Below are 57,671 nucleotides of genomic sequence, written 5' to 3'. Positions count from 1 at the left end.
ATGCGGTGGCTGGGAAAACCCGTTCGCAGGTAGTAGCGGGTGGCTTCTCCCCCTGATTCCCGGTGACGGCGCACAAAACGCTGGGCAGCGACCGCGTACATGCGCCAGGAGAAGTTTCTAATAACAGGCTCAGTGACAACGAAAGCCCAGCGGGGTACTTTCCGGGGAAGAAAGTAGGCTGATTCTCGCTCGTTCGAACCGATGAGCACACGGACGCGCGCCGCAACCTTCTCGTAGGCAGCGTCAAGATCATGGGCGGCAGGTAGCGGGTAGTGCCCCAGCTGAGTGCCGAACGCCATCATTGACCTTTCCAGACCAAAACGGAAGGGATTTTGAACCTGCATCTTATAAGCCAGCGCACCGTATTCCTCATGGGACGCGTCCACCGGTAGTTTCTGGCTCACAGCGGTGAGCATGGCACCTGCCATCTTCTCTTTGCCGGTGATGAGGTCGATGGGCGCGCTTTGAATAATTGCCCGGTGTATCAGTTCTTCGTCAATAACTCCTTCAGCGATGAGGAGTCGAGAGACCAAATCATCACCTGCTGACTGACCGAAGGCTGTAATGTTGTCGGGATCTCCGCTAAAGAGGGAGATGTTCTTTTTGATCCAGCGTAGGGCTTCGCGCGCGTCAAGCAGACCCAGGTTGGCGGGACGTTCAGGGGTGCCGCCGAGGAAACCCAAAATACCGAGGCGGTAGGTCACGCGCACCATAATGACGCGGTGTTCATTGATGAGTTTGTCGGGGTTATAACGGGCACCGTCACCACTGCCGACTACATAGGAACCGCCGTGAAAGTACACCATGACCGGCAGCTGCTCGCCGGGGTTGAGGTCATCGGGCATAATGACAGAGAGGTTTTGGCAGCTTTCACTGATGAGCACCGACTGACGGATATCGGGTTGCCCTCCGCCACGCACATACTGTGGCGCAGCCGGTGCAGGCTGAGATGGATCAAAAGTGCTCTCTAAACTTTCGAAAGCAACAGGTTGCGGGTACTCAAAACGCTGTGCCCTGGCGTAAGGAATACCGAGCACTTCAAGGACGCTTCCGCGTCGGTGCGAGTGAATGGTGGTGGTTCCAGCGGAAATAGTGAAGGGCATAGTGACAAGTGTAGCCGTGCCGAGTAGACAGCTAGAGCCGCTCCATGCGGTTATAGGGCATCCGTTACGAGACTTTATGAATAGTGGTACCGCACGGACGCTATCCGCACTGAGCTACCCACAATTTTATAGACAAGCCTGTGTTCATCCGTGATTCTCCTTGACCAATATCCCGAAAGGTTATTGCGTAGAGCCTCTGGCTTGCCGATACCTTCATTGCCGTTTCTCTGGATATCTTTGAGTAGGGCGTTGATTCGTTTGAGGGTTTTCCGGTCTTGCACCTGCCACCATAGGTAATCTTCCCAGGCATTTTCGCTCCAGATGAGTTCCATGGTTTGCAGCTAGTTCTCAATCAGTGAATGCGCTGACCCGCTACCGCTTTCTAGCTCGTCGATAGCATCAAGGAGGCGACGAGCGTTCGCCGGGCTTCTGAGTAGGTAAGCGGTCTCTTTGAGGGACTCGTATTCTGCCAGCGAGATAATAACAGCGGGTTCACGCCCTGCTCGGGTAATAACGACTTCTTCAAAATCATCAACAACAGAGTCAAGCACCTCTGCATAGCGCGCACGGGATTCGGTGTAAGTTAGGGTCTTCATTTTTCCTCCTGTACAGAATAGTGTACAGGGTATGTACAAGGGATGCTATAGGGAGCAGGCTCTCCTCTCGATAATCTGAAACAGCAAAACTCAAAGTAAAAAGACCAACCCCAGGAGCAAAGGATTCTAAGGCTCTTCAAAGCCCTACTCCCATTCGGGAACCCAGCTGTATCCATCTCAAGTTGGTCTCTTGTTAAGCACTTTATAGCAACATCTGTACAGCTGTCGATTTCTTAATCCCACAAATCGGTGGAAGCTGGGTGAGGCATAACTACGTATTTACAGCTGAGCCTATGCATCATTGACCCCAGTCCCAGCGAGCTTTAGGTAGTCCTCGTAACACAGAAAAATATAGCTGGGGTTGCCTTCTTCAGTCAGAACAACAGGACCATTCACAGTAGCTAACTGGGCTGCCTCGGTATGGTGCTCAAAATCTTCAGTGGTCATTTTAGTTTCCAAGTTGCGCCTCCTTGCAGAATCTCCAGTAGAGCCGACTAAATTTCTAAAGTTTTAAGGAACTATTCAGTAATTTTGAATCTTCCTGGTTTCCCGCTGGATAAGAGTTCTTCAGTTTCCCGGATTGATTTCAGCGACTCTGCGTTGGGCTGGTGGTTGTCTTCTTCAAAAGGTGGTGTTAGGTCGCGTTGAGCTTGCTTATAAATAACTTCTTTGAGAGCTTCTGCGCTGACAACATCTACACGCTTACCTAGTAGCTGGCGCAGGTCTTCGGAGATACCTAGTAGTCGCACAATCCGACTGTCATCTATTTCTTGTAGATCTACTATAATGTCGCTGGAGTCATCGACATTCCTCTAGCAACGGAACCGAACAGGCGCGGGTTACTAGCACTGTAGCGAGTAAGCACCTCATCAATCTCTTCACGGTGCTCTTCAACGAGTTGTCATAGCTTAAGCGATGCGGAGGTCGGTTTCATATTTTTATTCTAATCTGGATATTGGTCGTGTGTAAGCGCTACTTCAGACTACTGGGTTGTAGTAAAGCTAGACTCGTGAGAGGGCTCTCGTACAACGGTTGAGTGAAAAATGGTAGCCAATGATTGCTCGATAAGAACCGCTGTCTTAGATGATGCCCCGGTTATAGCGCACATTTTTGTAGAGGGCTGGCAGCACGCCTACCAGGGCTTGATTCCCCGTGACATTTTAGAAGGGGCTTTCGATAGATTCCCGCGCTGATGCGGTGCGCAGAATCATTCGAGAGAACGAGCAAAACCCGCTCTCTGAAATGAGGGTTATCTGCGTATCCACCGAGAAAGTTCTTGGTGTCTGTTCTTTTGGGTCCGACCGTGAGAATCCTTTAGTAGGTGAGATTTATGCTCTCTACCTCTCCCCCACTTTTATAGGTAAGGGTCTAGACAGGCTACTCAGGCAGGACGCTATCGCTCGTCTTGCTGAGGCAGGTTTTAAGCAAGTGAACCTCTGGGTGTTAGAGGGCAATGCACAGGCAATCAGGTTCTACGAGAGGGCTGGGCTCTCACTGACAGGTAGGGCTAAAACAGAAAAGCTGGGTGAGGTGAATCTGTGGGAGCTTCACATGAGCCTGAGTATAGACGTCAGCTAATGAGTCAGCTTTATCGTGCGGCTAAGCGGGTGAGGGTGGAATGTAATGAGCATATGTTTCGAGTAACCGCAAGGATTGACTATTCGAAGAACTACAGGCTTTCCACCAGAAGCATACCAATAAGACTTATTCATAAGGGTATCCAGCGGCAAGGATGCAACAAGAAAGCGAACTGGAAGAGCTGAGCGCGAAGAATCTGAGCAAGCGAGCAAATAAGTCTTCGTGATCAGGATAAATGCAGGAATCGCCTTTTGAGCGCTAGCGAACCAGGCGAGAAGGTTAGTTTGCCGTTGTATCGTCCGTAAGCTGGTTTTTAGACCTTATAAATAAGACTCCCACTTGAATTGGGCGTTCACTAGGCGAATAAACTTCTCCGGCAAGCATAAACGTGCTGGTTTCGATCATCAGATGACCTGCCGCCTTGATGGTACGCTCCTGGCTATTGCTGACCCAGTTCCTGGGGCTAGGCATGATGCTTTGCGTTCAAGGAACACGGTTTAGAGAAATACCTGGATGAAACTACCCTAGCCGATAAGGGCTACGTGGAGCTGGGTTTATTGACGCCGACTAAGCGTAAATCCGGGGTGAAAACACCTCAGTCGGTCAAGGACAACAATCGTGTGATCAATAGACTGCGGGCTGTGGTGGAGCTGGTTATTGCACTGGTGTTGTACGTGGCATATTTTACATACAGGTTTTCGTCGGAAGTTGGGTTCTTATGAGCGGGTGTTTTCTTCTGGTATGGGGGTCGGTGTTTTATGCGGCTGATAGGACTTTTGAATAAACCTCAAAAGGGAAGTTTCGCCAGATGGGACAACTGAGACAGTTTATTATTATTTTATGATAAACAAAATAAAAAGTTATGAATGACTAAAATATATTAGACACCCACAACTTTCTCAAATATTCATGGAAAATAGATTATTTAATGCTATATTTTCCACACTCAGATAAACACCATTTATCATTTCTTCATTACCGAAATTTGGGACGATAATACTTTTCTGTTTATATCTACGAACTAATCTAAAAATATCAATATCAATTACTTTTTAAGTAATTTCTGCAGGGTTATCAGCATCAATGACAGTTTCGGGATCATCACTTTCTTCTCTAGTTAGTGTCTTGTTCTCATAATCATAGGTAGTTGACCCTTCAATCGACATAACCAATTTTCTCCAACTAAATTGTCTGTTTTAAAATGTGTGACCCATACCTAACAGTATGGGCCACACTACTATATTCAGTTTTATTGCGTGGCGAGTCAGCTAAAGTTACTCAGCTTCAACAGCACTCTTCGGCTCCTCATTATTCCTTGATTTAATATGCTCCACAATACGACGCACAGCTTCGTCCACCGGCACGCCGTTTTCCTGTGAGCCGTCGCGGAAGCGGAAGGATACCGCGCCGTTTTCTGCGTCCTCGCCACCGGCAATGAGAATGAAGGGTACCTTCTCCTTGGATGCGGTGCGGATCTTCTTCGGGAAACGGTCAGTACCGTAGTCCACCTCAACGCGCACACCGTGAGCCTGCAACTTCGCCGCGACCTCACCCATGTAATCGTTAAAAGCCTCAGCCACAGGAACACCCACAACCTGCACCGGAGCCAACCACGCCGGGAAGGCACCCGCATAGTGCTCAGTCAGCACACCAAAGAAACGCTCCAGCGAACCGAACTTCGCCGAGTGAATCATGACCGGCTCCTGGCGGGATCCGTCAGATGCCTGGTACTCCAAGCCGAAGCGCTTGGGCTGGTTGAAGTCGTACTGAACGGTAGACATCTGCCAGGTGCGGCCAATCGCGTCCTTGGCCTGAACAGAAATCTTGGGGCCGTAGAAAGCAGCGCCACCCGGGTCAGCAACCAGCTCAAGACCGGTCTCTGCCGCAACCTTCTCAAGAACAGCAGTTGCTTCTTCCCACTGCTCGTCGGTGCCGATGAACTTGTCCTTCTTATCGCCCTCGGTGTCGCGGGTTGAAAGCTCCAGGTAGAAATCGATCATGCCGAAGTCCTCTAGCAGAGACAGCATAAACTTCAGCAGGTGACGGACTTCGTCCGGTGCCTGCTCCTTGGTAACATAGGAATGTGAATCGTCCTGGGTAATCATGCGAACGCGGGTCAGCCCCTGCAACACCCCGGACTTCTCATCACGATAAACAGTGCCGAACTCAAACAGACGCAGGGGCAACTCGCGGTAGGAACGGCCGCGTGAACGGAAGATTTCGTTGTGCATGGGGCAGTTCATTGCCTTGAGGCGGTATGCCTGGCCCTCGTCTTCCATGGCGGGGAACATGCCGTCCGCGTAGTAGGGCAGGTGACCGGAGGTGTAGAAGAGATCTTCCTTGGAGATGTGCGGGGTCTTCACGTACTGGAAGCCCTCTTCAATGTGGCGGGTGCGCACGTAGTTTTCCATCTCGCGCAGAATGATACCGCCCTTAGGGTGGAAGACCGGCAAACCGGGGCCAATGGTCTTGGGGAAAGAGAACAGGTCAAGCTCTTCGCCCAGACGGCGGTGGTCGCGACGCTCAGCCTCAGCAATGCGCTCCTTGTAGGCAACCAGTTCGTCCTTGGTGGGCCAAGCGGTACCATAGATGCGCTGCAGCATGGGGTTCTTCTCTGAACCGCGCCAGTAAGCGCCACCGGCACGCATCAACGCGTAGCCGTTAGCAATCAGTTTGGTGTTGGGCAGGTGCGGGCCGCGGCAGAGATCCTTCCAAATAATCTCACCGGTCTTAGCGTTCACATTGTCATAGATAGTGATGTCGCCTTCGCCTACCTCAACGGACGCGCCCTCAGCAGCGTTCGCGCCAGAACCGGGGCCCTGGGTGAGCGCCAAGAGTTCAAGCTTGTAGGGTTCATCTGCCATTTCGGCGACAGCCTCATCGTGGGTGACAACGCGGCGCTGAAAACGCTGACCGCTCTTAATAATCTTCACCATGTTCTTTTCGATCTTTTTCAGATCTTCGGGGGTGAAGGGCTCGTCAACGTCAAAGTCGAAGTAGAAACCGTCGGTGATGTAGGGACCGATGCCGAGCTTGGCGTCCTTGCGGTATTCCTGTACAGCCTGCGCCATCACGTGCGCGGCGGAGTGGCGCAGCACGTTGAGACCCTCCGGCTCATTGATGCTTACCGGAACAACGGTGTCGCCAGCTGTCAGTTCGTGGGAAAGGTCAACTAGCACGTCGTTCACACGCGCCACAACAATTTCGCGGTCTTCAGCGAAAAGCTCAGCGGCGGTGGTGCCAGCTTCAACCGAACGTGATTCGCCAGCAACGGTAATTTCAATAGACACAGTGTCTCCTCAAGTGTGTGGTGTTCACCCGTACAAAGGGCAAACCTTCGTTTGATCTGCTCGGTGCAGATTTTCTGTGCGATACGAGGGCACAGAACAGTGACTATTCTACTAGTTTTTAGTATCGGACGGGCGGACGCGCCCCCGCAGGATTACATGCCGGTGGCGCAGGTAGTGCGGAGCGCGTCCTTTTGCTAGCTAGGTGAGAACTGTTGCCGCTAGCACAATAATGATTCCTGGCGCAGTCAGAGCTAGCAGAACTGCCCACGCCCATTTGTTGCCGAAGTTTAGGCTCCAGCCGTAACCGATTGCTTTGGGTACGAAGATCGATGGGTCTTCTTTGTTGATGTAGATAAAGCCCCACTTGTAGTGCTCGGTGGTGTCAGGTAGCTCCAGCTGGGTAATGTCGATTCTTCTGCGGTCTGCAAGCTCCTGCACAGAACGCTCAATGCGCTCGGGGCTTAGACCCTCTGCTAGTCCAAGTGCAATTACCTGCTGCAGTTTTTCTTCCCAGCTTTCCATCATCTTGGGGGCAGGGCTGTTTTCCTTGGAGGCAACCACTGTTTTCCCCCGCGGGCGGCTTTCGATAATGCTTTCCTCTTTCAGGAGGTTATATGCCTTCACGATGGTTGCCGGATTGACCGCCAGCTGTTTAGCCAGTGCCCGTACCGACAGTAGCGGTTGCCCCGGCTGTAGTTCTCCCCTGGCTACCGCGTCCGCCACCTGATGGTGGAGTTGCTGGTAAACGGGCAGAGACGAGTTGTTGTGGATTGTAATTTTCATGGCCACCCCAAAATCTGTATCACTTAAAACAATCACAGATGCACAAGTTGCCCTACAAGAGAAAACGCAACTCATTCTCATAAAGAATTTTTTATACAAAATCCCCTCAAAGCCTTGTGTATAAAGATTTCTTTATATAAAGTTCTATTTATGGAACAACAGGGCGAAAAAAACGATTGGGAAACCAAGTACGAAGCATCAGTGGCAATCTTTGCAGCACTGGCGCATCCAATTCGAATTTCAATCGCGCACTGCCTTGTCAATAAACCGCATACCGTCAGTGAGCTCACCGAACACCTAGAGGTCTCACAACCGCTCGTCTCACATCACCTGAAAATCCTCAGAGAAGCTCATGTGATTACCAGAGAAGTGCAGGGGCGAACCTCCCTCTACGAACTCACCGACCACCACATCAGCCACATTGTGACCGATGTACACGAACACACCAAGGAGATGCAATGAGCACCGCAACCCTAGAACACATCCACTCAGAAGAGCACGCACACACCCACGGCCCCTCATGCGGCCACGAAGCTGTAATCCATCTGGATCACGTTGATTACCTGCACGACGGTCACGCACACCGCGAACACGACGGTCACTACGATGAGTGCGCCACCTGCGAATGTGGCGACTGCAACGATCTGTGTGCAACCTGCGACTGCGCGAACTGCACCTGCACTACCTGCAACCACGCAACCTGCGAATGTGGCGACTGCAACGACGCTTGCGCTAACTGCATCTGCAACAACTGCGCTTGCTCAACCTGCGAACACGCAGCCTAAATACCTCTAACACCTTCCTTGGTTAAACACACAAACAACCATTGAGGTCATGAGCATAAGGGCAACACCCCTTACCTTGATAAGCAAGGTGGGTGTCGCCCTTTTACATATTCAGGTGCCTGAGACGAAAGTTTAGGTTGCGTTACTGACCGGCGATGCAACGATTAACGAGCTTGCCGATGCCCTCAATTTCGGTTTCAACGACCTGCCCCGGTGCCAACCAAGCCCGCGGGTGCAATGACACCCCCACGCCGGCAGGAGTTCCCGTGAGAATGATATCGCCGGGTTCAAGGGTCATAAACTGGCTGATATAGGCAAGCACTTGCGCGGGCGAGAATACCATACTTCTGGTGCTGCCGTCCTGCCGCGCTACCCCATCCACGGTACACCGCATCGCAAGACCGCCCTCAACATCTAGCTGCTGCGCCAGAACGATAACAGGACCCAGCGGAGTCGAACGATCCCAGTTCTTACCCTGAAACCACTCACGCGTACGCCCTTGCCAGTCACGCACAGAAATATCGTTTGCCACGGTGTAACCAAAGATAGCCTCTCGCGCCTGCGCTTCATTGACTCGACGGACGCGCCGACCCACCACCACGGCAAGCTCTACCTCCCAGTCACTGCGAGTAGAGAGGTCAGCAGCAGGTAACTCAATATCATCATTTACGCCAATCAGCGCGTTATCAAACTTCGTGAAAATGGTGGGGTGAGTGGGCAACTCTTGACCGACTTCTTGCGCGTGATCACTGAAGTTCAAACCGATGCAAAGAGTTTTACCAGGACGCACCGGCAAGGTTAGCTCGCTAGATTCAAGAGGCTTGCGCTGCTGCCCTCCGGCGGCACAGGCAGTAGCCGCGTCCACAATACCCTGAGCCACACCCGCTACCAGCAAATCTTTCAGGGAATCTTCAAACACAAAGCTAGAACCTTCGGTAGAAAAAACAGCGCGCTCGCTGCCCTCATCGGTCATTTGCGCCCAGTTCATAACAACCCTTTCAACGATGGCGTTAGATTCTTTTAGACTAACATTTCGATCACTAGCATGTGACACGCTGCATAAATATTTGGTAAAGATTGCGTGAAACCGCTTGTACATCTGTACAAAACCAGTAATCTTAGGTGAAAGCCATCTCACTGATGCGAAGGAGAACACCATGACCGGAAGGATCACCTTAGTAGGTGACACCCAAATCAGCCCTCGCGAGCAGACTATCGTCACGCGCCCGGCACAAGTAGAAGACGCGCCCAGCCTCGCGCGACTCTACTTCGCATCCTACGAATCAAACGACCTGTGGAGTCAAGAGCAGGCACAAGAAAAAATCGAAAAAATCATCGCCGGTGAATTCGGTGAATTCTATGCTGAAGCCTCCCCCGTTGTCGTCGATGACAACGGGCAGATCGTAGCAGCAGCGCTCACCCTCAAAAACCGCAACGACATGGTGGGCCCTGACAACACCCCCACCATCTACGAACTCTTCACCGCCTCATCACGCCGCCGCGAAGGCCTCGCGGAACAGCTCATTGCAGCCACCAGCGAAGTGCTGAACAAAAGCGGTCACGAAGAATTCTTCGTACACATCGACGAAGGCAACGCCGCAGCGCTCGCCCTCTACCTCACCCTAGATTTCAGACGCTGGTTCCCCACAGAAGAGGATCCTTTCTAAAGCGCTTTAACAGAACCACCCCGCCACCCTGTAATCAAAAAGTGGCGGGGCGGTTTTCATTCTGCAGGTTTTCGGAGAAGCATAGACGGGGCGTAGGTAAAAGTCAGAGCCCACTCAATAAATCTTCGACCGGCTCAATAAGATGGGGCGCGTTGTTGGCTACATTGCCCACTTCCATTGAGACCGGATGCATACGCCAGTTCCGGGCCTGACGGTAGGCATCTTGAAGAACCTGCGCCAAGGCGTCCACCGCCGAAGATTGAACGGTGACACCCTCCAAAGCAGTCTCGCCCTCAAGCCCCGATACCTTTCCGGAACGTAGCCATACCCCCAAAGACTTCTCACTCAAGGGCACTGGCAACCTGTCATGCAGATTTCCAAGATCCATAAGAGCATGGGACTCAGTATCATTATCAGCTGCCTCGGCGGCGTCCAGCTCATCGGGGCTAGGTATGGTGATCATTGAACAGCTCAAGAGCCACTGCCCCGCCTGGCCAGCAAAACGAGAATTTGGTCTCTGCGCTTCAGCATCGGTGATTTTCCACCACTCGTAGAGACCGGCGAAGTAAATAGGCTCGCGGTCTGCGCGGTGAATAAAATAGGGCGTTTTCTGGGTTTTACCGGCGGTTGTGGTTTCAGTTTTCCACTCAAAGTACCCGCTGACCGGAATAGCACAGTGCCCACGCACAGCCGCCGCACGAAAAGTCGGTTTACTCAGCACTGTCTCTGAGCGAGCGTTGAAAGCCCTCGCCGCGAAACTCGCGTCCTTCGCCCAACTTGGTAGTAAACCCCACCTGGCAAAGTGAATTTCACGCACTGTTTCTTGTGCAGAATCGTCCAGGCGGACGCGCTCCCCCACCTGAGCGCTGTCGTCAGCAAATAACTCAGGAGGAGCCAAACGCTCCACAATAACCGGCACAGTATGAGTGGGTGCAACGTTAAAATTGCGAATCTCGTGTTCTAAGGGCACGCCCGCAAGATAAACGCCGTGGTCAAAGTTCAGAGCATAACGACCGCACATCTAAAACCCCTCACAGGCAAAAGCCTCAAGCACCGCATCCTCAATATCCTCAATGGCAACCAGCGGGTTAATATCGGTAACAGCCCCCACGGTTGCGGGATTCAGCTCAAGACCCAAAGCGCTATAAACGTCAGTGGTAACAGCTCGCAGCTGCGCCGCGCCCTCTACCACGATGCCCGCACTAAACCACCAAGCACCCGCCACCACTCGTTGCGCGGTGCCCACCAGTTTAGTCTTGCGCCCATCAGAGTGAATACCGTACACCGAGTACTCACCGGGGCAGTACTCCCCCGGAATCTCACCCACAGCCGCGGGCACGTCCACACTTGCCAGCGCGTCCGCGTACATCTGACCAAAAATACTAAACCGCTCATTATTGCCGGTAATCGCATCGCGCGTGGGGTGAAAATGATCGATCACTAAACACCCCTGATGATAGGCGGCAGCGTGACCGCCTACTTTACGGACGATGGGCTCAAAACCGTGATCACGACAGGCATCAGCGGCTTGAGAAAAATTTGGATTCAGCTCATCGCGGCGCCCGAAAGCAACCACCGGTTGCGGCTGATATAGACGCACCGTCGCACCGCGTTCGCCCGCTCCCACTTCGCGCAGAAGCTGAAAGCTGCGGGCGTAGGCATCAACCTGCTCACCGGGTGCGATAAAGTCTCTGAGAACACCAAGACTCATGCCTGCCTACCCTCCGGGCCGCCAGCAGGGTCATCGGTGCGAACCTCCAACAGGCTGGTTGACACGTATTCATACCAGCCAGGCTCAAAACCCGCGTTGAGAGCTACTTTTTGCGAAAGAATGTGTGAGGGCGAAGTGCCGTAGAAAGGCACAAAACCGGCGGTAAGAACCTCCCTCGCCAAATGTTCAACGAGATATGAGGCAAGACCTTTGCCGCGGTGTTGAGGGAGCACATCAATACCGATTTGCCGTGCAAGCTGAGAGTCAGCGCTGGCACCGGCAATAGCAACCGGTGTACCCCCGTGAAAAGCTGCGAGCACTTGGGTATCTGGACGGTCTTTGCTGAAACCTAGCGCGTTGGCGAAACGCGCATCCCCTCGGAATGTTTCAATCAGGGGCGCGGTCAGCCAAGTAAAAGTGTACCCCGCTGGTTCTTGCCGGGCGGGTGCATCAAAAAGTGCGCGTCCTGCGGTGAAAAAGAGCGCCGTGCCCGAGCTTTGCAGGGCGTAGGGGCTCAGAAAGTCGTTGACGCGGTGGAGCTTTGAGTAGTCCCCCACCCAGTTGCCGGCATCCCCGCTCAACAGCTGGGTGACTTCTTGCAAGACGCGCGGATGCGTGGCGCACAGCAAAGTCACGCCCCGGTAGTTGCCCAAGCGCATTTCGAAGTGACTGCGCGTCCACCAACGACGATGCCGAGCCATTTTCTCTAGGTCGAGGCGTGGCGCGGTGAGCAACTCCTTGCCCCTCTCAAATGCTGAGGCAATAGCGCCCGCGGGCAAACAAAAATCAGCCTCAAGCTGCGCGTCAAGGACGCGGCGAACCTGCTGATAAGAGGTAATAGCGGACGGGGTGGGTAAAGTCATGAGGTCAATTTTACCTACCCGCGGGACCGGGTGAAAATGCCACCCGGTGCAAGTGGGTGAGCATGGAAGAGATGCACTAAAAAAATTACCCCTCACCACTCCCCTAGACTGGGGTGTGGTGAGGGGCCTTTTTGTGTTTCTAGACGCCTAGATTAACTGTGGTCAGCTATGAAGTTTGACCATAGTTTTGACCACAGTTAAGAACAAAACAGGATAAACCCCAACGCCGAAACCGAACCAAAAACCCCGGAATCACCGGCTAGAATCAACCAGGAAAACCCAAGCTGACTAGGGAATTTAGAAGTCCCAGTCTTCGTCCTCAGTATTAACTGCTTTGCCAATCACATAGGATGAGCCGGAGCCTGAGAAGAAGTCGTGGTTTTCGTCCGCATTCGGTGAGAGCGCCGAGAGGATCGCGGGTGAAACGTTGGTGACTGTTGCGGGGAACATCGCCTCGTAGCCTAGGTTCATCAGAGCCTTATTAGCGTTGTAGTGCAGGAATTTCTTGACGTCCTCGCTCAATCCCACGGAATCGTAGAGAGAGTGAGTGTACTGCACTTCGTTTTCATACAGTTCGTAGAGCAGGTCAAAGGTGTAGTCCTTGAGCTCCTGCTGACGCTCAGGGCTTTCCTTCTCAAGACCACGCTGGAATTTGTAGCCAATGTAGTAACCGTGCACAGCCTCATCGCGAATAATCAGACGAATCAAATCGGCAGTGTTTGTAAGTTTAGCGCGTGACGCCCAGTGCATGGGCAGGTAGAAACCTGAGTAGAACAAGAAAGATTCCAGCAGGGTTGATGCGACCTTCTTTTTCAGCGGATCATTACCCTGGTAATACTTCATCACAATCTGCGCCTTCTTTTGGAGGTGCGGGTTCTCAGAAGCCCAGCGGAAAACCTCATCGATTTCCTTAGTCGAGCACAGGGTCGAGAAAATCGAAGAATACGACTTAGCGTGAACTGACTCCATGAACGCAATGTTGGTGTACACAGCCTCTTCGTGAGCGGTGACCGCATCCGGCAACAAAGAAACCGCACCAACGGTACCCTGAATCGTGTCAAGCAGAGTCAGACCGGTGAAGACGCGCATGGTCAGCTGCTTCTCTTCTTCAGTCAGAGTCTTCCATGACTGCACGTCGTTAGACAGCGGCACCTTCTCGGGTAGCCAGAAATTCGAAGTCAAGCGGTCCCAAACTTCAAGATCTTTTTCATCCTCAATACGGTTCCAGTTGATTGCTTCAACGTGGTCAACTAGCTTGACCTTTTCGCTCATCATCAGCGGTAAAACTCCTTGACGTTTGGGGGGTGTTCTAGCAAATGTAGAACGCTGGCATCATCTTACTATTGTGTCACTTTGCCGTTGCTTTTCCCACCTCAGAGAGCTAGTAAAACCTCACTTAAATTTCGGTCTCAAGAGGTGGCGCAACCGGAATAAATTTGTGCTGTTGCATCTGCTTTTTATCACTCAGACGATGCAGCAAAGGCAGGACGCGCGCGAGCTGCTGGGCTTCTTCCGGCTCGAACTCCTGCCCCACGGTTGCAGCCAACCACAACGCTCGTTGTTGGGCGACCGACTCAGCGAGTTCCCTCCCCTGCCCCGTGAGCAGAAGCTCTTTACGGCGCTTATCATGAACGTTCTTCTGAGATTCCAGCACTCCGTGTTTGAGCATAGCTGCTGTAATTTTATTCATCGACTGCGGAGTAATGTGCTCGTGCCGCGCAAGCTCAGCGTTGGTTAGCCCCGGCGTGTAGTGCAGTGCCATCAGCACGTTTTCTTCGTGTTCACTGAGCTGGGTGATGGTTGCTGTTTCAGCCCGCAACCGTCGATGTAATTTAAACACCGCCAAATGGAGGTTTGCCGCGTCCTTTTGTGAAAAATTTTTCATCAGCCCCACCCAAAGATAATCAGTTTACCTGATAAGTTATTTTATATAAAAATAGCACGGGGCATCCGCAGAACTCAACCGCACCCCGCCACAGGCAAGCAAAAAGGCACCCGCCCTCCCCCATCGCAGGAGAAAGCAGGTGCCTGTACATCAGCGGGGCGGACGCGTCCGCTCAGCCTATACTTAATCGCTTAGAGCATGCAGCTGACGCAACCCTCGACCTCTGTACCTTCAAGCGCCATCTGGCGAATACGTGAATAGTAGATGGTCTTGATGCCCTTACGCCACGCATAAATCTGTGCGCGGTTAACGTCGCGAGTGGTCGCAGTGTCACGGAAGAACAGAGTCAAAGACAGACCCTGGTCAACGTGCTGGGTTGCCACAGCGTAGGTGTCGATAATCTTTTCGTAACCGATTTCGTAGGCGTCCTCGTAGAACTCAAGGTTATCGTTGGTGAGGTAGGGTGCGGGGTAGTAAACACGCCCGAGCTTGCCCTCTTTACGAATCTCAATCTTTGAGGCAATCGGGTGAATCGATGAGGTTGAGCCGTTAATATACGAGATTGAACCGGTCGGCGGAACAGCCTGCAGGTTCTGGTTGTACATGCCGTACTGAGCTACATCTGCAGCTAGCTGCTTCCAATCCTCAACACCGGGTACAAAGTGGCCAGCGAACAGTTCACGGGCACGCTCGGTGGTGAATTCCCAGCTACCTTCAATGTACTTTTCGAAGTACTTGCCTGATGCGTAATCAGACTTCTCAAAGTTGACGAAGGTTTCCCCGCGTTCCTTAGCGATTTCCATGGATGCACGAATCGCATGGTAGGTCACGGTGTAGAAGTACATGTTGGTGAAATCCAACGCTTCTTCTGAACCGTAGCGAATGTGCTCGCGACCGAGATAACCGTGCAGGTTCATCTGCCCCAAGCCCACAGCGTGAGACATCTTGTTGCCGCGCTCAATAGAGGGCACAGTGCGAATATCTGACTGATCTGACACAGCGGTCAGCGCACGGATGGAGGTGCCAACGGTCTTCGCAAGGTCTCCCCCGTCCATCGCCAGCGCAATGTTCAGTGAACCCAGGTTGCAGGAAATATCCTTACCCACGGTCTCATATGAAAGGTCATCGTTGAACTTTGAGGGCTCTGAAACCTGCAGAATCTCTGAGCAGAGGTTCGACATGATGATCTTGCCGTCGATGGGGTTAGCGTTATTGACGGTGTCTTCGAACATGACGTAGGGGTAGCCCGATTCGAACTGCACCTCAGCCAGGGTCTGGAAGAACTCGCGAGCGTTAATCTTCTGCTTGCGGATGCGCGCATCATCAACCATCTCGTAGTACTTCTCAGAAACGTTAATATCTGAGAAAGGCACACCGTAGACGCGCTCAACATCGTAGGGCGAGAAGAGGTACATATCTTCGTTGCGCTTAGCCAGTTCGAAAGTGATATCGGGGATCACAACACCGAGCGAGAGGGTCTTAATGCGAATCTTCTCATCAGCGTTCTCACGCTTGGTATCCAAGAAGGAGTAAATATCGGGGTGGTGAGCGTGCAGGTAAACAGCACCTGCACCCTGACGTGCGCCCAGCTGGTTCGCGTAGGAGAAGGAATCCTCAAGAAGTTTCATCACGGGAATAACACCTGAAGACTGGTTCTCAATCTTCTTGATGGGCGCGCCCGATTCGCGCAGGTTGGTGAGCGCAAAAGCTACGCCGCCGCCACGCTTAGAAAGCTGCAACGCCGAGTTGATGTTACGACCGATGGACTCCATGTTGTCTTCAAAGCGCAGCAAGAAGCAAGAAACCAGTTCACCGCGCTGCTTTTTGCCCGCATTCAGGAAGGTCGGGGTAGCTGGCTGAAAGCGTCCTGAGATAATTTCTTCAACCAGTTCCTGAGCCAGAGTCTCGTTGCCTTCAGCGAGCAGCAGAGCAACCATGACCACTCGGTCTTCGAAACGCTCCAAGTAACGCTGACCGTCAAAGGTCTTCAGCGCATAGGAGGTGTAGAACTTGAACGCGCCCAAAAAGGTCGGAAAACGAAACTTCTTGGCGTACGCCTGCTTTGACAATGACTTCACAAAGTTAAAGCTGTACTGCTCGAAAACTTCTTTCTCGTAGTACTGGTTCTTGATGAGAAAGTCGATTTTTTCTTCCAGGTCGTGAAAGAAAACGGTGTTGTTGTTAACGTGCTGCAAGAAGTACTGGCGAGCTGCCTGACGGTCAGCGTCAAACTGAATCTGACCGTTCTCGTCGTAGAGGTTGAGCATAGCGTTCAGCTCGTGGTATCCCAATCCCTGGAACTTTTCGGGGGTTGAGAGGTCTTCGTGCCCTAGCTCTGTGCTAACGACGTGTGAAAGGAGTTTTTCGTCCAAAATTCTTTCAATCCTTCTTGTACTTTGGTGACATCTTCGGTGGTGCCCATCAACTCGAATTTATAGAGTATCGGCACCTGACATTTAGCGGCGACTATATCTGCTGCTACGCAGTAGAGATCGCCAAAGTTTGTGTTTCCTGCTCCCATAACGCCGGTGAGATGTTTTCTATTCTCTGCGTTATTCAAAAATTTCACTGCCTGAGGTGGCACTGATCCGCTGCCGTTAGGACGCCCGTAGCTGGGTATGCACAGCACGTAAGGTTCGTTAACCTGCGGAATTTCGTCCTTGGCTGTAAGCGGTAGGCGCAGGTTTCTCACTCCGGTTTTCTGCACGAACTTGTGCGTGTTTTCTGAGACCGAGGAGAAGTACACCACTAAGGGTTCGGCGGGATCTTGTGGGGCCTGAACTGCACGCTGTATCACAGCAAACACAACTCTTTCCGTGAATTTTCGAGTTTTTAGTATTTGAGGTAATTGATAAAAAGCAGGAGTCAAAGCTCACCGTAGCCAGACAATGACGATGACTGCGGCGCTTTGCTTTAGGCAGCTAACGCGTTGATCTTATCGGGCTGAAAACCTGACCAGTGGTCTTCACCGGCAACAACGACAGGTGCCTGCATGTAGCCCAAATCTTTGATATATGCCAGAGCCGCGGCGTCTTCAGTCACGTCAACGACCTTGTACTCAATGCCGTTTTTGTCCAGGGTACGGTAAGTCATGTTGCACTGAACGCATGCGGGCTTGGTGTACACCGTAACTGACATTGTTATCTCCCTTAGAGTTGGCACGCTGTGATAGGTGTGCCGGCTTATTCGTAGTCAAAATCTTGTGGGTAAGCTGCGAGGCTTAGTGGCTACCATCAGCGGTGCAGAGCCGAGTCTGCGCCGTTTCATGGCGCTGGTGCGCTACCACCGGGTGGAGGGTACGCAACAGGTATCAATACTACATCTAGTGGCTAATCTTTGGCAGACCCCCTAGATAGTGTGGTTGAGTCGTTTTCTGGGCAGTATCCACAAGGTGAGGTGCAGTCTCTGGGGCGAGTTTGCACGGGTTAAGCCCCGCAATCGGCAAGTTATCCACATGCCTGTTGTATCGGTTCGCCCCACGCGAGGTATCTATGACCTGTTAATCACACAAGATTTGCTTGCTTTTAAGACCCCCATTTACCCTGTGAATTTCCCGCAGAATTTCGGGCTTTTGACCTTAAAGCATCTCTTGAGGTTGAGGTATTTAACCTCCGTTGACCCTTAAATTTTCTCGTTTTATCCCCTCGGTGTGTCTGAAATTCGTGGGAGTCTCAGTACACCAAACACAAAACGCTCACAGGCGCGTCCGCCACATACACCGCGACCGAAAACCAGCGTTTTTGACAACGGTGAGAGTGGCATCAGAAAGCGCCTACGAACACTGTGGGGTGTGTGGTGGGGTTTAAAGTAGGTCTTTTTCTTTGAGTGCTTGTGAGAAGGTCGCGCCGTCGTTGGCTTCTTCCCAGAGGTCGCCGTGGGTGATTTCTTTGGCGCGGTTGTCTGCCCAGACGCGGGTGGTTTTGGAGAGGATGGTTTCGCCGGTGGTGAGGTTGCGGATGAGAATTGCGGCGACATTTTGGGGGTAGCGGACGGCGAAGCCGTTGTAGATGTCGGGGTCGCGTTGACCGTCGTCGCCGATGAGGATCCATTTCATCTGGGGGAATTCTTGGGCGAGGCGGGTGAGTTCGCGGACTTTGTGGTCTGCGCCTGAGCGGAACCAGCGGGTGGGGGTGGGGCCCCAGTCGGTGAGGAGGAAGGTGCCTTTGGGGTAGCCGTTGCGTGAGAGGAAGCGAGTGAGGGTGGGTGAGACGTTCCAGGCGCCGGTGGAGAGGTACATGATGGGGGCGGTGGGGTGTGCTTTGGTGAGGCGTTCCATGAGTACTGCCATGCCGGGGGTGGGGATGCGGGCGTGTTCGTCGACGACGAAGGAGTTCCAGGCGGCGAGCATGGGGCGGGGTAGGGCGGTGACCATGACGGTGTCGTCGACGTCTGAGAGGATTCCGATTTTTTGGTTGTCAGGGACGATGAAGACTTCAGTTTCGGCGGGTTGGGAGCGTTGGGTTTGTAGGGTGATGGTGTGGATGCCGGGTTCGAGTTGTACAGCGATTTTTTCGTCGAGGACTCCCCCTTTGTTGGTGGTGAGGTGGTAGATCGTGTTGCCGTCGATGGTGACGGTGACTGGTGCGTGGGAGATGGCGATGGATGAGAAGGAGCGCCATCCGCGGATGGCGCCTTGGGCGGTGTCGTTATGCACCATTGAGTCGATAATTTCTTCGAATCCGTCTGTTTTGTAGAGTGCCCTGCCGATGATGCGGATCCATGAGGTTGAGCCGTATCCGGGGTTAGCTACCATGACCTCTTCCAATCCTTTATCGCGAGCGCGGTTTTCGCGCCACCAGTGGATGCGAGTGCCGATGCGGTAGGCGATGTTGTCTGCTTTGTGGGCAGCGGTTTGGATGGGGTGGGTGTTCATGGGTTTCCTTGTGGGCGGTGGGTGGTGTAGTAAAGCCGCCGGGCTAGTGGGCTCGGCGGCTGTGGTGGTGGGTTTTGTTTAGTTGTGGACGAGGCGGCAGGTTGCGCTGCCGGTTCCGTGTGATTCTGAGACGTGGGTGGGGTGGGTGATGCCGGTGTCTTTGATGAAGCATTCTACTTCTGCTTCGGGGTCTTCGGCTTGTACGGTGACCCAGTAGGTTTTGCCGTGGAGGTCGGCGGTGTTGTCTGCGGTGAGTTTGTAGAAGGCTTGTTTGCCGTTGAAGGTTTCTTCGTTGCCTTCGAAGGTTTCGCCTTCTACGGTGACGCGGATGTTGCCGGGTGCGGTTTTGCCGTTTTCGGTGTGGATGGCGCCGGAGACTATGATGTCGTCGCGGTGGTCGAAGGAGTCGGTTTCTTCGAGGGCGATGCCGGTGGGTAGTGTGTGGGCGCAGCCGGTGAGGAGTGCGCCGAGGGCTAGGGTTGAGGTTGTGAGTGTGATTTTGTTTGACATGTATATGAATATATCGTGTTCGGCTTGGTTTTGGGTAAATGTGGGGGTGGTTTTTGTGAGGTGGTGGGGTGGTTGTTCCGGGGCGTGGGGTTGGTGGGTTAGAGGGCGTTTTTGTTGGTGGTGACGAGGATGAGGTTGTTGACGTGGATTTTGTCGGTGCTGAGGGGGGGAGGTCGATTTTGCCTGATTCGACGAGTTTGATGGTGTCGGGGTGGGCTGTTGATGTAGGCGATGGTGCGGGAGTTTTTGAGGTCTTTAAGTTTGCGGTGGGTGGTGGTAACTGGACTGCCAGCTTGATGTGCCATATTGGTGGCAGAGGCGCGAGCCTTGGCCTGGAGCTGTTCTAGCAGTGAGTGAGTAATGCTGTTCTATATAAAAGATTCTTCCACGCCCTCGGTGAGAGAGTGGAAGAATCTTTCACTAAATTATGTCTTTATCAAGAGGGAGGGTTTTCCGTCTTCTTTGACCCCTACCGTGGTGATGACAGGGAATCTTGGAACAGGATGAAGACTGGGACTTCTCACACGTGATGATCTGATTAGTTGCTATCAGCCTGCCTTCTTTGCAGTTCTCCGGTGGCATCTTGAATGAGATCGAGTAGTTCTGTCTCGCTCATTTCGTTCAGGGGTTTACCAGCGTCGAGGGTGATTGAAGATGTGCTTTGCTCCTCTGCCTCCTGTGAACGCTGCCCGGTTTCGGAATTTACGACAGTTACGCGTCCGTCAGGGGCAATATCAGCGCGGTAAGACACAGCCTGACCCTGACCGATGGATGCTGCCCAGTGGCCGTCACGAGCGGGCAGAATTTCGTAGGTGGTCATGCCTGCTGACCAGCGGGTAGTCCAGGCGTTATCGCCAGCAACACTGGATTCCTTGATGGCGGTCACCAGCGTTGAAGTAGCGGGCAGGTCTGTGGAGGTGTTGATGGTCAAAGGTGCGCGGGTAGTGCTCTCTTGCTGGGCGGGCACGCTGGAGATCGCGGTGATGGATTGTGAGGAACCGCGCGGGGTCAGCGGGGAGACATATTCAAGTGCCCTATCGGTCGGTGAGATCATGGTGAACTCGGCAGGGTTGCCGGCGTTCGCGTCTTCGTCATCAGTATCGGTCAGATCGTAACCGTATTTGGAACCCAGCCACTGAATCAGGGTGCCACCGGCGTTGATTGATTTGCGCTGAGTTTCAGCCAGCGAGCGCGGGTAGGTGGGACCTTCGATGCCGCGTTCGGTGAGCTGTTCGGGGGTGAGTATTTCTACGCCGTCTTTGCTGTAGAGGGCGGCTCCGTTGGGGGCGGTGGTGGTGTTCCAGAAGCCCTGGTAGGAGTAGAGGGGCACGATAATGAGGGGCTGGTTGTCGTCGGTGCAGTAGCCGTAGGCATCGTCTTCGTCGAAGTGGGCGAGAGGTGCCTTGGCGTGGATTGACCAGCGTAGGGAGTGCCAGGGCCATACAGTATTGAGGCGTTTGGTCATGCTATCGGGAATGGGGCAGAAGGTGGAGGCATCGGCGGGGATGGTGCCGGTGGTGGGCATGGTCAGGGTTTGCACGGCTTCATAACCGCCGGTGCCTAGTATTCCGCGTTCTTTGACCAAGACGGTGTAGCGGGAGGTTCCTTTGCCGGTGCCGTTGCCAGCGGTTGCTGAGGCGTCTTGGTCGGCGGGTACGTAGTGAACGTCTTCGCGATCACCGATGATTTCGCCCTGGTCACGCTGGGCGTAGTTGTTGGCGACAATCCAGGGCGCGCGATCGGCGTAACTGGTGGTCTCTTCGGTGGTGATGGTGTCTGATGTGTATTTTTGAGCGACGAGATAGGGGTGTACGGCGTAGGTGTAGGCGCCGCCGAGAACGGTAATCACCGCAGATGCCAGAGTAAGAGACGAGAACTTTTTCAGGAGGCGGTCGTTTCCGCGGTCTTTGGTAGCTACTTTCTTTTTACGGTTTTCGATGCGGTTCCATCCGTACAGCCCAATGATAAGGGGCAGGGCTATCAGAAGCAGGACGTGGGTCCATTCGCGCAGGATAGTTTCGGTGAAAGCCAGGACGCCCAAACCCCGAAACCAGATGACCGGTACAAGGCAGAGAAAGATGAGAACAGCCAGGGTACCTATCCAGCTGGCAGCTCCTACAGAGTCAGTGGTTTTCTGCGTGCCTTGCGGTGAGGGTTTTGAGTTCTTAGGGTTTATTTGGGTGGCAGTTTCTTTTTCTTTACTGCCCTGAGGGCGGGGTTTGCCGGTGGGTTGAGCGGACGCGTGGGGTTCGGGTGTGGTTTCTGCGGTCGGTTTCTGGGGGTCTTGCATGCTATTACTCCTTAACGTGAAGGGGTGGGTGCCTTGGCTTCCATAGTATCAAGAGCACTATGAACCTGTAGCTTGCATAACGAGCCACCAAGATTCCACTCATTTCTAGGTAATACTTCCCCTCAAGAGCGTAGACAACTCGAAAAAGGCACCGCCCCACCATCTTGCATAGAGCATTCGTAAGATATTTCACCCCGTTTACCAGAGGGGACTACCCATGGACTGCCCATGAACACTAAAATTTTTGTGTAGAGTTGGAAATATCAAATTGTTTTCTTTAGAAAGTAAATCTCATGATTTTGTCACAGTTAGCATCCCGCACCGCTCTTGCCAGCATCTTTCTCCTCGGCGGTAAAAGCCAGGTAGAAAACGCCGAGTATATTGGCGGAGCAGTCTCATCAGTAGCCAAAAAGTACAACCTGCTCGTAGAAGGCACCCAGGTTGCAAAACTTTCAGGCATCACCATGGCGACCTTGGGTACCACCCTCGCCCTCGGAGTTGCCCCTCGCACCTCAGCCGTAGTGCTGGCAGGCATGCTGGTTCCCACCACCGTCATCGGTCACCCCTTCTGGTCAATGGAAGACGGCGCTGAAAAGACCAACCACACCATTTCGGCTATCAAGAACCTCTCCATCATCGGCGGTCTGCTACACCTAGCAACCAAGAAGTAAAACTTCTCACTAAAAATGGGGGGGGTGGCTTAGTGCCGAACCCCCATTTTTATGCCCTCAATTCCTAAAGTGAACCCTCCGCCGTGCAAAGAAAGATGAGCTAGCGGGTTGCCCTCACCACGGTAAAGGTTTTATCGCGCATCACCTGCGTGCTTGCGCCGAATAAATCTTCAATCACGCCACGATAGCGGGCATGAGAGTTGTACACCACCAACAAAGTTCCACCGGGCACCAGCAACCGATGAGACGCTGCCAGCAGGGGGCGAACCAGCGTCATATCAACCGCCGTACCATCATGGAAGGGCGGGTTCAACAACACCAGGTCAAAAGCCGCATCGGGTAAGCGGGCAGCCGCGTCATCCCACGTAACACTCACGCGAGAATCCCCGCCCACATTAGCAATAGCACTGCGAACAGCATCACTATCAATATCTGTTGCGGTAACACTCTGCAGCTGGGAAGAGTGTTCCAGCAGCTGCACTGTTACCGAACCGTTGCCGCACCCGAAATCAAGCACGCTCGCGCTCCCCCGCCACGCATCCAGCACATCGCAGGCTACCTGCGCCAACAGCTGCCCACCGCAATCAGCCTTAGCACCAGAGAAAACCCCACCAAAACCCCGCAAAGAGATACTCTGCTGCTTCACCCCCTGTGAGCTTTCAGCACACGGCAGTGGCTCACTTGCCTCTAAACAGCGATTCTTTCCTTTGCCGCGTAAGCCCCGCACCTGAGCAAAGACCCTGCCCAGGGTCTCATTAAAAGTAATGCTCATATGCTTGGTGTTGCCACCCAGCACTAGACGGGCAGAAGGCACCGCACCACCGCTGGCAAGAAGATACTGCGAAAAAGCCTGCGCCATATCAGCGAGCGCACCGTGCGACTTGGGTAGTTTGCCCATCGCAAGGGTGCCGTGAAAGTTGTGGTAGTTCAGAAAATCTACGGGGGCGAGCGTCTCAACGGAAATCTTCCCCTGCGCGTCGATACCCGAAATGGCAACGCTATCTCGGCAGCTCACTTCTTGTAGCAGCTCGTGCAGGGCGAGGCTCGTAGCATAGGAGCGGTTGCGAACGAACACTTTTGGGCTTCTACCCTCGAATGAAGTGGACGCGCTGATCTCGGTATCCTGATGAGCGTCAAGTACCCGGGCAACAGCCCACAGGGTCAGGGCGAAACTCGCGTCCTCCAGAATAAGAACGTCGGCATCTGCCGCGTAGGCGGCGTCCGCATTAATCAGACGATCCAGGGAACTGGCGAGAGTCTCAGCTCGCGCTCGCAGGTTTTCAACAGTTGATGTATGCACTCCCCTATTATCTCACGCGCTGAACATCGCCTCAGTTTCTCCCCTGGGTGTACGGGGTGAAAGGCTAAGCTAGAAAACAGCACTTGGGGTTGTAGATGCTACTAGCAAAAACCGGGGACGCGGCCTCTGGACGTCCCACTCAGGGGCATGCGTGTCCGCCTCGGCACGTGCCCCTGCCACAGCGAGGGTTTTGATGATAAAGAATGACCTCTTTCTGTTCAACTAGTGGGATCACACCAGTCGGAAACCGAATCTCTGCTCTTCGAAATCGGTGAGGAGCTCACTCAGCGCTGATTTATTTCGGCGTCCGTAGAATTTTCTCCATCGCCTTGCCTTTGGCGAGTTCGTCAATGAGCTTATCCAAATAGCGGATTTTCTGCATGAGGGGGTCTTCAACCTCCTGTACCTTAACTCCGCACACGCTGCCGGTAATCAAGGCTGCGTTGGGGTTGAGATCTACCTCGGCGAAGAAGTCCTCAAAGCTCTTCTTCTCATCAAGTGTAGTCTGCAGCTGAGCATCGGTCAGTCCGGTCAGCCAGCAAAAAATCTCGCGAACCTCCGCTTCACTCCTACCCTTACGCACCGCTTTTGCCACATAGTTAGGGTAAACATCAGCTACTGCCGTAGAAAAAATACGGTGACTCATAGTCCCATTTTAAGACAGGACGCCGCGTCCCAGCCAGTATCCCAGGTACGCTGTCCGCAGAAAGCAGGTATTTTTTTCACTGCTTCAAATCGTGGGCAAGTCAGCTACAACCTGCTTGAAAGCAACCTTGAAATCAGCAGAGTCATCAGGGCTTGTCAGCTTTAACCTCGACCGCGACACCTCACAGTGTCACAATGCTAGCTGACTCCGCCGGCGTACCCAATCCACTCAGGGGATCTTCACTGAGCGCTCTTTTGGGGACTAAAAAGGGCAAACGTATCAACGAAATATCAACATCGTGAACGTTTGCCCTTATCAGAAAGTGGAGGTAAGGGGATTCGAACCCCTGACCTTCTGCATGCCATGCAGACGCGCTACCAACTGCGCCATACCCCCCCCTATGAATGGCTACAAACCTTTTGGGGTTCGTAACCGACTCATCTATAATAAACGCATCATTGTGCGTTTTGCAAATCGAGACTTAGCGCCCCTCCTCACCCACCACATCATCATCAGTAATGATCTTGGTGGCCTCAGCTTCGGTCTCTACCTCAGCCACAGCAGCTTCGCTCTCCACACCGAGTTCAATACGAGGAGCCTCAGCCCACAAACGGTCCAAAGCATAGAAAGCGCGATCCTCTTCATGCTGCACATGCACCACAATGTCAGCGAAATCAAGCAGAATCCAGCGTCCGGACGCACGACCTTCACGGCGAACAGGCTTCAAACCCAGTTCTTCGCGCAAGGCGTCCTCAACCTTGTCAGCAACAGCGTTGACCAAGCGCTCATTGTGCGCGCTCGCCACCAAAAAGCCGTCAATGAGACCCATCTGCTCTGAGGCATCGACCGCCAAAAGGTTGGTTGCCTGTGCATCTTCTGCCGCGCGGGCAGCTACCTTCAGGGCTTCAATTGATTCTTTAGCCGCAGCCATGTGTTCCTTTCAAAAAACCTATTCGCTCATGTGCTGGTTCGAAAACCAAAAACAAGGCTCTTAGCCATTATTCATGAAAAAGTAAGCGCCAACCATCAACAGCACGATGACAATGAGCACAACCCACAGCCACAGCATGGAACCTTTTTGCTCACCGGGGTAAATATAGGGTTGCTGTTCTGAGGCATTGTAATCATCAGCGAAAGCGATATTACGGGGTTTCGCTCCCCTGGTGGTCTGCGCCAATGCGCTCACCGAAAATTCAGAGGGAGTCTTCTCATCCGTATCTTGCGCAGAGGTTGTTTGCTCTAACTGAATCTCATCGTCAGAATCTTCCTCAAGCTCAGGCTCGGCAGAGGGCTCTGGTTCTTCATCAGCCGCTGAAAGCTGGGCTAGCTCATCGTCAGTGAACTCGGTGATTTCCTTATCAGACGCATCAGCAGAAGGCTCTCCAGCTGGGGATTCAAACGCAGCGTAGTCTTCACCGTCAGGGGCGGGCGCGTCCTGCTCACGGGTCATTACCGCATTAGCTACTGCCACAGGTTCTTGAACGCTTTGCGCCTCTGCATCGGTTTCTGCTTCTAGGTCTCCGTCTGTCTCAAGCAGAGAGCTCTGAATCTCAGCACCCGCATTAGTATCGAGGCTATCATTACTGTCGGCGACGGCATCAGCACTGTCGTGAGCCAAGTTGTTGACAGCAGCTTCATCAGTAGTTTCTGCAGCTGATGCTACGTGTGCAGCCCACGGGGTGGTCACATTCAGCGGCTGGTACTCTACAGCAAGCTCTGCGGGGGCTTGCTCAACCATAAAGTCAGACTCCCCCGATATTGCGATTGGGGAGCTTTCTACCGCCAATTTCGCCTTAGGAGATGAATCATCCGCGGCAGCTTCACTCGATCTTTCAGTCATCGACCCCTGAGCCGCAAACTCAGCAAAGCGCTGTTTGATCTCTTCTGAGGTGTCAGCGACAACCGGTGCCTGCGACAGATCGTCCAGACTACCCATAAAAGCTACGGGTTCATCGGGCAAAGGGTCACCGTTTTTCACCGCACGCAGATACTCAGCGGCATCATCACGGTAGCGCGCTAAACGACGCGGTCCCATCGGACGCGTGGGCGGCGGCACCACAGTACCGTCTTCGGCAATAAACGGTTCGTACAGGTAGGCGTCAGCCCCTAGTTCATTCTCAGGCACAGTGTTCCTCTAATCGCTGGATTACACTCTTGGAAAATTTTATCTCACACGCCCCATGCTGACAGTGGGCATACTTTTTCTTTAACGTCCATCTTGCAGAGGCAAGCCCGAAAGATAACGGTGGTCATCATCGCTATCAGCGGTGTACAGCTCGTACTTGTTGATGTACTGCACCACGCCGTCGGGCACCAGATACCACACCGGCATGCCGGCTGCCGCGCGGTCGCGCACATCCGTGGAGGAGATAGCGAGCGCAGGCACCTCAAGCAGTGCTGCTTTGCTGGTGTCTTGGAGAGCAGGTAGCTGCAGTTCATGACCGGGGCGGGTGACTCCTACAAAGTAGGCGAGGTCCCACATGTCCTCGGCATCTTTCCAGGTCATGATATGGTTCATGGCGTCTGCGCCGGTGATGAAGAAGAGGTCTGCGTTGGGGCGTTGGGCTTTGAGGTCGCGCAGGGTGTCGATGGTGTAGGTGAAGCCACCGCGGTCAATATCAACGCGAGAGACGGTGAACTGGGGGTTAGCTGCGGTAGCAACAACCGTCATGAGATAACGGTGTTCAGCGTCGGTTACGGTGCGTGAGCCCTCTTTTTGCCAGGGTTTGCCGGTGGGTACAAAGACGACTTCGTCAAGTTCCAGTACTGCGGCGGCTTCGCTGGCAGCGACCAAGTGACCGTGGTGAATGGGGTCGAAGGTTCCGCCCATGATGCCCAGGCGGATGCGTCCCTCAGTTTTTTCAGGAAGGGTAAGTGAGCCAATGGTTGAGCGCGGTTGGGGGTTCACTGTGTGGGTGCCTTTGTTGTGTGGGGTATGGAAAAGGCGGCGCGCCTTGTGTGTGGTTCAGGTGCGCCGCCGTGAGCTTGAGATGGGTAGCTCTTAGCGAGTGTGTGAGTACTTGCCCTTGTATTCGTTCAGGGCGTGGCGCTCATCGGCATCGAGGTGATTCTGGGCGTGGTGTGAACGGACGACGCCGCGACCTGAGAATGAGATGGTAATGAGGAACATCGCCAGGAATGCGATGCCGAAAGCAATGCCAAACCAGTAGGTGGGCACGCCGTAGAGGACGCGTTCGTGGTGACCTTCGGTTGCTGCTTCGCCTGCAGCCAGAATGAGTGTGTTAACCATGTCAGTTTTCCTGTCAGGGGTTGTTGATATAAAGTGTGTGTACCCCGGTGTGGGGTGTTTTTAACAGTTGTATCTAATGCTACCGGTTTTGTAAGGGCTTTGCCCGTTGGGTGCCGGTTGCTGCTGTTGCTGTGTCTTGTTCTGTTCGTGCTGTGGCGGAGTTAGGGACGGGTATGGCCATCACCGCGCACAACCCATTTGGTGGTGGTGAGCTGTTCGAGTCCCATGGGACCGCGGGCGTGCAGTTTTTGGGTGGAAATACCCACTTCTGCGCCCAGACCGAACTGACCGCCATCGGTGAAACGGGTAGAGGCGTTCACGTAAACCGCCGCTGAGTCTACCTCACGAATAAAGGTTTCGGCGTTGCTCACGGAGTCAGTGAGAATCGCCTCTGAATGGCCGGTGGAGTACTGGCGAATGTGGTGGATAGCGTCGTCAAGGTTCGCTACAGTTTTGACGGCGAGATCCAGTGAACCGTATTCGGTTGCCCAGTCCTCCTCAGTTGCGGCAACCGCGTCCGCGTCTTCGGGCAGCAGCAGACGGCTTGCATCATCAACGTGCAGACGCACACCGGCTTTCACCAGAGCATCCAGGACGCTGGTGGCGGCGTTAGCGCCTTTGGCAAGAAGCAGAGTTTCAACGGCGTTGCAGGTGCCGGGGCGCTGAGCCTTGGCATTGACCAGAATCTTAGCTGCCGCATCGCTATCTGCTAAGACATCAACAAAGATGTGGCAGTTGCCTTCCCCTGTTTCAATAACGGGCACCTGGGCGTTACGCACTACGGTCTGAATCAGGTCGCGTCCACCGCGAGGAATCAGCACGTCAATGGCACCGCGAGCCATCATAAGGGCTTGGGCGCCGTCGCGACCAAATTCATCAACGCTCTGCACACAGTCCATAGGCAGGGAGGTTTTATCAAGGGCATTGCGAATGAGGTTCACCAGAGTCTCATTAGTGCGAGCAGCAGCAGAACCACCACGCAGCATCACGGCATTACCCGATTTGATAGCAAGACCGGCGATATCCACCGTGACGTCAGGGCGCGCCTCGTAAATAGCTCCCACCACGCCCATCGGTACGCGGGACTGCACCATGCGCAAACCGTTGGGCAGGGTTGAACCGCGCACTACCTCGCCCACGGGATCAGGCAGCGTCTTCAACTCGCGCATCGCATCAGCTAGCTGCTGTACACGGTGCACATCGAGTTTAAGACGATCGAGCATAGCATCACTCATGCCCACCTTCTTTTCGCGCTCTAGATCCTCAGCGTTTGACCGAACAATAACATCGCTCTTCTTCTCCAGCTGACGGGCAATGGCTTCAAGCGCCATATTCTTCCAGTCCGTGTCAGCTTTTGCGAGCACCCGCGAAGCCACCCGCGCGTCATACGCCATATCGGTCACTGCCTTGAGCGTGTCAAGGGGAAGGGTGGTGTTGGGCTGTTCGGTCATGGCTTGCACTCCTTTGCACGTTCAAATAATCCTCTGTGGTTCACAGTACAAGAAAGGGATAGTTTTCTCTAGCTTGTGACCAGGGCAATATTGTCGGCATGAACCACCGTGCCATCAAATTCATCCCCAAGCTGATCGATAATCTCCCGGCTGTGCAACCCCACCATAGAACGCATAGAAGCTGCATCGTAGGCTGCTAACCCACGGGCAATAACGGTACCCTGCATATCTATCAGGTTCACCGGCTCGGTCGCCTCAAAGGCACCCTCCACCCCGGTGATGCCAGCCGCCAGCAAAGAATTACGACGCTTTACCGCCGCCACCGCACCAGCATCCAACATAATAGCCCCGCGGGCATCAGCGAGGTGTTCCAGCCACAGCATACGGGTAGAACGACGTGTACCGGTAGCGTAAAACCAGGTGCCAACGTCCTGCCCCGCCAGGGCTTCTCGCGCCTTAGAGGCGCTGGTGACTAAGGCGGGAATGCCGGAGGCAGCAGCCAGAGAAGCCGCCATGACTTTGGTTGCCATTCCACCTGAACCCACAGCAGAACCCGCAGCCCCGATGCTCAACCCCTCAAGAGCATCGGGAGACGATACTGTGGGCACACGGACGCCCCCCCTCATCCGGATGCTTGTCATAGAGCGCATCAACATCAGAAAGCAGCACCAAGGCATCAGCCTTGACAGTGTGAGCCACCAGGGCTGCGATACGGTCATTATCGCCAAATTTAAGCTCAGCCGTTGCCACCGCGTCATTTTCATTCACAATGGGCATAACCCCCAAATCCAGCAGACGCTCTAACTGGCGGTGTACATTGGTGTAACGATCTTGGGCAATGAGATCTTCAACGGTCAGCAGAACCTGCGAGACGGTCACTCCGTAGCGGGCAAAAATATCGGTGTAGCGGGTCATCAACAAAGACTGCCCCACAGACGCAGCAGCCTGCTGGGTTGCTAAATCCTTAGGGCGTCGTTTCAGCCCCAAAGGCGCAAGACCTGCGGCAATAGCGCCGGAGGACACAAAAACCAGCTCAACATGAGGGTTAGAGCGCTTGAGCTTTGCTAACACATCAGAAATAGTGGCAATCGCTAACTCATCTAAAGAGTTCTCCACCGATGTCAGCGATGATGACCCGACCTTGACCACAATGCGCTGTGCACGCGGCATGTGCTCCCGCTCCATCACCGGTGAAACCCCGTGAGTTTTACGGGCGCTTTTATCTACTTGCTGCTTTGCCTCTGCCACAACTGCTCTCCTCCACCCACAAAAAACTACCGCCCCACCTCTTATCAAGAAGAGGGGGACGGTAGTCATTCTACTGCCTAGTGATCGCAGATACCGCCGCTAAATTAGTTCTTTTCTTGGCGCTTAGCGTCAACAGACTCTGTCCAGATACCCGCCTTACGCTCAGCCTCCAGTTCATCACGAGCCGCAGTCTTCGCGTCCATACGCTCCTTGTACTCCACTCGCTTCTCAGCGCGGGTGGGGCGAATGAGCTCTTCCAGACGAGCGTCAGTACCACGCGGTGAACTCAATAGCTCAGCGCCGCCCACCATCGTGGGCTCCCAGTCGAAGACTACAGCGTCCGTCTGCTCACCAATCACTACAGCGTCACCGGCACGAGCACCCATCTTGAAGAGCTGATCTTCAATGCCCAAACGTGCCAGGCGGTCAGCTAGGTAACCCACGGCTTCATCGTTATTGAAGTCGGTCTGCTGAATCCAACGCTCGGGCTTTTCACCAATGACGCGGAACAAAGGCTCAAGGTTGCGCTCTTCACGGCGAATGGTGAATTCCTGCTTCTTCTTGCCGCGCATGCTCTTGGGCTTGATAACCTCAACCTCAACAACGGGTGCAGCAGCTTCACGCTTAGCCTGCTCAGCGCGGTCTTCAGCAACCAACTGAGCCATCGCAAAGCTCAGCTGACGCAGACCCTCGTGTGAAGCGGTCGAGATTTCAAAAACCCGTAGCCCGCGCTCTTCAAACATGGGGCGAACAAACTCAGCTAACTCGCGTGCCTCGGGCACATCAATCTTGTTCAATACAATCAGCTGCGGACGCTCGTGCAGGGGCACAGGAACACCGGCAGTGGGATCAACCTCGTAGTTGGCAAGCTCATTAGCAATGACCTCATAGTCGGTGATGGGGTCGCGGTTAGGCTCCAAGGTAGCGCAGTCAATGACGTGCGCCAGCGCCGATGAGCGCTCCACATGGCGCAAGAAGCGGTGACCTAAGCCCTTACCCTCAGATGCACCCTCAATCAGACCGGGGACGTCCGCCACGGTAAAGCGGGTATCGCCAGCCTCAACAACGCCTAGGTTAGGAATCAAGGTGGTGAAGGGGTAATCAGCAATCTTGGGGCGTGCCGCACTCATTGCCGCAATCAGCGAAGACTTACCAGCTGAGGGGTAACCCACCAGGGCAACATCAGCAATTGATTTAACCTCAAGCACAACATCACGCTCATCGCCGGGGGTGCCCAAGAGAGCAAAACCCGGTGCCTTACGCTTATTTGAAGCAAGAGCCGCATTGCCCAAGCCACCGTAGCCACCCTGGGCAGCTAGGTACTCGTCACCGATCTTGACCAGATCGGCAAGAACATTGCCTTCTTTATCTTTAACAACGGTTCCCTCAGGCACCGGCAAAACCAAGGTTTCACCGTTAAAACCGTGGTGCATGTCGCCGCGTCCAATATCGCCATTGGGGGCATGCTGGTGGGGGCTGTGGTGGTACTCCAACAAGGTAGTAGTCTGACCGTCTACGCGCAAGATTACATCTCCGCCGTTGCCACCGTTACCACCGTTGGGGCCACCCAGCGGCTTAAACTTTTCACGGCGTACAGACACGCAACCGTGACCACCGTGCCCACCAGAAACGTGCAAAACAACGCGATCTACAAAGTTTGCCATACTGGGCGCACTCTCCTTATAAAACAAAAAAAACTTTTCTCTACAAACCTTACGATACTCACAAGTAGGTATCAGGGAAGATTCAGCCCCTCACCGCTGCCCGCACTGCATCACTGCCAGAACGAATCAGAGGTTTCTGTTAAAACGAAAGAGGGCTCGCACATCTTTCATGTGCTCACCCTCTTTAGCGTGCCGCTAGAATAAATTATTCAGCTGCTGCAAGAATGTTGACAACCTTGCGTCCCTTACGGGTACCAAATTCAACGGTGCCTGCTGCCAAAGCGAACAGGGTATCGTCGCCACCACGGCCTACGTTAGCGCCGGGGTGAAAGTGGGTGCCACGCTGACGAACGAGAATCTCGCCTGCGTTAACAGTCTGACCGCCGTAGCGCTTAACACCGAGGTACTGAGGGTTTGAGTCACGGCCGTTGCGGGTGGAGCTTGCGCCCTTCTTATGTGCCATTAGTGCCTACCTTACAAGTAAAAGATTGAATAAAACCGATTGTACAGAAAATTATGCGTTGATCGCAGTGATCTTGACGTTGGTAAGATCTGCACGGAAGCCCTGACGCTTCTTGTAGCCGGTCTTGTTCTTGTACTTCTGAATAACGATCTTCGGGCCACGGAGGTCCTCAATCTTTTCAGCGGTTACCTTGGCTGATGCCAGGGTCTTAGCATCTGCGGTTACCTTGCCGCCATCAACGAGCAGAAGAACGGGCAGCTCAATGGTGCTACCAGCTTCGCCAGCGATGCGATCAAGGGTAATGATGTCTCCAACGGAGACCTTTTCCTGGCGGCCACCAGCGCGAACAATTGCGTATGACACTTGGGAACTCAATTCTCTTGACGTCTTTTTTAACAATGACCGTAAGTTCTGATACCTCGTACCAAAAACGTGTACTTACCGCACGCACTTGCAAGAAGTAGGTGAGGTAGATGAGAAACCGAAACTCACGGAAATGGCTGAACCTTTGTGATTTGAAAACAAGTCTTTCGAGGTTCCACTGCCTTCACGCTAACGTTTGCTTGTGAAAACAGCACCAGCACTCAAGGTTACGTTAAGACAGCCTTCAGAGCAAGCAAACCCGGCAGTGAACTGGGGCACTCCCCCATCTTTTGATAAAAGATTCCCCCGTGGTTCGTGAACCACGGGGGGGGGAATCTTATTAGTGCTTACTTGCCTTCGCGTTTGATCTCGTCAGCGGCAACACCAACACCAAGCATGACCGGTGCCTCTGCCTCGGTGGCAGGCGCAAACTCGACCTTCTCAGTAATCACTGAGACGCCCTGCGCCTGAGCTACAACGTCAGTCTTAACCTGGCTACCTGCGCCAGCGCTCACAGCACGACGACTGCGACGCTTAGGCTTGGTAGCGGTCGGTGCAATCTCAGCCTGAACTGCCGCCTGCGTTGAGGTTTCAACAGGGGGTTCGGCAACCTCACCGGCAGCACCCGGAGTAGCTACACCGGTTACACCGGTCACTACCGGGGCGTCCTGCGGCTGCACGTACTTGACGGCATCTGAGGACGCGCGACGGTTACGACGCTTGCGTCCCTCGCCCCGGTTGCTATTACCCTCGCGCTCTGAGCGGTCGGGGCGACCGCCCTCACGGGCGTTATCGGCAAGACGACCTGCCTTCTGCGATGCACGCGCACGTGCCTCACCTGCGCGAATAGCCTCGAAACGTTCGGAGTTCTGCGTGAAACGATCATCAAGATCAACGTCAGCTGACGCATCTGAATTCTCGTTCAGCTTCTCAGCATCAACCTCGCGGCGCTCCTTCTTACGAGGCTTTTCACCCTTGCCCTCAAAAACCTGAGCCAAGGATTCCAGGGTGAAGGCACCCTGCTCGCCCTCCACCTCGTCATCATCGTTCTTGTGGCCCTGGGGCAGCTCAATAACTTCGTCCCCAAGGGTTACCACAATCTCATTCTCAGATGCCGGTGCATCTGAATCGGTGCGACGGTTGTTCTTACGGCGCTTACGCTTACGCACTGACTTTGACTCTTGCTCAGCATTTTCTTCTTCGTGAGCCAGTGACGCTGCCGCGATCGTAGCCAAAGCAGCCTTACGGGACTGTGAACGCTGCTGATCCTGGGGATCACCGTGCTCTTGCTCAGTCTCGTGATTCTGACGGTGCTGCTGTGCTTTCTGGTTACGGAAGCGCTTGCGATCTTCGCGATCGAAGCGATCGTAACGGTGCATGAAATCTGAGGCTCCACCCACGCGTCCTTTCAGGGGCTGGTCGTGGACCAGCAGACCGCGACCGGCGCATGCCTCACAGGATTCCGAGAAAACCTCAAGCAAACCGGTGCCCATGCGCTTACGGGTCATCTGCACAAGCCCCAGTGAGGTTACTTCAGCAACCTGGTGCTTGGTGCGGTCACGCCCCAAGCACTCCACCAGACGGCGCAGTACCAAGTCGCGGTTAGATTCAAGAACCATGTCAATGAAGTCGATGACGATGATGCCACCGATGTCACGCAGACGCAGCTGGCGCACGATTTCTTCGGCTGCTTCAAGGTTGTTCTTGGTGACGGTTTCTTCAAGGTTGCCACCACTACCGGTGAATTTACCGGTGTTCACGTCAACAACGGTCATCGCCTCGGTGCGGTCAATTACTAAGGAACCGCCTGAGGGCAGGTAAACCTTGCGGTCCAGTGCCTTGTGCAGCTGTTCTTCAACGCGGTAGTGGTCAAAGAGGTCTTTTTCGTTATCCCAGCGCTGCAAACGATCCAAAAGATCGGGAGCAACGTAGGTAACGTAGGCTTCGATGGAATCCCAAGCGTGATCGCCCTGAACCACCATCGAGGTGAAGTCTTCATTGAACACATCACGTACGGTCTTGATGGTCAAATCAGGCTCCTGGTAGAGCATCTCCGGGGCAAGCACCTTGTTAGAGGTTGATTTGCTCTGGATTTCTTCCCACTGCACGCGCAGACGGTTAATATCGTTAGTTAGCTCTTCTTCAGAAGCTCCCTCAGCGGCGGTACGTACAATGACGCCAGCACCATCGGGCAGCTTGTCCTTGAGGATTTTCTTCAGGCGAGCACGCTCAACATCGGGTAGCTTACGGGAGATGCCGGTCATAGAGCCACCGGGTACGTAGACCAGGTAGCGGCCGGGTAGTGAGACCTGGCTGGTCAGGCGAGCGCCCTTGTGACCAACGGGGTCTTTAGTGACCTGCACGAGAACGGAGTCGCCGGCTTTCAGCGCGTTTTCGATTTTGCGCGGTGCACCGTCAAGACCTGAGACGTCCCAGTTGACCTCGCCGGCGTAGAGTACGGCGTTGCGTCCTCGTCCGATATCAACGAAGGCGGCTTCCATGGAGGGCAGAACGTTCTGTACCTTGCCCAGGTAGACGTTACCGATCAAGGAGTCCTGCTGGGTTTTAGACACGAAGTGCTCGGCGAGGACGCCGTCTTCGAGCACGCCAATCTGAATGCGATCATCTTTCTGGCGAACAATCATCTGGCGGTCGACTGATTCGCGACGTGCCAAAAACTCTGCTTCGGTGATGATGTGACGGCGGCGACCGGTGGCGCGTGATTCGCGGCGGCGCTGACGCTTGGCTTCAAGGCGGGTGGAGCCGCGCACACCGGCAACACGGTTACCGCCGGTGTGAGAGTCGGCAACGCGGGGTGCGCGTACCTTGGTGACAGTGTTCTCGGGATCATCGGTGGAGCCACCGTCGATTTCCATGTCTTCTTCACCGCGGCGACGGCGACGGCGACGGCGTGAGGTTACTTCTGCCTCGCCGGCGAGCTCCTGGGCACGGCGAGCACGGCGCTCAGCTTCCAGCTTTTCCTGGCGGGCTTTGCGTTCTGCACGGGCTTTTTCGAGTACCTCGTCGATTTCAGGTTCGTGGAAAAGCAGGGAGCTAGCCGCTGCGCGGGTCAGCTCAGCAAGTTTTTCAGCCTGAATTTCGCGCTGGGTTTTCTCGGCCTGAGTCTCAGCGGCTTCGGTCTCGTTAATGAGTTCAGCAAGCTCTGAGGCGTGGGCGTTCTCAGGGTTTGAGGCATCAACCACGAGTTTGGGGGCAGGTTTCTGCTCTGCTTTTTCCTGCTGGGTTGCTTTCTCTTCGCCCTGATCAGCGGTCTTCTCGGCGACATCGGGGGTAGCATCAGCCTGTGAATCTTCGGCTTTTGATTCTTCTGTATCTTCAGCAACCTCTTGGACGCGGAAAGTAGAGGGAGCCTCGTCCACCTTGTTCTCGGCGGTCTGGTTCAGCGGAGCTTCTTTCTGCTCGGTGGCGGTGCTAGCTGAATCAGTATTTGATGCCTCGGTTACCGGCTGCGCCTCTGAATTTTTGCGGGTACGGCGACGGGTGCGCTTAGCCGGTGCGTCCTCAGAGGCTACAGCAGACTCAGCTACAGCAGATTCGGTGCTCTGAGCATGCTTGCCGCTCTTTTTGCGCTCAGCACCCTGATTCGCTTCATCGCTCGATACGGGGTTGATGCCGCCAGTAATCTGCTCATCGGCAGAGTCTTCCGCAGCAGTGGCGTTATCAACAACCTCAAAGTTGTTTTCACTCATCTATGTTTCTCCCGCGGCACTCGCCGCCACCTACAGCAACTGCCGCATTGAAGAACGCTTTCGCGTCTTCACTCGCTAAAAACCTATGTTGCTTTGCGCAGAGGTAAGCTCAAGCCACCAGCTACTGGTGACGCGCCTACCTCTTATATAGCTTCAACCGCACGCTGGCGATCTACATTAAGGCAAAGCCAGCGTGCTACTGCCGAGCCCTTCACCTCGTGTGAGGGACTTTGTCTCTGCAGCCTTCGCGCACCTTAGAAATAGTGAAGGTGGCGGCGCGTTGCAGCATCGGGTGAGCTATCGCTGGGGAACTACTATGTACAGGTGGGTATATAGAGCTACCGCTAGCCATTATCTCATACGATATAACGCATACAACCCAGGTCAGCTACTTGCCCCGCCATTTTGTGTTGCGCACCGGTAAGTTCCCAGTATCCGTGAAGGTTACACCCTTCGGATCCGATGAGCGTCATTGAAGCGAGTAGGATAAGAAACAGAGTAAAAAGCCTCCGCCACTTGCGCTACAGACGTAGAAACCGGTGCTGAGCGCATTAAGCCCCTAACAAGGTTAAGAGACCCCCCCGTGAACTTAGACGTCAGTACAGAACCAGAAACAATCATTGCCGAGGAATCGCTGCAAGAATTGGGCGATCGGGCAGATCGCACCCTCGGACCGCTCTTACTCATCGCAAGCATCATCGCCTGGGCGGGTTCAGCTACCCTAGTGTGGGAGCGCCTGCAAATCTACATGGACGCCAACCACCAATCAGTATGCGATTTGAACGCCCTGCTCAACTGCGGCACCGTCATGCGAACCGACCAGGCAGCGGTGTTCGGCTTTCCCAACCCCTTTATCGGCATCGTAGGCTTCGCCATCGTTGCAACCATCGGCGCGGGTCTGCTAGCGGGTGGGCGCTTTCGCCCCTGGTTCTGGTGGAGCACCCAGCTGGGCGTCACCTTCGCCATGGGCTTCATACTGTGGCTCTGGTACAACACCACCTTCATCATCAACGCCCTCTGCCTCTTCTGCATGCTGGTGTGGCTGATGACCGTTCCCATCTTCATCTTTGTCACTGCCCGCAACCTCACCAACGGACTGATTCCCGCGCCCGAGCGCGTCCGCAGAATTGCCGGTGCATGGTCATGGTTCACCACGGCACTCATCTACCTTTTGCTCTTTGGAATCATTGTGATTCGCTTCTTCGAGCAGATTGTTAACCTCTTCTAAGAGATACCCAAGACCTCCACGAAGAACACAAGACCCCGCATCCTTGAGCGATTTACTCATCGAGTAGAACCTCTCAAGGACGCGGGGCACTTCTATTTCTAAAAAATCCGCCCAGTTTAGCCGAACCAGATACCAATTTCTCGCTGCGCAGATTCAGGTGAGTCAGAACCGTGTACCAGATTCTTCTGTACGTCCTCGCCCCAGTCGCGTCCGAGGTCGCCACGAATGGTTCCTGCCGGTGCCACGGTGGGATCCGAGGGACCCATAATCGTGCGAGCACCCTCAATGACGCGCTCGCCCTCAAAGACTGCTGCAACTACGGAACCAGAACTCATGAAGTCAATCAGAGGCTGGTAAAAGGGCTTACCCTCGTGCTCAGCGTAGTGCTCAGCCAGCAACTCCGCACTGGGGGTCAGCATCTTCAGCTCCACCAGTGTGTAGCCCTTAGCTTCAAAACGAGAAAGCACCTGACCGGTCAAAGAACGCTCGGTGCCATCGGGCTTTACTAAAATGAGGGTACGTTCAGTCATATTTTCACCTACCGTTGATCCATTAATATGTCACACACTACTCTAACCGGTAGAGCACAGAAAAACCCGCTTGCTGGCGAACAACCTTTGTAAATGAAAGACACCACCGGCAAACGGGTTTTGCTGAGCTTTTAGCAGCAACTAGGCGGGATTATTGCGTTCCCACTCAGCCTGAGCGCGAGCGCGTTCTGCGTTTTCGCGGTCTATCTGTTCACCTTTAGAAACGGCGTACCAGTAGCACAGGGCGAAGCAGACCGAGATGAAGAGCATCATAGATACCACTAGCGATGAGAGAATCAACAGCACCTGCAGCACCCACCCAACGGTGTAGCCCCACTTTTTGCTCAAAAAGGCGGGGGCGGCAATAAAGGCACCTACCAGGGCTAACCCAACGATCCACACGATGACCTTAACCCAGGTTTCGCTGTTGTAGAAGGTGCCAAAAGCTGCCAGGGTAGCAAAGAACGCAACCAGTGCCTCTAGGGTGAGAATGGTGGATGCGAACATGACCTTGACAGAGCGCGGCGCCCTTTTCATTCCTGGGTACCATTCACGCTGTTTTTTGGTAAGTCTTGCCATTAGGCACCCTCCCCTAGCAACATAATGGTGTCGCCCACTACCGTGATGGAACCGGTTACCAACACCGCTGAACTGTTATCTTCAGCGCCGGCTGATTCCATGGCTTCACCCACGGCATCGGGTAGCTTCTCAAAAACAGTGATATCGTTCCCGTCAAAACCCGCATCCAGCGCGATTTCGCCCAGGCGCGTCGCTTCAATAGCGCGCGCTGACGCTGAAGCAGTCACAAAGATTTTGACCGCAAAGTCGGTGGAGTCGCGGTATTCTTCACGCAGTGCCTCAAAGATGCCCAGCGCGTCCTTCTCCCCTAACACACCCACTACGAGGTAGACGTTAGAGAAGTTGAAGGACTCCTTGAAGGCGGTAGCCGAGGCGCGAATACCGTGGGGGTTATGCGCGGCGTCAACTACCACGGTGGGTTTGGTGGCGATGGTTTCAAGGCGACCGGGTGAGGTCACCGCTTCAAATCCGTCACGCACCACATCAATGTTCAGGGGCTTTTCTCCCCCGCCCAAAAACGCTTCCACCGCAGCCAGAGCAAGTGCGGCGTTATCTGCCTGGTAGTCACCAAAGAGGGGCAGGGCAATATTTTCATACTCGCCTGCCAAACCGCGCAGAGAAATCATCTGACCGCCCACGCCGGGTTTACGGTCGGTGGGGGCGAATTCGACTCCCTCAAAACGGTAGGACGCGCCCACCTCCTGCGCGCGTTCCAGCAAAACCTCTGCGGTTTCGGGCTTCTGGGCAGCTGAGATGAGGAACCCACCGGGTTTGATGATGCCCGATTTTTCGGTAGCAATCTCAGCAAGAGTTTCCCCGAGCATATCGGTGTGGTCATAGCTGATGGGGGCGATGACCGAGACCTGAGCATCTGCCACGTTGGTAGCGTCCCAGAACCCGCCAATGCCTACTTCAAGCACCATGACGTCCACCGGCTCGTCCGCGAAGATGGCGAACGCCAAGAGGGTGAGTGCTTCAAAATAGGTGATGCGCGGTGCGCCTTCAGACTCTAATTCAGCATCAACAATAGCCAGGTAGGGGGAAATTTCGTCCCAGATACGCACGAACGTATCGTCAGCAACCGGCTCACCGTTAATGCTGATGCGCTCGGTTACTTTAGAAATATGCGGTGAAGTGTAGCGCCCCACACGAATATCGTGCGCCATCAGCAGACGCTCAATCATGCGAGCGGTCGAGGTTTTACCGTTGGTGCCGGTAATGTGAATAGCCGGGGCAGCCTTTTCGGGCGAACCCAAAATTTCAACGGCGCGTTGCATGGCATCTAATCGCGGTGCCATTTTGTTTTCGGGTGCGCGAGCCAGCAGATCAGCGTAGACGGCTTCTACACCAGAACCAGCTGAGCTCCCGGCGCTGAGACCGGTGCCGGGAGCCTGAGACTCAAACACACCGGTGTTTGATTCTGACAAAGTTATGCCTTCTTTACCTCGATAGCGGTTTCGGATGCTTCAACGTAGCCCAGCGCATTCGCCAGGGTTTCCCCGGCCACGAGTTCTTCGTGGGCGCGGAGGGCATCAAGCTCAGCAGCAGGTGCCTTGACGGTGACAACAATGCGGTCAGAAACGTTGAAATCTGCGTCTTTACGAGCCTGCTGGATAGCGCGAATCATATCGCGGGCGGTCCCCTCAGCCACCAGCTCATCGGTCAGAGCGGTATCGAGCACCAAGAAGCCGCCACCGGGCAGCACTGAAACTGCGCGTTCGGTAGTGCCTTCACTCTCAGCGACAACGGTTTCGAGTTCGTACTCGCCCTCAACCAGGGCGAGGTTATCGCCGGAGTTGATACCGACAACGACGGCGCCGTCCTCAGCGACCTTCCAGTCACCTGACTTCGATGCCTTGATGGCAACCTGCACCTGCTTGCCCAGACGCGGACCAGCAGCGCGGGCATTGACCTTGAGCTGCTGGGAAATACCGAAGTCGGCGGGGCTCACGTCGGCAGCGTCCAACAATTCAACCTGCTTGATATTCAGCTCGGAGGCAATAATGCCTTCAAAGATTCCTGCCAGCTTCTTACCACCGGCAACCGCTACGGTCAGGGTATTCAGGGGCTGACGCACGCGAATTTTCACTGACTTACGCAAAGCAGAACCCGCCGAGGCGATGGAACGGGTGGTTTCCATCAGTTCAATGAGTTCAGATTCGTCGGTGAACTGTTCGGTGGAAGGCCAGTCAACTAAGTGAACGGAGCGCTCACCGGTAAGACCTCGGTAGATTTCTTCGCTCATCAGCGGCAGCAGGGGCGCTGCTACCTGGGCGACGGTAGTCAGTGCGGTGTACAGAACATCGAACGCTACGATGTCTTCATCAAAGAAACGCTCGCGTGAACGACGCACGTACCAGTTGGTCAGGGTGTCGGCGTAGGTACGCAGGGCTTCACAAGCGTTCCACACGTCGTAGTCATCCATAGCGGCAGTAACATCTGCGACCAGCTCGCGGGTCTTGCCCAAGATAAAGCGATCCATCACGTTCTCTGAAGTGAAACGCAGCTGAGCCTCGTAACCGGCACCGTTGTTGGCACTATTGGTGTAGAGAGCGAAGAAGTGGTAGACGTTCCACAGGGGCAGCATCACCTGGCGGACGCCCTCACGGATGCCCTGCTCGGTCACAATCAAGTTGCCGCCGCGCAGAATGGGTGATGACATGAGGAACCAGCGCATCGCATCCGAACCATCGCGATCCAGAACCTCAGAAACATCAGGGTAGTTACGCAGGGACTTCGACATCTTCTGACCATCTGAACCCAGCACAATACCGTGAGAAATCACATTTTTGAAAGCGGGGCGGTCAAAGAGGGCGGTCGAGAGAATGTGCAGGGTGTAGAACCATCCGCGAGTCTGACCGATGTACTCCACGATGAAGTCAGCCGGATTGTGAGTTTCGAACCAGTCCTTGTTTTCAAAGGGGTAGTGAACTTGGGCAAACGGCATGGAACCCGAATCAAACCAGACATCCAGCACATCCTCCACACGGCGCATGGTGGATTTACCGGTGGGGTCATCGGGGTTAGGGCGGGTCAGTTCATCAATGAAGGGACGGTGCAGATCGGGCTCCCCCGCGTCATTGAGCGGCAGACGCCCAAAATCAGCCTCAAGCTCAGCCAAGGAACCGTAGACATCGGTGCGCGGGTAGTTGGGATCGTCGGAGACCCACACCGGAATAGGCGAGCCCCAGAAACGGTTACGGGAAATCGACCAGTCGCGGGCGTTAGCAACCCACTTACCAAACTGACCGTGCTTAACGTTTTCGGGAATCCAGTTGATATCTTCGTTCAGCTCACCCATGCGGTCTTTGAAGTCGGTAACCTTGACATACCAGGAGGTAACCGCCCTGTAGACCAGGGGGGTGCGACAACGCCAGCAGTGGGGGTAGGAGTGAACGTAGGACTTCTCGCGGATCAGCGCTGAGTCGTTCTTGAGCACGTTGATAATAGTGCGGTTAGCGTCGAAAATCTGGGCACCAGCAATCTCTGCCAGCGGAACACCTGCTGCCAGGGATTCGTCCTTGAACAGGTCAAGGAACTTAGCGCCCTCGTCGATGGAGAGAATAACCGGGATGCCGTAGCCTTCACAGACCTTTTGGTCGTCTTCACCGTAGGCAGGTGCCTGGTGAACCAGACCAGTACCGTCGGTGGTGGTCACGTAGTCTGCCACCAGAATCTGCCATGCCTTCTCGGTGCAGAACTTCTCGGTGTCGGTGAAGTAGTCCCACAAGGGCGCGTAGCGCACGCCCTCCAGCTGGGCACCGGTGAAGGTTGCGGTGATGGCTTCAGCCGCAGCGACTGCGTCCTCAAAACCGAGATCCTTGGCGTAGCTACCGAGCAAATCACGGGCAATCAAGAACTTACGTCCGGCAAAATCGCCCTCAGCAGCTACCAGAACGTACTCGACCTCAGGTCCAACAGCCAGTGCCTGATTGGTCGGCAAAGTCCAGGGGGTGGTCGTCCATGCCAGCGCCTCTGCACCCTCAAGAGCCTGAACTACCTCGGGGTTCTTGGCAAAAGAAGTATCAGCGGTGATGGTGAAAGCTACAGTGACTGAGGGATCCTGACGGTCTTTGTAGACGTCATCATCCATACGCAGTTCGTGGTTTGACAGCGGGGTTTCATCTTTCCAGCAGTAAGGCAGCACACGGAACCCCTGGTAGGTCAGCCCCTTCTCGTGCAGCTGCTTGAACGCCCAAATCACTGATTCCATGTACTCGACGTTCAGAGTTTTGTAGTCATTCTCAAAATCGACCCAGCGTGCCTGGCGGGTCACGTACTTTTCCCACTCATTGGTGTACTTGAGCACCGATTCGCGAGCCGCAGCGTTGAAACTATCAATGCCCATCTCAAGAATCTGCTGCTTATCGGTCATACCCAGCTGCTTCATTGCCTCAAGCTCAGCGGGCAGACCGTGGGTGTCCCAACCGAAGCGACGCTCAACGCGACTGCCGCGCTGGGTCTGGTAGCGTGCCACCAAATCTTTAACGTAGCCGGTCAGCAGGTGACCGTAGTGGGGCAAACCATTAGCAAAGGGAGGGCCGTCGTAGAACACGAACTCGCCGTCTTTTTCGGCATCGCGGTTGTCAATAGAAGCCTGGAAGGTTGAATCCTTCTTCCAGTACTCAAGAACAGCTTCTTCAAGCTGCGGGAACTTCGGCGACGCAACAACGTCGCCCGCGCCGGTAGCGCTTGCCTTAGGGTAGATAGGCTGATTGGTCACTTTACGCCCTTAGTCTCGTAACTATTTCATCAAAGGGAGTGCAAGGACGCGTGGTGTCAACGGACCAACCAGGTAGGTTGGGTTGACCGCACGGCGCGGTACCACCTTGCTTACTGATAATTCGCTCTTAGGTGCGCAAACCCCCTCAAGGCACGTGAGAGTTTCCTTGAGGGGTGCGCGCACAAAGCATTATCAGTCGCTTCATGACTGCTGTTTCGGGCTTACCCGTTCGGTTCTACTCAGACTGTATCTATTCCGCTAAGACTCACCCTCGTCGCAACGATTCGTGGGCGAGAAGCAGGTACGGCCTTTTCTTCCGAATTGCTCGCCGGTGATAGCCGGGTCTTTGCAACTGCTTTCTATTTTAGGGGGCAAAGAGGGGCGTGTCTAACGCTTTATACCCTGTATTTGCACTGGTCTTGAACTCACCGAGGTAATTACAGGGGTGTGAGTACTATATCTTGTGCCCGCACCCTATTCCCCACCCCATATAGGGGTGAAACCGCCGGGTAGGCGATGATGAGATTCACCTAAATTACAGATAAATTTTTTAGCGTGTTGAACTTTTCGATGCTTTGATATGCCGGGCTAAGTTCTCGACTGTTTCTTGAGCACGGCGCGGGTTACCGCCTGCGCTCACGGCAACCGTGAGCCCATCTAACAGCCGGTGAGCCATAAACCACAGGGTCGAGGAACGAGGGTGACCACCCACCAGGCACAGGGTCGAAGCTATCTCGCAGGCTCTGCGCACCGCCTCTTGCACCGCTGGGTTATCAGTCAGGGCAAGCACTAGAACGTTGCCCGCAACATCGCCTGGTTCAAAACCTCTTTGCTCCCACACGATCTGCCCGCTGTCAGCGTGTTGAGCCAGCTCCTCACTAACCTGCGGGGCAATTACTGTTACCCGCGCGTCCTGAGCCAACAAGACCCCCACGCGCCGGGTAGCCACCATACCGCCGCCAACCACCAGCACTGGGCGTCCACTCAGATTCAGCATGACGGGTAACACTAATACACCCTTACCTTTCGCACTGCTACCATGAAGCACAACAACACTCGCACTCTGGGAGCCAACTCATGCCACTAATCAACGTCAATTACGCCTCTAGCCTAGACCAAGCCACCAAAACCGCCTGATTACTGAACTCACCATCACTTATGCCCGTATAACCGGCACCAAGGAATCTTCAGTGTGGGTCATGCTCAACGAAATACCCCGCGATAACTGGGGTGTGGGCGGTCAATCGCTGACAGCTCTCGATGAAGCGCGTACACAAGAAAACCGCATCCCGGACGCAGACCTCCCAGCACCGGCGGAGGAACACGAGCCAACATTGGAACTGCGTCAGGCAGCTGACACCGACATTGACCGCCTAGCTGAAATTGAAGCGGAATGTTTCCCCGCCGCCGAAGCAGCCTCTCTAGAGATCCTCACCTCGCGCTTCAACGTCTTCGGAAACCACTTTTGGGTACTCGAAGCAGACGGGGAAATCATCGGTTTCATTGACGGCATGGTCACCAACTCCCCCATAATTTTTGATGAGCTGTTTACCAACCCCGCCGCCCACACCCGCCACGGTGCCTACCAAACTATTTTGGGTCTCAACGTTATACCGGCGATGCGCTCGCATGGCTATGCCGCTATTCTGCTTTCACGCCTGATTGAACAGGCACGCGCAGAAAAGCGCACCGGCGTCATTCTGACCTGCAAGAAAGAACTCATCGACTACTACAAGAACTTCGGGTTCAAGCTTGACGGGGTATCAGATTCCGCGCACGGCGGCGCTCGCTGGTATGACATGACGCTGACCTTCTAAGACCCCATCACGATCCCCCTCAAAACCACAGATTCCCACGCATCACCACACATCATCGCATGAAGTGGGTGCCCGTAACCCTATGACAGATTGTTAAGCACTGGGTCAGACACACCTCAAGTAAATTTAGAACCGTTTTGACGCAGACAAAAGCCCCGACAGGTGAAGACCACCCGCCGAGGCTTTGCATCAAAGAGCTTTACGCATCAAGCAATACGAAGATTTCGCCGTCCTTGTTTTCAACCTCATACACCGGCAAAACATAATCAGCACCCGAGAGGCACTCACCGGTTTCAAGGTCATAAATCTCTTTATACAGCGGTGAGGTAACGGTGCGTTTACCGTCCTTCTCCCCTACAATTCCGCGGGCAATCACCAAAGAACCGCTGTTGGGGTCTTGGTGGTCAGTGACGTAAACACGGTCATCGTGAGTGCGAAAAATTGCGTACTGGTGATCACCGATCAAAGCCACTTCACCCCAGTTCTCTTCAAGATCATTCAGCGAGCAAATGCGGTGGGTTACCTTGTGGGACATGGTTATTTTTCCTTCACGTGTGAGGTGCTTTCACTCACCAGTATGACTGATACCTACAGGCAGACTTGGTATTATCGCCTTATTGATACTAAATAAATGATGTGCCCACAGAATCCCACATTTTTTATCGGGCACTTACACGCAAGGGCTAAACACACATGGTTAATACTCAGGTGAAAGAACCTCACTCCGGTCGAAAGATTCTCGTAGTGGGCGGCGGCCCCGCTGCTTGGCGTTTTGTACGTACCATCAACGAGCAGGGCCTGGGACAAGATACCGTCACAGTTCTCATGGATGAACCCTACGTGCCCTACGACCGCGTAGCACTTGAACAGATTTTTAATGACGTTGATAAAAACCTCACCTTAGGCGACACCGAGCTGTGGAACACACCCGGCATTGAGCTAAAGCTCAACACCCGCGCGTCCACCCTCGACCGTGAGGCACACACCGTTACCACCACTACCGGTGAAATTTTTGAATACGACGAACTGATTATGGCTACCGGTTCACGCGCAGTGAAAATCCCCATTCCCGGTTCTGAGGCAGCTCACGTTTTCCGCACTATTGATGATGTACGCACCGTAGTGTCTGAGGTTGCTCGCCTGACTGAAAAGTTGGGACGCGCCCCCAAGGGCATCGTTGTAGGTGGCGGTCTGCTCGGTCTTGAAGCGGCAGAGGGGCTCAAACACCTGGGCGCTGAACCCACCATTTTGGACGTCGCCCCCTGGCTGCTTTCTCTAGAGATGGATCAGGGCGGCGGTCACGCTGTTAACGCCCAGATTGAGGCAACCGGCATTGGTGTTGAGACCGGCGCGTTCATTTCTACCATCAACCGCACCGGTGGCGAGGTCACCTCGGTGTCAGTAGCAAACGGTATGGGCGATGAAGCAGATGTTCGCGTAATCGACGCTGACATCGTCATGTTCGCAGCGGGTATTCGCCCCAACGATGAGCTAGTACGCGAAGCAGAGATGAGCGTCGGCGAGCGCGGCGGTCTGCTGGTCACCCCCGATTGTCGTTCTGAAGAGGACGAGCACATTTGGGCAATCGGTGAAGTCGCCTGCATCCTGGGTCGCACCTGGGGTCTGGTGGCGCCGGCTAACCAGATGGCTGAGGTTGTTGCAAAGAACCTGATGGGCGGTAATGCGACTGTTTCTGAGTTTGATGTTGCGACCAAGCTGAAGTTTGACGGCGTGCAGGTTGCTGGGTTCGGTGACCGCCGTGCGACCACTCCCGGTGCGCTTGAGGTTCTGTTTGCTGACCCGGCTCGCGGTATGTACCAGAAGATTGTGACCAGCTCTGACGCTAAGACTTTGCTCGGTGGCGTTTTTGTGGGCGATACTGATCCCTTTGATTCGCTCAAGCCCCTGCTGGGACGCGAGTTGCCCGCTGAGCCGGCAGCTTTCTTGACTGCTGCCGGTGGCGGCGACGGTGTGCCCGATACTGAGTTGCCCGATGACGCTATCTTGTGTTCTTGTAACAACATCGATTTTGGCACTGTGCGTCAGGCAATTATTGACGGTCACCAGGATGTAGGTTCCATTAAGTCCTCGACCTCTGCTGGTACCCAGTGTGGTTCATGTGTTCCGATGATTCAGAAGACCATCAATCAGCAGATGAAGAAGATGGGTCTGACCGTTTCTAATGCTCTGTGTGAGCACTTCGGTTTCTCCCGCGCTGAGCTGTTTGAGGCTGTGCGTATTGTGGGCGATCTGGATGATTTCTACTCCGTCCTTGAGCGCTTTGGTCAGGGTGAGGACGGCTGCGCTATCTGTAAGCCCACCGTCGCGTCCGTTCTCGCCTCAACCCGTAAGTCCTACACGCTGGATGGCGGACGCGGCACCTTGCAGGACACCAATGACCGCAACCTGGCGAACATGCAGAAGGACGGCACCTACGGTGTGATTCCGCGTATACCCGGTGGTGAAATTACCCCCGCTAAGCTGGCTGTTATTGCTCAGGTTGCCGGTGATTTCGGTCTGTACACCAAGATTAACGGTGCCCAGCGCATCGGTATGTACGGCGCTCGCCTGGAGCAGCTGCCTGAGATTTGGAAGCGTCTGGTAGATGCTGGTTTCGAGTCGGGTCAGGCATATGGTAAGTCCCTGCGTAACGTGAAGTCATGCATTGGTAGCGCCTGGTGCCGTTTCGGTGTTCAGGATTCTGTGCAGATGGCTATTGATACGGAGAACCGTTACAAGGGCTTGCGCTCCCCGCACAAGTTCAAGATGGGTGTTTCGGGTTGTAACCGTGAGTGTGCTGAGGCTCAGGGCAAGGACGTCGGTTTGATTGCAACCACCAACGGTTGGAACCTTTATCTTGCCGGTAACGGTGGCGCTAACCCTGCCCACGGTCGTCTCTTTGCCAAAGACCTGGATCAGGAAACCGCTTACAAGTACATCGATCGTTACCTCATGTACTACATTCGCACCGCCGATAAGTTGCAGCGTACCGCTCGCTGGGCCGAGGATCTGGATGAAAAGTTCGGCGACGCTATGGAGCACCTGCGTGCTGTGATTATTGATGACTCGCTGGGTATCTGCGCTGATTTGGACGCTGACATGCAATACCATATCGACCACTACGAGGACGAGTGGGTTGCGACCCTCAACGACCCTGAGCGTATGCGCCGCTTCCGTTCCTTTGTGAACCAGCCCGAGGTCGCTGACGATGCCTCACGTCTCTATGTGTTAGAGCGCGATCAGATTCGCCCGGCAACCGCCGAAGAACTGGCTGCCGCTGAGGCTGAAGAAGAAAACGCACCGGTACTGATTACCGGCGCAAAAATTCCGGTAGGCGCACCCGTCTAAGCGGCACGCGCATACTGTGATGTATCTGTCCCGTTCTAGATAAAGTGTATGCCCCACCTCATCACCTCTTTAACTAAGAGGGTGGGGTGGGCGTGCACTTTTGCTGTGAGACCTATGTGTATTCCCGTCAAAGGGAAGATAGAGAGATTTTCGTGTACCTTCATCTTGAAACCTCAGGAGCTGTGGTGCTGCTTGCCGGCGATGCTGAGCGAACCGCCCGCGTAGCCCACAAGTATAAAGATGCGGCTTCTATTATTCAGTGCCCCACGCCCCAGGCGCTGGTGCCCGCCGCTGCCCTGCGCCCCGTACTCGCCGTTATCTGCGTAGCTGAGAATGATCAGGACGCGCTCCCCTCCTGGCGCACAGCCCTAGCAAAGACCCTGCCCGGTACGCTGATTACCGTTGATACTGAAGATCCCATTGGCACCGTTGGCACCGTCTTTTTGATAGGTGCGGGTCCCGGTCTCGCCGGGTACATGACGGTCGCAGCCCACCGGGCGCTGGCGTCCTCAGATGTGGTGCTCATTGACCACCTGGCACCGGTGACTGACATTGAGCTGTGGGCACCGGGAGCTGAAATCATTGATGTGGGCAAGGTGCCCGGTGAACATAAGGTGCCGCAGCGTCAGATTGATCAGATGATGGTTAATTACGCGCTAGCAGGTAAGAACGTGGCACGTGTTAAGGGCGGTGACCCTTACGTCTTCGGACGTGGCACCGAAGAACTGTACGCATGCGAGCGCGCCGGGGTGCCGGTTGAGGTGATCTCGGGTGTAACCTCATCGATTGCTGTGCCAGCATCTGCTGGGGTGCCTATGACCCTGCGCAAGGTCTCGCACATGTTTACGGTGGTCTCGGGGCACGCTGAACTCACCGATGCTGAGTTGGATTTGTTGGCTGGCTTTGTGACGTCGGGCGGTACCATTTCGTTGTTGATGGGTGTTCGCACGCTCCCCCACACCGTTGCCGGTTTGCTAGAACGCGGCGTTGAAGCTCGTACCCCGGTAGGTACTTTTGAGAACGTCTACCGCGAGGGTGAGCGGGTACGTTACTCCACGCTGGAGCGGGCTGCCGAGGATTTGGCAGATGTGCGTCCGCCTGCGATTACTGTCATCGGGCGCGTTGTGGACGCCGGTTACGCCAGTGGCACGGACGAATCCGCCCGCCGCGACGCCCTACTGCAGCTGGCGCTGAGCGAGGGACGCGATGCCAAGGCATAAGTTCTGCGCTACCCGCCGGGTGTGCGCGTCATTCACCTTTAAATGCATGATTCACCTCTAGCCCAGGGGTAAATCATGCATTTAAAGGTGACTCGTCCCTGCTCAGGGTCAGGACGCGCGGCGCGGCTAGCAGGCAGCACAGTTTTAGTGCAGATCCTTAGATGCGATGCGATCTCTGCGTAAGTGAACTGGGCTGTATATTCGCCTAAGCGGTAGCGGTAGCTGATGTAGTCAATAATTTTTTGAGCTGTTTTTGCTTTGGTCGTAGAAAGATTAGCTAGGTACTTTTGGGCCGTATATCTGCGCCAGGGTAGAGCGTTATCAGGAGAAATGGGTACCCGATGGGACGGGACTTTGATGAGATCAAAAAGTGTGGCGTTAGCCCGGGCTCTTGCGCTATTCCTACTTTGCACTGGTACACTAGGCATTAGAGAAACCTCTTGTGTATATGCAACATGGTTGTTTCCTCACCGATGACCAGCAACTTGGCGGAAGATGGTCATCAATATTCTTACGGAAAGCCCCTCTTGGCGGAGGGACTTTCGTTATTTAAAAATTCTGTTGCTACCTACTGTACTGCATCTGTTTTCTTCTTACCCTTTACTGACGGGCATCACGGCGGGATATTTTGGAGAGATATTGTTGCGACCTGGTGCAAAACTACCGTAGAGACGTTTTTGATACAGCCAGTTTGCCCATAACAGCTTCCATCTGAGGTATAAAAAATCACTGTACGAGTAACCATCGCAGTGAGATGCACACAGAACTTTAGCTTGTTACAGGACAGGGGAGGAATACCCTCTTTTCATACACCTGAACAAATATTCCAGTATCCAGGGTGCTGCACAGGTTCGGCACAATAGGGTTAGAAGAACCCTTTGAACAAAGAACCTACAGAAGATGACTAAGAATGATCGAACAACTCAAGAATCTTTTAGTCGAAATCCCCAGTGGTGTTACTCACTTCTTGCTACTCTCATACCACTCTTTGGAGCTGTCCTACTCCACAACAAAAAAGTGAAGGCCTTACAGGAGATTGCAGAGAAAAATATAGAGATGTTCAAAGAGGTTCCCGCTACGAGCAAAGCACACGCAATTTTTTGAAGAAATCGTTATCCGAGATGCAGAGAAAATAAGGCGCGAAGGAGAAAAGAAGAAGGACCCAAGCTCAATAGTTATTGCAGTGGTGTTCTTGATAGTTGCTTATTTTCTGGGTGTCTTTGCTGTCTATCTAGGAAGTCTTGGCGGCTGGAGCATTCTTGGTTCGGTAGTGACGTGGTGTGTAGTGGTTGCTTTCGGACTTTTAGGCTTAGTAGGTCTTTCACAGGGGCTAGGTTGGATGGAGAAGAAACAAGGCAATCAGAAGTCATAGGTTTCTTCCCTAAATAGTGTGGGAAACCTCTAGGAACAGTAATTGCCCAGTACATTTATGATTTCCTTCTACTGCTCTAGGCTCTGCCCCACCCTGTTACCGCTACCTATTGTTCATTCTTTACCTTTCACCGGGAACAGGCAGCGCCCTAGCCTTAGCGCTTATAAGTTGTCCAAGGGTGAGCGGTACGCGAATCGCCTCAGCGACGCCACCGGCACCCTTGACAGCCTACAAGAGCGCTAAGGCTATAAGTTGCCTTGCCTACCAGGTGGAAAGACAAAATACACAACTAGTATGATCGACCCCGCCCGCTATCGTCCTAAAGAGGGACCTTCTCTACTTGGCTCCCAAATGATAACTAGGAGCATAAGGCTCCCGGGTAGCTCTTTGCTCTTCTCTGCCCATACGCTCTCGGCTTCTACTAGCAGTCTCTATGATCTTATGCATCCGAGCATGATAAGACCATACTGCAGCTACCTTCCCAGGAACTTGAAGCTTCCTCAAGGTCTGCACCGCTTCCTGTTGCTGAGCAGTAGCTTGGGCTGTGATTTGCTCATAGTTGGGTTCATGAATGATGCCGCGCTCATCAAGCACTGCAGGAGAAACACCAGCTAATACAGGAGCATCCCCTAAGGTACTTCTAGCCTGATGGGTTCGTTCTTGAGCTACCGCTACTTGATCTTCTACTTTTTGCACGTAGTTACTAGCTTCTTGAACCTCAGCTTTACTTGGAGCTTGGGCCTCTATCTGTGCTAAGGCACGTTCTGCTTGCCGTAGGGGAACGTTAGACCTCACCAACTTTTGGAAGAAGCCGCCTTGGTTCATCTCTCGCTTCACTTACTGCAGGCGGTAATAAGCTCTATCTTCTTTGCTCCCGTATCTGTCTGTTGTTTTTCTCTTGTTTTCTAGTTTAGTGGTGGTGGGTGTTCTTGGGTAGTGCTCTGGTTCTTTCATCATGGTTCTTTCTTAGTGGCTTGTGGTCTGTATGTGGCTTGCTTGGTTGTGCTTGTTCTTTGCTTTTGGGTGGTGGTGTTGTTTGGTTGCTTAGTCTTCTTCGTGCTCTAGGGTCATGAGTCCTTTGATAGCTGGGGGTAGCTTCTTGAGGTGCTCTTGGCGTTTGCGTTCTGCTTGGGCTTTGGCGTGGCTTTGGAACTTGATGAATCGCTTGTGTCGGGTGTAGTCGTGCTCGTCCCATTCGCGATGGGGTTTGTGGTTGTAGTACCAGCGGGCGAAGTGCATGTAATCAGAGATGAGGGCGCCTGGTGCTCCTAGCGATGTTTGGGGGTTAGCAGATGAGTTGGCCAGCATTTTTGCCCAGCACGTAGACACTAAAACAGACAGCAGCGGTTCCGCTGTAGGTTATTGAGCGAAGAGAGCAGACACAGAGCTCAAAGTCATGGCCCCCAGACATCTTCTTTTTCCAGGCACCTCACCACTGTCGATACTCCCACCCCAAAGAAAGCTGCGAGCTCCCGCAGGCCCCACACTCTGCCGGTCTGAGGATTCACCTCCGAACGCTTCCGCACCAACTGCCCCCGTTGAGCAACCGATAACTTCAAAGGCCGCCCGGGGCCCGCGCCATTACCTGCATTCTTAGCCTTCATTGCAGCAAGTCCTGCCCGGGTGCGTTCAGAGATCAGGTTGGATTCCATCTCGGCTAGTGGATTGTTTTAGGTTGGTCCACTACCAGTAGAACGGCTCCTTGGGCTGATAGTTTTTCAAGGAGTTCTCGGATTTTGGGTTCCGATTGGGTAGGGGTTTGTCCCAGATTTTCTTTCCTGTGGTGGTCAGGGCTGTAGCGTGGTGGGTGGTTTTGCCGACGTCTAGTCCGAGGTAAATTTCGGTCATTGCTTCGCACCTTTGTGTTTTGCGGGTTATAGTGCGGTAGTAACCGGTGGTTCACGAATCTCGCAGTCCGTCTTCCTTTGGCTTTGGATCGTGCTTCTATTAGCGATGGTTTGTGAGCCGGTTCCCGCCTCGGTGGCGACACCCCCTGACCATTGTTGTGTTGGCTGGGGGCATTGAAGCCGTGTGTGGGGCGGGCCGGTTACTTACGCTTCTAGTTTCACCTGGTTTGGGGTGGCTGGTTGGGTTGCTGTGACGGATTCTGTGGTAGTTAATCGTGGTGAACAGCCAACGCGCGTGTTGGAGATGCCCTCGGAGCGGAAGCGGCGTGTGGAGGTGGAGGCTGAGCAGAGGTTTCAGGAGCGGAGGCGTCTTCAGCGAGTTGGGTGGGGTGTTGGTATTTCGAGAGTGCCAGATATGGGGCCGTAGCTTTTATCTTCCTTCCTCCTTAAAAACCAGGACGAGCCCTTGAACTTCTGAGACACAGCCCATAAAATAGATGAAAATCACATGAGATTTTTGTAACTATCACAGAAAAGAGATACACATGAGCAAGGTAGCATTGCTATTCTCCGGAGGCCCCGATTCGACTAGCCTTCTATACGATTTGCTAGACTAGGGGCATGAGGTGATCACCTTTACCTTTAATGCAGGTGAATTTGAAGCTGAAGCGGAACGACACTACGCACAGGAAACCGCTGCAAAACTTGGGGTTGAGAACCATTTTGTGAATATTTTGCCCGCTCTACAAGCACTGTATGGAGACCCGGCTCCTGTAGTTATGCGAAAAGTAGTCTTTAATACCGTGAAGCCATTTGGTTCTGGAATCGCTATAGCGCTAGCGGCTTCTGCCGCGATCTGCCAGGGAGCGGAAAAGCTTTATTATGCTGTCCACAAAGGGGATGCATACCCTGATAACAATACTGAATATTTCAATTTGCTTTCTGAAGCAATCACGATGGAACAAGGTGGAAAAAAATTTGAAGTTGTTGCTCCTTACCTAGAGATGACTAAAGCGGAAGTTATGCAGCGTGGTGTCAACCTTGGTATGGACATCGATGCCACATGGAGCTGTGCTGTAAGCTCAACTAGCGAATGTTGTGTTTGTGAGCCCTGCAAAGATCGAATCGAAGCCAAAAAATTAATTAAGATTCCTGCGTAAATACTAATATACCAGGTGGGGCAGATTAATATCATGCCCCACCCTTTTTAAAAAATGAATCATAAAAATAAATCAATATTATCATGGTTTGGCGAGTCTTCAGGTAAAGAGCTATTTACCGTAGCTTCCTTGTTTACAGTAATTCATTCTATTGAAGTTACCACGGTAGAATTCTCGATATTGAGAATAATACCTGAAATCATAATGTTCTTAACTGCACTGGTTTTTACCAAATTATCGCACTCAAAAAACGTAGAATCTACTTTATTTCAAGGATACGCATTAACCGGCGCTTCTTACATACTAATTTTTATATTATATATTTTCGGTTTTCTCAGTTTCTATAGCTATATTTTACTATTAATTTTTGCAGTTGCAGGTAGAGCTTTTGTTAATTTCTCACGAGAGTCATATATCCAAAAGGTCATTCCTTCTGAAGGAATCGGTAAGCATTACTCTTTATTGTATAGAGTTTCCACTATTTGTGAAATATTTGTCCCGTTGCTGGCCGGATACATCGTTGAAAAGACTTCAGGACCCTTTGGGCTAGGACTTTCTGGAGTAATTATATTTTTATTTGGAACATTCCCTTTCCTGTACCAGAAATCAGTTATAACCGAGAAAATAGAAACAGAAATTCGCAGCAAAGCCTCTCTTAAAAACGGACTCCAAGAAATCAAGAAAAACACCCCTTTGCTGTTTTTAACTTTTACCACGCTAGCTTTCTCTTCAATAACGGCAGCATATGGAACTGGATACTATATCTTGATTGCAGATATTTATAATCTACCCGCAGAACTAATAGGGTTATTGATTTCACTGGGTGCTCTATCCACCCTAGCCTTTACCTACTTAGTTGAAAATAGAATTAATAAAATATACAATATTTCTATTTTTATATCATGCTTATTGTTGCCGCCCACATTATTAGTGACCCTATTACCAAATATTTTAAATAGCGGCCATCTTTTTTTTGTTGTTATTCACGAGATTTTACTAGGCGCAATATTTGTCGCAATATCTATTTCAGGTTACACCTTGCGATCAAAAATCATCAAACCTGAAAAAATGCAAAGTGTAACCGTAGCCCGCTCTTTTCTTGGATCTCTGACCATTCCAATCACGACCTTATTCTATGGGTTTTTGTCATTTTGGATAGGCGTTATAAATTCTTTAGTACTAATATCTGTGTTATCATTCTTAATAATCCCAATTGCAGCATACGGCTACAGGAGGTCCACTGGTGCGATTGCATGACGCAGTTTCTCTTCTTTATATTTTCGAATCTTTTCGATTAACATTTTGTAAAAAACAAGGTGGCCTTTTAATCCTTACAATATGTATGCTGAACCTAATGGGCAAACATTAGGTATTATTATGGGATTATGGACATTTTCCCTCACGATGGTAATTGCTGATTACTTCGTTTTCAAATTTATAAATAAAGAAACTAGGTGTTAATACACTATGGTATACAAGCTTTCATCCGTTCAACTTCTTTATCGCATTTCAGGAGTGCTAATTATACTTACTCCCGCAGCATTCTACACTATACATTTGGCGCAAGGCAATGAACCATCTTTGTTGATAAATTTATTTATCTTTCTATCTATTACTTCCTTTTATCTATACTGGAAAGCGGGTGTGTATGTCAAAGTTTATGACAAATACATTGATTCTCGTCTTTTCCCTTTCCCCAAAGTACGAATACCAAATGACTCTGTTGTCTCTGTTAGCATAAAGGATGTTACTCCACTCGGCAGGGAGTGGGGCAATCGAGGAAAAAAGGGAAGAGAGAACACTCTTTTTCTCGATGCTGGACAAAATAAAAAATGCCTTGAGATTAGTACTAAAGATAATTTTACTCTTCAATTAGGAATCAACGAAAATAGTGACCTATTATGGATGGATGACTACAAATTGATTATAGAGGAGATGCGCAACGGAAAAGCAGAGGGTAGAAGATAAAGGTGGGAATTAAAGGCAAAAATATATGAGGGGCTTATTCATAAGGTAGGTGCAGTAGACTCACAGTAAAACTACTGGCTTGGCAATGGCGCGAATCTCCTAATGAGCGACGTACACCAGGCGAGAGGGTCGGCAGCAAACGTGAGCCTGCGGAACCCCTAATGAATAAGCCTCATAATCTTGTCAAATCGAAATTTTTCAGGTTACGTCCGTTTATCTGTATAAGCAGATAAACAGCTTTCTATACATACAGAACTACAGGCTATCGATAAACCCGCTCACCACCTCAGTAATCGTCATCCCACGCTCACTCGCATACACCTTCAACTTCCGATGCCGAACCTCATCCAACTTAACAGTCAACTGCTTCTTCGGCCCAGAATCCCCTGCCGCAAAAGACTTCTTAAAATCAGCCTTAGCCACCGATGCAGGCACAGCCGCACGGGTCATTAAATTCTTCTTCTCACTCATATGTTTTACTCTCCAACTAGGTTCAGTAGTTCAGCAGCGACCTGCTCATAACCTGCCAGGTCTTTAGGGTAGGTATTAGCGTTGTTCTTAATAGCCTCTAGGGTCTTAATAGGGGTATCAAAAACAGCGATTTTAGCGTCATTCAAGGCTTCTAGAGCCTGGTGGTAGCTGATTGTTCTGGGGTTGGCGTGGGTGAGCAGTACGATAGCTGGCAAGGTGGGCGGGATGGAATCAAGGGTGGCCCAAACTCGTGCCATATCAAGACTTGCTGGCTTAGTGGGGATGATGAGCATAGTGCTGCGGTTAGCGGCCGCGTCAAGGACTTGGCTGTTTCCCGGTGGGGTGTCGATGAGAACGAAGTCGGCGGTGCTTGTTTTGCGGGTGATTTCGCGGTGGTTTACTGAGGTGACACTAAACGGTAGCGGGGCCCCGTTTTCTTCGGTGGTGTAGGCCCAGTCTGTTGCTGATCCTTGAGGATCAGCGTCCCAAAGTTTTACTGAGTGTTGGGGTGCTAGGGCTTGGGCTAGGTGTATGGCTGTGGTTGTTTTTCCCACGCCGCCTTTGCTGTTAAGTATGCCAATGAAGTGTCCCAGGTTTTGTTCCGTTTGAGTAGATGGGAAAATCTGGAACATGCCGAAGAAATTTGATCAGGATGCCAAGGATCGGGTGGTCCGCCTTGTTGAGGACCGCATCCTGGCGGAGGGGATC

52 protein-coding genes, 1 tRNA gene and 2 pseudogenes (1 of these 55 running past the window's edge) are annotated in these 57,671 nt (G+C 53.2%); 13 read left to right on the top strand and 42 right to left on the bottom strand.

What is annotated here, in order from left to right; all coding sequences use genetic code 11:
• The 4 genes from JTP09_RS00275 to JTP09_RS00260 all read right to left on the bottom strand — a co-directional run.
• Window positions 1–1,103 carry the 5' portion of a carboxylesterase family protein gene (locus tag JTP09_RS00275; protein WP_204875750.1) on the bottom strand. Its footprint begins 196 nt before the window's first position, so 1,103 of the gene's 1,299 nt are visible here — the first part of the coding sequence; its start codon is at window positions 1,101–1,103; the stop codon falls past the left edge of the window.
• 74 nt (window positions 1,104–1,177) lie between these two features.
• Window positions 1,178–1,435: a Txe/YoeB family addiction module toxin gene (locus tag JTP09_RS00270; RefSeq protein ID WP_204875746.1), complete on the bottom strand. Its 258-nt coding sequence runs from the start codon at window positions 1,433–1,435 to the stop codon at window positions 1,178–1,180.
• Between the two features lie 9 nt (window positions 1,436–1,444).
• Complete coding sequence (locus JTP09_RS00265; RefSeq protein ID WP_204875744.1) at window positions 1,445–1,699, bottom strand: type II toxin-antitoxin system Phd/YefM family antitoxin; 255 nt, start codon at window positions 1,697–1,699, stop codon at window positions 1,445–1,447.
• Between the two features lie 291 nt (window positions 1,700–1,990).
• Window positions 1,991–2,158: a hypothetical protein gene (locus JTP09_RS00260; RefSeq protein WP_204875742.1), complete on the bottom strand. Its 168-nt coding sequence runs from the start codon at window positions 2,156–2,158 to the stop codon at window positions 1,991–1,993.
• Between the two features lie 738 nt (window positions 2,159–2,896).
• Here JTP09_RS00260 and JTP09_RS00255 point away from each other — a divergent pair.
• Complete coding sequence (locus JTP09_RS00255; RefSeq protein ID WP_204875740.1) at window positions 2,897–3,277, top strand: GNAT family N-acetyltransferase; 381 nt, start codon at window positions 2,897–2,899, stop codon at window positions 3,275–3,277.
• A 1,274-nt stretch (window positions 3,278–4,551) separates the two neighbouring features.
• Here the strand turns inward: JTP09_RS00255 and thrS are convergent.
• Together thrS and JTP09_RS00245 are read right to left on the bottom strand one after the other, a co-directional pair.
• Window positions 4,552–6,567, bottom strand: coding sequence for a threonine--tRNA ligase (gene thrS / locus JTP09_RS00250; RefSeq protein ID WP_204875738.1), 2,016 nt, complete (start codon window positions 6,565–6,567; stop codon window positions 4,552–4,554).
• Between the two features lie 198 nt (window positions 6,568–6,765).
• Entirely contained in the window at window positions 6,766–7,350 is a 585-nt protein-coding gene (locus tag JTP09_RS00245) for a DUF5808 domain-containing protein (RefSeq protein ID WP_204875736.1), read from the bottom strand.
• Between the two features lie 150 nt (window positions 7,351–7,500).
• Between JTP09_RS00245 and JTP09_RS00240 the strand changes: the two genes are divergently transcribed.
• A complete protein-coding gene (locus tag JTP09_RS00240) occupies window positions 7,501–7,812 on the top strand; it encodes a helix-turn-helix transcriptional regulator (RefSeq protein WP_204875733.1) in 312 nt (103 codons plus the stop codon).
• Window positions 7,809–8,135, top strand: a complete 327-nt coding sequence (locus JTP09_RS09925; RefSeq protein ID WP_304621687.1) for a hypothetical protein — start codon at window positions 7,809–7,811, stop codon at window positions 8,133–8,135. Before JTP09_RS00240 ends, JTP09_RS09925 begins: the two co-directional genes overlap by 4 nt.
• Before the next feature lie 142 nt (window positions 8,136–8,277).
• On the opposite strand, the gene JTP09_RS00230 is transcribed toward JTP09_RS09925, so the two are convergent.
• Window positions 8,278–9,123 (bottom strand): fumarylacetoacetate hydrolase family protein, encoded by an 846-nt coding sequence (locus tag JTP09_RS00230; protein WP_204875731.1) that lies wholly within the window; start codon window positions 9,121–9,123, stop codon window positions 8,278–8,280.
• A gap of 169 nt (window positions 9,124–9,292) precedes the next feature.
• Here JTP09_RS00230 and JTP09_RS00225 point away from each other — a divergent pair, with 169 nt between their 5' ends.
• Window positions 9,293–9,802, top strand: coding sequence for a GNAT family N-acetyltransferase (locus JTP09_RS00225; protein WP_204875729.1), 510 nt, complete (start codon window positions 9,293–9,295; stop codon window positions 9,800–9,802).
• Between the two features lie 103 nt (window positions 9,803–9,905).
• Here JTP09_RS00225 and JTP09_RS00220 read toward each other — a convergent pair whose 3' ends face one another.
• From JTP09_RS00220 to JTP09_RS00175, 10 genes are all read right to left on the bottom strand, one after another.
• The gene (locus tag JTP09_RS00220; protein WP_204875727.1) at window positions 9,906–10,823 is read right to left on the bottom strand and encodes an SOS response-associated peptidase; all 918 of its coding nucleotides are present in this window, start codon (window positions 10,821–10,823) and stop codon (window positions 9,906–9,908) included.
• Window positions 10,824–11,513: a lipoate--protein ligase family protein gene (locus JTP09_RS00215; protein WP_204875725.1), complete on the bottom strand. Its 690-nt coding sequence runs from the start codon at window positions 11,511–11,513 to the stop codon at window positions 10,824–10,826.
• A complete protein-coding gene (locus tag JTP09_RS00210) occupies window positions 11,510–12,376 on the bottom strand; it encodes a GNAT family N-acetyltransferase (protein ID WP_204875722.1) in 867 nt (288 codons plus the stop codon). Before JTP09_RS00210 ends, JTP09_RS00215 begins: the two co-directional genes overlap by 4 nt.
• Window positions 12,377–12,673: 297 nt before the next feature.
• Entirely contained in the window at window positions 12,674–13,648 is a 975-nt protein-coding gene (gene nrdF, locus JTP09_RS00205; RefSeq protein WP_204876578.1) for a class 1b ribonucleoside-diphosphate reductase subunit beta, read from the bottom strand.
• A gap of 124 nt (window positions 13,649–13,772) precedes the next feature.
• A complete protein-coding gene (locus tag JTP09_RS00200; RefSeq protein WP_204875721.1) occupies window positions 13,773–14,261 on the bottom strand; it encodes a MarR family winged helix-turn-helix transcriptional regulator in 489 nt (162 codons plus the stop codon).
• Window positions 14,262–14,452: 191 nt separating this feature from the next.
• Entirely contained in the window at window positions 14,453–16,633 is a 2,181-nt protein-coding gene (gene nrdE, locus JTP09_RS00195) for a class 1b ribonucleoside-diphosphate reductase subunit alpha (RefSeq protein WP_204875720.1), read from the bottom strand.
• The gene (gene nrdI, locus JTP09_RS00190; RefSeq protein ID WP_240334033.1) at window positions 16,591–17,067 is read right to left on the bottom strand and encodes a class Ib ribonucleoside-diphosphate reductase assembly flavoprotein NrdI; all 477 of its coding nucleotides are present in this window, start codon (window positions 17,065–17,067) and stop codon (window positions 16,591–16,593) included. Before nrdI ends, nrdE begins: the two co-directional genes overlap by 43 nt.
• A gap of 107 nt (window positions 17,068–17,174) precedes the next feature.
• Window positions 17,175–17,399, bottom strand: a complete 225-nt coding sequence (gene nrdH / locus JTP09_RS00185; protein WP_204875719.1) for a glutaredoxin-like protein NrdH — start codon at window positions 17,397–17,399, stop codon at window positions 17,175–17,177.
• Between the two features lie 664 nt (window positions 17,400–18,063).
• Window positions 18,064–19,134 (bottom strand): App1 family protein, encoded by a 1,071-nt coding sequence (locus tag JTP09_RS00180; RefSeq protein WP_204875714.1) that lies wholly within the window; start codon window positions 19,132–19,134, stop codon window positions 18,064–18,066.
• A gap of 78 nt (window positions 19,135–19,212) precedes the next feature.
• A complete protein-coding gene (locus tag JTP09_RS00175) occupies window positions 19,213–19,644 on the bottom strand; it encodes a hypothetical protein (protein WP_204875712.1) in 432 nt (143 codons plus the stop codon).
• A gap of 68 nt (window positions 19,645–19,712) precedes the next feature.
• Here JTP09_RS00175 and JTP09_RS00170 point away from each other — a divergent pair, with 68 nt between their 5' ends.
• Window positions 19,713–19,991, top strand: coding sequence for a hypothetical protein (locus JTP09_RS00170; RefSeq protein WP_204875710.1), 279 nt, complete (start codon window positions 19,713–19,715; stop codon window positions 19,989–19,991).
• A gap of 191 nt (window positions 19,992–20,182) precedes the next feature.
• Here JTP09_RS00170 and JTP09_RS00165 read toward each other — a convergent pair whose 3' ends face one another.
• Entirely contained in the window at window positions 20,183–21,934 is a 1,752-nt protein-coding gene (locus JTP09_RS00165) for a hypothetical protein (RefSeq protein ID WP_204875708.1), read from the bottom strand.
• A gap of 293 nt (window positions 21,935–22,227) precedes the next feature.
• Between JTP09_RS00165 and JTP09_RS00160 the strand changes: the two genes are divergently transcribed.
• On the top strand, window positions 22,228–22,605 hold the full coding sequence (locus JTP09_RS00160) for a DoxX family protein (protein WP_204875706.1): 378 nt from the start codon (window positions 22,228–22,230) through the stop codon (window positions 22,603–22,605).
• A 100-nt stretch (window positions 22,606–22,705) separates the two neighbouring features.
• Here JTP09_RS00160 and JTP09_RS10245 read toward each other — a convergent pair whose 3' ends face one another.
• The 13 genes and pseudogenes from JTP09_RS10245 to JTP09_RS00095 form a co-directional block, all read right to left on the bottom strand.
• Window positions 22,706–23,905: a methyltransferase gene (locus tag JTP09_RS10245; RefSeq protein ID WP_204875704.1), complete on the bottom strand. Its 1,200-nt coding sequence runs from the start codon at window positions 23,903–23,905 to the stop codon at window positions 22,706–22,708.
• Window positions 23,906–24,200: 295 nt separating this feature from the next.
• Window positions 24,201–24,551 (bottom strand): DUF2200 domain-containing protein, encoded by a 351-nt coding sequence (locus JTP09_RS00150; protein ID WP_204875701.1) that lies wholly within the window; start codon window positions 24,549–24,551, stop codon window positions 24,201–24,203.
• 323 nt (window positions 24,552–24,874) lie between these two features.
• A tRNA-Ala gene (locus JTP09_RS00145) sits at window positions 24,875–24,947 on the bottom strand.
• An 85-nt stretch (window positions 24,948–25,032) separates the two neighbouring features.
• Window positions 25,033–25,482 (bottom strand): ribosome silencing factor, encoded by a 450-nt coding sequence (gene rsfS / locus JTP09_RS00140; protein ID WP_204875699.1) that lies wholly within the window; start codon window positions 25,480–25,482, stop codon window positions 25,033–25,035.
• A 60-nt stretch (window positions 25,483–25,542) separates the two neighbouring features.
• Entirely contained in the window at window positions 25,543–26,676 is a 1,134-nt protein-coding gene (locus JTP09_RS00135; protein ID WP_204875690.1) for a hypothetical protein, read from the bottom strand.
• Window positions 26,677–26,757: 81 nt separating this feature from the next.
• Window positions 26,758–27,459 carry a nicotinate-nucleotide adenylyltransferase gene (gene nadD, locus JTP09_RS00130; protein ID WP_204875688.1) on the bottom strand — a complete coding sequence of 234 codons (702 nt, stop codon included), beginning with the start codon at window positions 27,457–27,459 and terminating at the stop codon, window positions 26,758–26,760.
• A gap of 93 nt (window positions 27,460–27,552) precedes the next feature.
• The gene (locus JTP09_RS00125; protein ID WP_204875686.1) at window positions 27,553–27,801 is read right to left on the bottom strand and encodes a hypothetical protein; all 249 of its coding nucleotides are present in this window, start codon (window positions 27,799–27,801) and stop codon (window positions 27,553–27,555) included.
• Between the two features lie 161 nt (window positions 27,802–27,962).
• Window positions 27,963–29,252, bottom strand: a complete 1,290-nt coding sequence (locus JTP09_RS00120; protein ID WP_204875684.1) for a glutamate-5-semialdehyde dehydrogenase — start codon at window positions 29,250–29,252, stop codon at window positions 27,963–27,965.
• A 68-nt stretch (window positions 29,253–29,320) separates the two neighbouring features.
• Window positions 29,321–30,437: pseudogene (gene proB / locus JTP09_RS00115) on the bottom strand (glutamate 5-kinase).
• Window positions 30,438–30,604: 167 nt separating this feature from the next.
• Window positions 30,605–32,164, bottom strand: a complete 1,560-nt coding sequence (gene obgE / locus JTP09_RS00110) for a GTPase ObgE (protein ID WP_204875682.1) — start codon at window positions 32,162–32,164, stop codon at window positions 30,605–30,607.
• Window positions 32,165–32,369: 205 nt separating this feature from the next.
• A complete protein-coding gene (gene rpmA / locus JTP09_RS00105; RefSeq protein ID WP_204875680.1) occupies window positions 32,370–32,627 on the bottom strand; it encodes a 50S ribosomal protein L27 in 258 nt (85 codons plus the stop codon).
• A gap of 51 nt (window positions 32,628–32,678) precedes the next feature.
• A complete protein-coding gene (gene rplU / locus JTP09_RS00100; RefSeq protein ID WP_204875678.1) occupies window positions 32,679–32,990 on the bottom strand; it encodes a 50S ribosomal protein L21 in 312 nt (103 codons plus the stop codon).
• 347 nt (window positions 32,991–33,337) lie between these two features.
• A complete protein-coding gene (locus JTP09_RS00095; RefSeq protein ID WP_204875676.1) occupies window positions 33,338–36,700 on the bottom strand; it encodes an Rne/Rng family ribonuclease in 3,363 nt (1,120 codons plus the stop codon).
• A 583-nt stretch (window positions 36,701–37,283) separates the two neighbouring features.
• On the opposite strand from JTP09_RS00095, the gene JTP09_RS00090 reads away from it, so the two are divergent.
• Window positions 37,284–37,928, top strand: coding sequence for a vitamin K epoxide reductase family protein (locus tag JTP09_RS00090; RefSeq protein ID WP_204875674.1), 645 nt, complete (start codon window positions 37,284–37,286; stop codon window positions 37,926–37,928).
• 116 nt (window positions 37,929–38,044) lie between these two features.
• Here the strand turns inward: JTP09_RS00090 and ndk are convergent, their stop codons facing one another.
• The 5 genes from ndk to JTP09_RS00065 form a co-directional block, all read right to left on the bottom strand.
• Entirely contained in the window at window positions 38,045–38,458 is a 414-nt protein-coding gene (gene ndk / locus JTP09_RS00085; protein WP_204875672.1) for a nucleoside-diphosphate kinase, read from the bottom strand.
• 141 nt (window positions 38,459–38,599) lie between these two features.
• A complete protein-coding gene (locus JTP09_RS00080) occupies window positions 38,600–38,995 on the bottom strand; it encodes a DUF4233 domain-containing protein (RefSeq protein ID WP_370592450.1) in 396 nt (131 codons plus the stop codon).
• A 41-nt stretch (window positions 38,996–39,036) separates the two neighbouring features.
• Window positions 39,037–40,464 (bottom strand): folylpolyglutamate synthase/dihydrofolate synthase family protein, encoded by a 1,428-nt coding sequence (locus tag JTP09_RS00075; protein WP_370592449.1) that lies wholly within the window; start codon window positions 40,462–40,464, stop codon window positions 39,037–39,039.
• A gap of 2 nt (window positions 40,465–40,466) precedes the next feature.
• Window positions 40,467–43,760, bottom strand: coding sequence for an isoleucine--tRNA ligase (gene ileS / locus JTP09_RS00070; protein ID WP_204875670.1), 3,294 nt, complete (start codon window positions 43,758–43,760; stop codon window positions 40,467–40,469).
• A 550-nt stretch (window positions 43,761–44,310) separates the two neighbouring features.
• Window positions 44,311–44,757, bottom strand: coding sequence for a bifunctional precorrin-2 dehydrogenase/sirohydrochlorin ferrochelatase (locus tag JTP09_RS00065; RefSeq protein WP_204875669.1), 447 nt, complete (start codon window positions 44,755–44,757; stop codon window positions 44,311–44,313).
• A gap of 136 nt (window positions 44,758–44,893) precedes the next feature.
• On the opposite strand from JTP09_RS00065, the gene JTP09_RS00060 reads away from it, so the two are divergent.
• Entirely contained in the window at window positions 44,894–45,577 is a 684-nt protein-coding gene (locus tag JTP09_RS00060; protein ID WP_255521009.1) for a GNAT family N-acetyltransferase, read from the top strand.
• A 199-nt stretch (window positions 45,578–45,776) separates the two neighbouring features.
• On the opposite strand, the gene nirD is transcribed toward JTP09_RS00060, so the two are convergent.
• Window positions 45,777–46,112: a nitrite reductase small subunit NirD gene (gene nirD / locus JTP09_RS00055; protein WP_204875667.1), complete on the bottom strand. Its 336-nt coding sequence runs from the start codon at window positions 46,110–46,112 to the stop codon at window positions 45,777–45,779.
• A gap of 158 nt (window positions 46,113–46,270) precedes the next feature.
• Between nirD and nirB the strand changes: the two genes are divergently transcribed.
• Window positions 46,271–48,925, top strand: a complete 2,655-nt coding sequence (gene nirB, locus JTP09_RS00050) for a nitrite reductase large subunit NirB (protein ID WP_204875666.1) — start codon at window positions 46,271–46,273, stop codon at window positions 48,923–48,925.
• Between the two features lie 152 nt (window positions 48,926–49,077).
• Complete coding sequence (gene cobA / locus JTP09_RS00045) at window positions 49,078–50,145, top strand: uroporphyrinogen-III C-methyltransferase (RefSeq protein ID WP_204875665.1); 1,068 nt, start codon at window positions 49,078–49,080, stop codon at window positions 50,143–50,145.
• Window positions 50,146–51,853: 1,708 nt separating this feature from the next.
• Here the strand turns inward: cobA and JTP09_RS00040 are convergent.
• The 3 genes and pseudogenes from JTP09_RS00040 to JTP09_RS00030 all read right to left on the bottom strand — a co-directional run.
• Window positions 51,854–52,342 carry a hypothetical protein gene (locus JTP09_RS00040; protein WP_204875663.1) on the bottom strand — a complete coding sequence of 163 codons (489 nt, stop codon included), beginning with the start codon at window positions 52,340–52,342 and terminating at the stop codon, window positions 51,854–51,856.
• Between the two features lie 219 nt (window positions 52,343–52,561).
• Complete coding sequence (locus tag JTP09_RS00035; RefSeq protein WP_204875661.1) at window positions 52,562–52,825, bottom strand: hypothetical protein; 264 nt, start codon at window positions 52,823–52,825, stop codon at window positions 52,562–52,564.
• Between the two features lie 355 nt (window positions 52,826–53,180).
• Window positions 53,181–53,365 (bottom strand): annotated as a pseudogene (locus JTP09_RS00030) (transposase); the annotation flags it as partial.
• Between the two features lie 625 nt (window positions 53,366–53,990).
• Between JTP09_RS00030 and JTP09_RS00025 the strand changes: the two are divergent.
• The 3 genes from JTP09_RS00025 (at window position 53,991) to JTP09_RS00015 (ending at window position 56,492) form a co-directional block, all read left to right on the top strand.
• Complete coding sequence (locus JTP09_RS00025) at window positions 53,991–54,524, top strand: 7-cyano-7-deazaguanine synthase (RefSeq protein WP_204875657.1); 534 nt, start codon at window positions 53,991–53,993, stop codon at window positions 54,522–54,524.
• 54 nt (window positions 54,525–54,578) lie between these two features.
• Window positions 54,579–55,781 (top strand): MFS transporter, encoded by a 1,203-nt coding sequence (locus JTP09_RS00020; RefSeq protein ID WP_204875654.1) that lies wholly within the window; start codon window positions 54,579–54,581, stop codon window positions 55,779–55,781.
• A gap of 210 nt (window positions 55,782–55,991) precedes the next feature.
• Entirely contained in the window at window positions 55,992–56,492 is a 501-nt protein-coding gene (locus JTP09_RS00015) for a hypothetical protein (RefSeq protein WP_204875652.1), read from the top strand.
• Window positions 56,493–56,747: 255 nt separating this feature from the next.
• Here JTP09_RS00015 and JTP09_RS00010 read toward each other — a convergent pair whose 3' ends face one another.
• Together JTP09_RS00010 and JTP09_RS00005 are read right to left on the bottom strand one after the other, a co-directional pair.
• Window positions 56,748–56,942, bottom strand: a complete 195-nt coding sequence (locus tag JTP09_RS00010) for a plasmid partition protein ParG (RefSeq protein ID WP_204875650.1) — start codon at window positions 56,940–56,942, stop codon at window positions 56,748–56,750.
• 26 nt (window positions 56,943–56,968) lie between these two features.
• Window positions 56,969–57,595: a ParA family protein gene (locus JTP09_RS00005; RefSeq protein WP_239478530.1), complete on the bottom strand. Its 627-nt coding sequence runs from the start codon at window positions 57,593–57,595 to the stop codon at window positions 56,969–56,971.
• Between the last annotated feature and the right edge of the window lie 76 nt (window positions 57,596–57,671).

It is taken from the genome of Rothia sp. ZJ1223, from assembly GCF_016900985.1.
GTDB lineage: Bacteria > Actinomycetota > Actinomycetes > Actinomycetales > Micrococcaceae > Rothia.
The sequence above is the reverse complement of the archived record's forward strand: the minus strand, read 5'-3'. Positions and strand labels throughout refer to the sequence as shown.

Excerpts from the sequence above, each read along its gene's own strand:
- JTP09_RS00270 (WP_204875746.1), bottom strand. The coding sequence starts at position 1,435 with ATGGAACTCATCTGGAGCGAAAATGCCTGGGAAGATTACCTATGGTGG.
- JTP09_RS00265 (WP_204875744.1), bottom strand. The coding sequence starts at position 1,699 with ATGAAGACCCTAACTTACACCGAATCCCGTGCGCGCTATGCAGAGGTG.
- JTP09_RS00245 (WP_204875736.1), bottom strand. The coding sequence starts at position 7,350 with ATGAAAATTACAATCCACAACAACTCGTCTCTGCCCGTTTACCAGCAA.
- JTP09_RS00240 (WP_204875733.1), top strand. The coding sequence starts at position 7,501 with ATGGAACAACAGGGCGAAAAAAACGATTGGGAAACCAAGTACGAAGCA.
- JTP09_RS09925 (WP_304621687.1), top strand. The coding sequence starts at position 7,809 with ATGAGCACCGCAACCCTAGAACACATCCACTCAGAAGAGCACGCACAC.
- JTP09_RS00230 (WP_204875731.1), bottom strand. The coding sequence starts at position 9,123 with ATGAACTGGGCGCAAATGACCGATGAGGGCAGCGAGCGCGCTGTTTTT.
- JTP09_RS00225 (WP_204875729.1), top strand. The coding sequence starts at position 9,293 with ATGACCGGAAGGATCACCTTAGTAGGTGACACCCAAATCAGCCCTCGC.
- JTP09_RS00220 (WP_204875727.1), bottom strand. The coding sequence starts at position 10,823 with ATGTGCGGTCGTTATGCTCTGAACTTTGACCACGGCGTTTATCTTGCG.
- JTP09_RS00215 (WP_204875725.1), bottom strand. The coding sequence starts at position 11,513 with ATGAGTCTTGGTGTTCTCAGAGACTTTATCGCACCCGGTGAGCAGGTT.
- JTP09_RS00210 (WP_204875722.1), bottom strand. The coding sequence starts at position 12,376 with ATGACTTTACCCACCCCGTCCGCTATTACCTCTTATCAGCAGGTTCGC.
- nrdF (WP_204876578.1), bottom strand. The coding sequence starts at position 13,648 with ATGAGCGAAAAGGTCAAGCTAGTTGACCACGTTGAAGCAATCAACTGG.
- JTP09_RS00200 (WP_204875721.1), bottom strand. The coding sequence starts at position 14,261 with ATGAAAAATTTTTCACAAAAGGACGCGGCAAACCTCCATTTGGCGGTG.
- nrdH (WP_204875719.1), bottom strand. The coding sequence starts at position 17,399 with ATGTCAGTTACGGTGTACACCAAGCCCGCATGCGTTCAGTGCAACATG.
- JTP09_RS00180 (WP_204875714.1), bottom strand. The coding sequence starts at position 19,134 with ATGAACACCCACCCCATCCAAACCGCTGCCCACAAAGCAGACAACATC.
- JTP09_RS00175 (WP_204875712.1), bottom strand. The coding sequence starts at position 19,644 with ATGTCAAACAAAATCACACTCACAACCTCAACCCTAGCCCTCGGCGCA.
- JTP09_RS00165 (WP_204875708.1), bottom strand. The coding sequence starts at position 21,934 with ATGCAAGACCCCCAGAAACCGACCGCAGAAACCACACCCGAACCCCAC.
- JTP09_RS00160 (WP_204875706.1), top strand. The coding sequence starts at position 22,228 with ATGATTTTGTCACAGTTAGCATCCCGCACCGCTCTTGCCAGCATCTTT.
- JTP09_RS00150 (WP_204875701.1), bottom strand. The coding sequence starts at position 24,551 with ATGAGTCACCGTATTTTTTCTACGGCAGTAGCTGATGTTTACCCTAAC.
- rsfS (WP_204875699.1), bottom strand. The coding sequence starts at position 25,482 with ATGGCTGCGGCTAAAGAATCAATTGAAGCCCTGAAGGTAGCTGCCCGC.
- JTP09_RS00125 (WP_204875686.1), bottom strand. The coding sequence starts at position 27,801 with ATGGTTAACACACTCATTCTGGCTGCAGGCGAAGCAGCAACCGAAGGT.
- JTP09_RS00120 (WP_204875684.1), bottom strand. The coding sequence starts at position 29,252 with ATGACCGAACAGCCCAACACCACCCTTCCCCTTGACACGCTCAAGGCA.
- obgE (WP_204875682.1), bottom strand. The coding sequence starts at position 32,164 with ATGGCAAACTTTGTAGATCGCGTTGTTTTGCACGTTTCTGGTGGGCAC.
- rpmA (WP_204875680.1), bottom strand. The coding sequence starts at position 32,627 with ATGGCACATAAGAAGGGCGCAAGCTCCACCCGCAACGGCCGTGACTCA.
- JTP09_RS00095 (WP_204875676.1), bottom strand. The coding sequence starts at position 36,700 with ATGAGTGAAAACAACTTTGAGGTTGTTGATAACGCCACTGCTGCGGAA.
- ndk (WP_204875672.1), bottom strand. The coding sequence starts at position 38,458 with ATGACTGAACGTACCCTCATTTTAGTAAAGCCCGATGGCACCGAGCGT.
- JTP09_RS00080 (WP_370592450.1), bottom strand. The coding sequence starts at position 38,995 with ATGAAAAGGGCGCCGCGCTCTGTCAAGGTCATGTTCGCATCCACCATT.
- JTP09_RS00065 (WP_204875669.1), bottom strand. The coding sequence starts at position 44,757 with ATGCTGAATCTGAGTGGACGCCCAGTGCTGGTGGTTGGCGGCGGTATG.
- nirD (WP_204875667.1), bottom strand. The coding sequence starts at position 46,112 with ATGTCCCACAAGGTAACCCACCGCATTTGCTCGCTGAATGATCTTGAA.
- nirB (WP_204875666.1), top strand. The coding sequence starts at position 46,271 with ATGGTTAATACTCAGGTGAAAGAACCTCACTCCGGTCGAAAGATTCTC.
- JTP09_RS00040 (WP_204875663.1), bottom strand. The coding sequence starts at position 52,342 with ATGAACCAAGGCGGCTTCTTCCAAAAGTTGGTGAGGTCTAACGTTCCC.
- JTP09_RS00035 (WP_204875661.1), bottom strand. The coding sequence starts at position 52,825 with ATGCTGGCCAACTCATCTGCTAACCCCCAAACATCGCTAGGAGCACCA.
- JTP09_RS00020 (WP_204875654.1), top strand. The coding sequence starts at position 54,579 with ATGAATCATAAAAATAAATCAATATTATCATGGTTTGGCGAGTCTTCA.
- JTP09_RS00015 (WP_204875652.1), top strand. The coding sequence starts at position 55,992 with ATGGTATACAAGCTTTCATCCGTTCAACTTCTTTATCGCATTTCAGGA.
- JTP09_RS00010 (WP_204875650.1), bottom strand. The coding sequence starts at position 56,942 with ATGACCCGTGCGGCTGTGCCTGCATCGGTGGCTAAGGCTGATTTTAAG.
- JTP09_RS00005 (WP_239478530.1), bottom strand. The coding sequence starts at position 57,595 with ATGTTCCAGATTTTCCCATCTACTCAAACGGAACAAAACCTGGGACAC.